Raw genomic sequence first — 56,423 nt, 5'->3', positions numbered from 1 at the left:
CGGTTACGTCGGTACCGACACGGACGCTCCCTGGGACGAGGTCACCCCGCCCAGTCACGCTGCCCGGGCCTTTCGGGTGACAGACGGAGACGCCATCGCGCAGGCACGGTTCGCGGCTGCGCTCGAGCAGAGTTTCGACGTTGGTGTCGACGTGATCCAAAAGGCCATGAACGAGAACATGTCGGAGATCATCGAGCTGGTCGACGAGTTCATCGTCGATATCGTGTCGCCGCGGGATGTCGACTCAAGGGCTGGCATCGTGGTACTCGAGCCGCCGGCCGAATTTTTGACCACCCTGGTGGCGAGCCTGCACAACCACGGCATCACCGCCACGACGCGTGGTGGCACGGTGCGACTGTGTGTACACGCGGCTCTCGACCCCGACACAGTCACCATGCTGCGGGGTGCGCTCACGGCCTACACACTGGCCGCCACGTACTAGCATTCGCCGCCGGCATACCCGGCGTCCGCCCCAACATGAGGTGAACGTCAGATTTCGGTGGGCGTGTCGGGTTTCTTTTTGCAGCCGCACGTCGTAGCGTCGCTTTCATCAGGTACGGCACCTGACCGAGACGGCCATATAAGTACGGCTCGAGAATTGCTTGATGGCCAGCTCGCCAAAGTGATCCGCGTCTTCGTGACGCAGGGTGGGAATGGCCATGACCGCTAATCGAACCGATCTCCAGGCGACTGACCGGGTGGAGACATCCGCTTCGCAAACCGAGCGCACGTACGTGTTGGACACCTCGGTGCTTCTGTCCGATCCGAAAGCAATTTTTCGCTTTGCCGAGCACGCAGTGGTGTTGCCCGTGGTGGTGATCAGCGAACTGGAGTCCAAGCGAAACGACCCGGAGATCGGCTATTTCGCCCGGCAAGCGTTGCGTAACCTCGACGAGTTGCGGCTCAAGCATGAGCGCCTCGACTTTCCGATTCCGGTCGGCGAGGGCGGCACCCTGCGGGTGGAGCTGAACCATTCCAGCATGTCGGTGCTGCCCTCAGGCATGCAGCTGGGCGACAATGACTCGCGTATTCTGGCAGTGGCATTGAACCTCTCGAATGACGGAATGACCGTGACCGTCGTCTCCAAGGACCTACCGCTGCGCGTGAAAGCCGCCTCCCTCGGCCTCGCCGCCGATGAGTACCGGCACGAACTCGCCGTTGACTCCGGGTGGACCGGCCTGGACGAGATCACCCTCAGTGCCGAGCAGATGAGCGTGCTGTATGACAAAGAGACGCTCGATTCGCGCACGGTGCAGGACATGCCAATCAACACCGGTCTGGTCATTCACTCCGATCGGGGGTCTGCCCTCGGCCGGGTGACCAGCCGAGGCACGCTCAAGCTCGTGCGCGGCGACCGAGACGTCTTCGGCCTGCACGGTCGGTCGGCGGAGCAGCGACTCGCCATCGACCTGCTGCTGGACCCGGAGATCGGCATTCTGTCGTTGGGAGGTCGAGCCGGGACGGGAAAGTCTGCGCTCGCCCTCTGTGCGGGCCTGGAAGCGGTGCTGGAGCGTCAGCAGTATCGCAAGATTATGGTGTTCCGGCCGCTGTATGCGGTCGGCGGCCAGGATCTCGGCTTTCTACCGGGAGACCAGGGAGAGAAAATGGGGCCGTGGGCCCAGGCGGTCTTCGACACGCTCGGCGCGATCGTGTCGGAGAACGTAGTCGAGGAGGTGATGGAGCGCGGCATTCTCGAGGTGCTCCCACTCACTCACATTCGCGGCCGCTCCCTGCACGACGCCTTCGTGATCGTCGACGAAGCGCAGTCGCTTGAACGCAACGTGCTGCTGACCGTGCTGAGCCGCATCGGTCAGAACTCGCGCGTTGTACTCACCCACGACGTCGCCCAGCGTGACAACCTGCGGGTCGGCCGCTTCGACGGCGTGGCCAGCGTGATTGAAACGCTGAAGGGGCATCCGCTGTTCGCGCACATGACTTTGACCCGGTCGGAGCGCAGCGCGATCGCAGCGCTCGTAACCGAGATGCTGGAGGGCAACGAAGTTATGTAGTTTCGGCGGGGGAGCGGATGCCTGTGGTCGGGTCGTCGCCGTTGGTGACCGCCGGGCTATCGCTTCCCAACTCCAGCCGTTGTGCATCAGGGCAGCTTGTAGTCACACTGCTCAGTTTCGCCCCCTTTGCCCGTGCATTTTCTCGGGCCTCGGGGCAGGGGGTGGCCCGGAGATCACACGGACCACCGTCGGTGCTCCGTGCGTGTTCAGGTGTCTCGGTGGCCGTCCCCCTTAAGGGGGTGTCTGTGGTAGGTTCAGGGGAACAGGGAGCGGTCACGCTGCAGCTGGATCTGAGCTCGATCGTTTTCCCAACTTGGCGGACCTCGCCCGGCCAGAGTGATTTCGGTGTGCTTACGCTTCGAAAGGTCACTTGATGAGGGCACCAAACGGTATCGGTCAGAGTTCTGGGTGGTGGCCGGTTTTGTAGCAGGTACGGTTGGCGGCGCTGGTCGGTGCTTTGGGACTGGTGGTCCCGTTGGCTGTGTTCGGTGGCGCGATGCCAGCCTTGGCCGCCACCCCGTACGCGGTGACCGCTACCGTTCCCGTCGGCATCTTGCCGGGCGCGGTGGCGGTGAATAAAAAAACGGACACCGTGTACGTGGCCAACGCTAACAGCGACACGGTGTCGGTGATTACTGGCAGCGACACGGTGTCGGTGATTAGAACGGGAACACTAACACGGTGACCGCCACCGTGACCGTCGGCGACAGGCCGTACGGTGTGGCGGTGAATGAGGAAACGAACACCGTGTACGTGGCCAACTACCGTGGGGGCACGGTGTCGGTGATTGCTGGGGCCAGTAACACGGTGACCGCCACCGTGCCCGTCGGCGGACACCCGATCGGGGTGGCGGTGAATGAGACAACGAACACCGTGTACGTGACCAACGACGTTGGGGGCAGGGTGTCGGTGATTGACGGGGCCAGCAACACGGTGACGGCCACCGTAACCGCCGGGAACACCCCCTATGGGGTGGCGGTGAATGAGACCAGGAACATCGCGTACGTTGCCAACTACAGTGGGGGCACGGTGTCGGTGATTGCCCCCCTCCAGGTGACGGTGCCGGGTGCCCCGACGGGTGTTTCGGCTACGGCGCGTAGTGGGCAGGTGTCCGTGGCTTTCACCCCTCCGGCCAGTGACGGCGGCTCGGTCATCACCGGGTACACGGTCACTGCCACGGATACGACGACACCGGGCAATGGTGGGCAGACAGTGTCCGGGACCGGCAGCCCGATCGTGGTGACGGGTTTGACGAGCGGGGACAGCTACACGTTCACGGTGACGGCGACGAACACGGTTGGCGCTGGCGCCGCCTCCATTACATCCAGCGCCGTAAGTCAGGTAAAGCTGGTGGTCACGCCACCGGATTCGTCGTTGGCTATCACCGGTTCGCCTTACGCATTACCCATGGGACTGGCGGGACTTCTGCTGATATCTGGACTGGCTGTGCTCGGCTCCGCACGGTTGCGCAGTCAGTCGAGGACGCTGCACGTCGGCTGAGCCAGGACATGCCGATCAACACGGGGCCCGTGATCCACTCAGATCAAGGGTCTGCCTTGACCGGGTGACCAACCGGGGTACGCTCAAACTCATGCGCGGCGACCGGGACGTTTTCGGCCTGCACGGTCGCTCGGCGGAGCAGCGCCTCGCCATTGACCTGCTGCTCGACCCGAAAGATCGGCACTTTGTCGCTGGGAGGTCGAGCCGGAACGGGGAAGTCGACGCTCGCGCGTTGTACTCACCCACGACGTCGCCCAGCGTGACAATTTGCGAGTCGGCCGCTTCGACGGCGTGGCCAGCGCTATTGAAACGCTGAAGGGGCATCCGCTGTTCGCGACATCGCCGTAAGCGTCATTGGAGACGCCGGGGTTGTGCCGTCGCTCGAATTTACCGAACCTAATCTTGCGTTCAGCGTTGGCAGCTTTCAGGACGGGTCGATGTCAGTCAGGGTGCACTTTGCGCTTGAAAGCATGCCTGTCGGTCAGAGTGGCGATAACCATGATCAGTTTTGGGTGGAGATCTCCGGCCGTTCGCACCACGATCTGTCAACGCACCAGGTTTACCCGTGGCCTGGGCCGTTCGCATCAGTGGATCCTTCACCGTAGGCTGACGATATGGGTGACTCTTTCAATCCTCTCCTCCCCGCCTGGTATGACATCGCGTGGACCACAATCTCGATTCTGCTGATTGTTTTGGTCATCGTGGCGCTCGTCTCGATAGTTCAAACCGCTAAGCGCCTCACCGCAACGCAAGCGCTGATCTGGACACTCCTGACGATTTTCGTGCCGGTCGTCGGGCCGATCGCATGGCTTTCGGTTGGGCGCCGGTCAGGTCGCGCCCCAGCGCAGCCCCGCGCAGACCTCAAGTCTTCCTCCACGGAGTGAGCTGTGTGTCGCGTAGGGTGATCCGCTTGAGGCGCTGCTCCGCTGATGGTTCGGCGAATTCGGGCGGCCAGCGCGGTGTTCACCTGGGGCTCCGTCACTGCTGGCATGGCTGAGCTCTTCTTCGGCGGCATCCTGCTGGAGCGCGGACCGCCATCTCGGTCAGCTTGACCGAACGCAGCAGCCACGTCGGAGTAGGCGACAGCGAACGTTGCACGTCGCTGCCGGGACCTCCAACGCCAGCCGTCGACCAGATTGGCGTGCTCCGCCCGGGTGATTGAGCCCACACGGCCACACTGAGCCGAATGCCCGACGTGCGATGACTCATGTCGGTCACACACGTCAGGTCAGTTGCAATCCGGCTTGTGCTGGGTTGCCCGAAAATCGAGCGCGAGGCCAGTGTTCGTCCCGCAGAGGGTTCACATGCGGGACGGCTGCAAGGGTCTCGCTCGGTCCTGAAAACATATCTTTGGGTATTCTGTGACCAATTTTGCCGATTTAGTGCTTTTAGGCATGATTATTCCTCGGGAATGTCGGTGGTCGGGTGTTGGGTTGAATTATGAACAACTTCGCAGTGGAACTCACCCGGGCGGCGGTCGCTGTCGCCGCGCTCGGTGGTTCCAGCGCTGAGTTCAGCAGCCTGTCCGACGCCGCGGTCCTGGCGGCGCGTGGCCCGATCGCCGACCTGCTTCGGTTGAGCAACACGGCCGCCGCGATGCTGGCGGGCACGATTGCAGACCGGTCTCGGCCAGAGTTTGGGCAGTCGGGGTTGGCGGCGCGGCACGGGTTTGGCAACGCGACGCTAATGGTGCGGCAGGCCACCGGCCTCAGCCGTATTGAGGCTGGCCGGTTGGTGGCGGTTGGAGTGCTGATGAGCGGCACCGAAACCGCCGAGCGTCTCACGGCCGAGGCGGAACATGAAGCAGCGCGGGCCACGCAGGCCGCCGCTGGTGCTGCTACGGAGGCGACGGCGAAAGCCGAGCGGGAAGCGGAGCGTGAAGCCGTCCGCTGGGCCGCCCGTGAGGCGGAGCGCGCGGCAGCGTGGGCCGTAACGCACCCCGATCTGCCCTTGCCGGCCGCCGCCTCGCCCGGTCGTGCCAGTCGTCCCGGTGCTTCCGGTAACCCCGGCATCCCTGGTGGTGCCGCCGGTCGTGGTGGTGCCGTGGCAGGCGCCGATCATGCACGCCGTCGCCGAAGGCACCTTCTCGCCCGGCGTTGGTGACGCGCTGCTGCGAGGCCTCGGCACCCTGGATCAGGCGATCACCGCCGAGAAACTCGCCGCCGCGCTGCTGGTGTTGCTGGTGGAGGCTCCGGGCATGAACACCGAGCAGGCCTACAAGCGAGCCCGGCGACTGCGGGACGACCTTGACGCTGCGGGCATTCTGGCGCGGGAGAAGCAGGCCCGCGACGACACGACCTGGTCGTTGTGGCGACGGGCAGACGGCATGGTGACCCTGCATGCGCTGATGGCACCCGAGCAGGGCGAACTGTGGATGGCGACCTACGACGCACTAACCAGCCCGCGGCGCGGCGGCGTACGATTCGTCGACCCCGAACGCGCAGCGTGGGCGCAGAGCGTCAAGGACGACCCGCGCACCGTGGCTCAGATCGCCGCAGACTCCTTCACCCAATTACTCAAGCTCGGCGCTGACGCCGACCCCAACACCCTGTTCGGCGGGCGCCGCCCGGTCGTGCAGGTCATCGTCACCGAACACGACCGCCCCACCAGTATCCCGGCGCCCTCGACCTTCCCGGCCCCGAGCGGGCGAACCGCCACAGCGGATGCCCCAGTCATGACCCCGGCCGCGACGACGTCCAACTCGCCCTTCGGATACATCGAGGGCAACCCTGCACCGGTGTCGGCGGAAACGATCGAACGGCACCTCTGCGACACCGGCTACCTCGGCATCCTCTTCTCCCAGACCGGGCAACCCCTCAACGTTGGACGCGATGAGCGTCTCTTCAACCGCGAGCAACGCCGCGCCCTCGCGGCGCGCGACGGCGGATGCCGCTGGCCCGGCTGCGACCAGTCACCGTCGTGGTCAGAATCACATCACGTCGAAAATTGGGCTGATCTGGGGCTTTCCAACATCGATCACGCCATATTACTCTGTGCTCACCACCATATGCTGCTCCATAACCAGCACTGGAAAATCCTTCTCCAGAGCGGACTGTATTGGCTGCAACCCCCGGTTGAGATCGACCCGAAGCAGGCGCTGATCGCCCTGCCCAGTAAGAACCCGCTCATGCAGCCGCCACTCGCGCTCAACCAGCCGACGTCAACTACCGCCGTGGCTGGCACGGCAGATCACGGCGCGTCACGGGATGGCGGTCTCGGCTGGCTCGACCAACGGCGTGGGGATGACCCGAGAGCGGGTCACCAACACGACGACTACCGGCATTGAAGTTGTCGTGCCGCCGTGGCCCTGCGCCTTCTGTCCCGTCCACTCTCAGAGGCACACCGATGGTCGTGCTACTTTCCCCGCCAGGGAGTGCCTTTCCCCTGTGCTCTCCGGCTCGCTGACACACGTTGCGGTGGAGACGCTCGCGTTGAAGGCCGCAGCGCGTCTCAGACGGCTTATTCGATGAATGTGAGAAACCGGGGGACCCGACCTGGGCGTGTTGGGACGACAGCAGCGATCGTTCTGTTGGCGGGGCTGAAATCAGCGAGTGGCACCGCCCGCAGCTTGGAGAGTTAACGACAGCGAGTGTTGCCGATAACGCTTGAGGCGCATCGGCAACACTCGCTGTCGGTGGTGCGGTTACTTCTTTTGCGGAGGACGCGTCATGCTCAGCACGTCGAGCGCGGTGTCGAGCTCGGCGAGCGTGAGGTCGCCGCGTTCGACGTGGCCGAGCGCGATGACGGACTCGCGCACGGTGAGTCCGTCGGCTACGGCCTTCTTGGCCACCTTGGCGGCGGCTTCGTAGCCGATGACGCGGTTGAGCGGGGTGACGATCGACGGCGACTTCTCGGCCAGGGCGCGAGCATGCTCGAGGTTGGCGACGAGGCCGTCGACGGTCTTGTCGGCGAGCACCCGGGTGGCGTTGGTGAGGAGGCGGATCGATTCCAGCAGGGCGGTTCCCATTACTGGGATGCCGACGTTGAGTTCGAACGAGCCGGAGGCACCGGACCAGGCGATCGTGGCATCGTTGCCGATGACACGCGAGCAGACCATGAGCACGGCCTCTGGGATAACCGGATTGACCTTACCGGGCATGATCGACGAGCCGGGCTGCAGGTCTGGGATGTTGATCTCGCCGAAGCCCGTGTTTGGGCCGGATCCCATCCAGCGCAGGTCGTTGCAGATCTTGGTGAGCGAAACGGCGATGGTGCGGAGTGCCCCGGAGGCGTCGACGAGGCCGTCGCGGTTGGCCTGGGCCTCGAAGTGGTCGCGCGCCTCAGTGATCGGTAGTTCGGTTTCCCGCACCAACAGCTCGATGACCAGCTGCGGAAAGCCATACGGTGTGTTGATGCCGGTACCGACCGCGGTGCCGCCGAGCGGAACCTCGGCGATGCGGGGGAGGGCGGTGCGGATGCGCTCGATGCCGAGACGCATCTGGCGGGCGTAGCCGCCGAACTCCTGGCCGAGGGTAACCGGCGTGGCATCCATAAGGTGGGTGCGGCCGGCCTTGACGGCTTCTTTCCACAGTTCGGCCTTGGTCTCGAAGGAGACGGCCAGGTGGTCGAGCGAAGGGATGAGATCGTCGATCAAGGCGCTCGTGACTGCGATGTGCACCGAGGTCGGGAACACGTCGTTGGAGGACTGGCTCGCATTGACGTGGTCGTTCGGGTGCACCGAGCGGCCGAGCGCGCGGGTCGCCAGCGTCGCGATGACCTCGTTCATGTTCATGTTCGATGAGGTGCCGCTGCCGGTCTGGTAGACGTCGATCGGAAACTCGGTGTCGAACTGGCCGGTGATGACCTCATCCGCGGCCGAGGCGATCGCGTTGGCGATGTCTTGGTCGAGCACGCCGAGCTGGGCGTTGGCGAGAGCCGCCGACTTCTTGATGCGGGCGAGAGCCGCGATCTGCGCAGACTCGAGTGTAGAGCCGGAAATCGGAAAGTTCTCGACGGCGCGCTGGGTTTGGGCACCGTAGAGAGCATCCGTTGGAACGCGGACCTCACCCATCGTGTCGTGTTCGATCCGGTAGCCGGTTTGTGCGGAGGTGTCCACCACTGTGTGCATTCCCTTTCGGTGCTGTATGAGAGTCGTGCTGTGCGCAACGGGTGCGCGGATGGTCTGGTCTAAATGACGCCCACCACGATGTTGGGGTCGGCGTATCCTTCGCGGAGGACGTAGTTCGCACCGACGATAGCCAATGTACCGGCTGCGATGGCCGCGCTGATCACCTCGGACTGCTCGAGCAGCTCGGTGACCGTGTCTTTGAGGTGTTCCCGGCCGACCTGACCGGTATCGATCAGCGTTGGATCCAGCTGAGCGGATGCCGCCTGCCCGCTGACTCGACGCACGGCCGGCACGATCTTCTCGATGATACGAGCGATGTGCACGGGCAGAGCCGGGGCATCCGCTGCTTGAGAATCGATCGCGGCACGCACGGCACCGCACTCGTCGTGGCCTAATACCAAGATGAGTGGAACGTGCAGCACGGCGACGGCATATTCCAGCGAACCGAGCACGGATGACGAGATGATCTGGCCGGCGTTGCGCACGACAAACAGGTCGCCGAGCCCCTGGTCGAAGATGATCTCGGCGGCGAGCCGGGAGTCGCTGCAGCCAAATAGCGCGGCGTGCGGTGTCTGCTGTTCGACGAGTTCGGCCCGCCGGTCAACATCCTCACGGTGCCGGGGAGTGCCGGCAACATAGCGCTCATTGCCCTCGCGCAGTTCGTTCCAGGCCTGTGCCGGAGACGGGAAGGCCGTCGATGACCGGTTCATTCGGCTCCATTCTGTGCGATGTTGGGGGCCAACGAAGTGGCGAGGGTCTCGAAGTCGTCGGTGGGCGCCGTTCCGATCAGCAGATAGGTGCTCGGGCCGGCTGTTGTCACGAGCGCGTAGTCGAAATTACCCCGGTCAGCGGCCGGAGCGCTGTTGCGATAGACGTCCCAGGTGACGCCAGAGATGCTGACCGTGTCGATGACAGGGGAGCCGGGCAGCTTCTGGGCCAGCCAGGTGGGGTTGGCGTCGAAGGCCTGGTCGAAGCCGATGAACTGATTTTCGGGCGTGATTAGGCCGATGTACCAGGACGGAACCTGGTCGTTCGCTCCGGCCCGCCACGCGGCGTCGTTGGCGCTCCAGCCGTCGGGTAGCTCCGGGCTGGCCAGAGTGTGGTCAACCACCGGCGCCAGCTGGGCGGCGATGCTCTGATAGTCGGCGTCGCGGGTGATCGGATTGTCGTTGCGCGGCACTAGCAGCACGAGCACGAGCACGGCTCCCACCGTCGCCAGCAGTGACAGCACGAGGTTGTTCACGGTCTTGTGCGACCGGTACTTGCGCGAGTTCTCGGCGAGCCGGTCGGCGGTCTCCTGTGGAGTCTCCGGTCGGCCGAGCTCGGCGACGACGCGCGGCGGTTTGGGGGCGCGGCTCATCTGGTGGGTGTGGCGTCTTCGGAGGGTGTGGTCGCGGCCAGGCGGGCCGCGTCGAGGCGGGCCTTGGCGCCGATCAGCCATTCCTCGCAACGACGGGCCAGAGCTTCGCCGCGTTCCCACAGCGCGAGCGACTGCTCCAGGGTGCTCGAACCCTGTTCGAGTTCGTTGACGACGCGAATGAGCTCGTCGCGGGCCTGTTCGTAGCTGAGTTCACTCATGGTGGGGGCAGGCGAGGTCATGGCATCCATTCTAATTATTTCGACACGGCGGCGGGAACGTCCGCGGTGGCAGCGACGGTTCCATCGGCCAGGGTGAGCAACAGCTTGGTGCCGGCCGGGGCGTCCTCGGCTCGGCGCAGCACGTGGCCGTCGGGCGTCTGGGCGATCGCATAGCCGCGATCCAGGGTGCCCTGTGGCGAGAGTGCGCGCAGCTGGGAGCGCAGTTCCACCACCGTGGCTCCGGCGCGCTCCAGAATGCGCATGGTCAGCTCGGCGCCGCGGGCGACGTACCGGGTCAGGTCTTCACTGCGGGAATCGATGATCCAGCCTGAGTCGACGAGCACCGGGCGGCTGCGCAGCTGCACGATCCGATCGATTTCCGACGAGAGGATGCCGGTGAGCCGGCTACTGAGACGGGCCCTGGCCTGCTGCACCCTGTCCAGTTCGTCGCTGACGTCGGGGACGACGCGTTTGGCGGCGTCCGTCGGAGTGGAGGCCCGCAGGTCGGCGACATCGTCGAGCAGCGGCCGGTCGGCCTCGTGCCCGATAGCGCTGACCAGCGGCGTCACGCAGGCTGCGGCAGCGCGCACGAGAATCTCGTCACTGAAAGTGAGCAGGTTTTGAAAGTCACCGCCGCCGCGGGCGACGATGATAACATCCACCTCCGGGTCGGCATCGAGGCGTTGGATGGCGCTCGTGACCTCGCCGACGGCACGGTCTCCCTGCACGGCGGCGTGCGCGACCCGAAAATTCACCGCCGGCCAGCGCAGTTGCGCGTTGCGAATGACGTCTTTCTCGGCGTCGGAGTCTTTACCGGTCACGAGGCCGATGCAGTGCGGCAGAAACGGCAGGCGCTTCTTGAGGGACGCATCGAAGAGTCCCTCGCTCGCGAGCTGCTTGCGCAGTCGTTCGAGTCGTTCGAGCAGGTCTCCGAGCCCGACGTGACGCATCTCGAAGGCCTGCATAGTGAGGGTGCCGCCCTTGACCCAGAAGTTGGGCTTGACCAGCGCGACAACGCGGTCGCCGGCCTTGAAATCGGCGGTCAGTTTGGCGCGTACCGACGACCAGATGGTAAAGCTCACGGTGGCGTCTTCGGTGAGATCCTTGAGCTTGCCGTAGACGTTGCCGCCGCTCGCCCCCCACTGGGTGATCTCGCCCTCGACCCAGACCATACCCAGGCGCTCGATATAACCGCGAATTTTGCCCGAGAGCAGGGCGACCGGCCACGGCGTTTCGACGGTGGCGGGGGTATCCGTCATGCGGCTGTCCTTGGCGTTGCGCTGGCGTGGGGCACAGGCTGGTCCTCCCAGAGTTCTTCGTTCGTGCGTGCGTAGACTGAGGCGGTGAATACAGCGCAAACCAAGAGCACTCCGCCCGTTATCGGCTTGGGCATGCCGCGCATTCCACGCATCCGCAACAGGCTCAAGGATACCCCGGTGGTCGGACACAAACGGGTGCTGCTCGCCGCCCCCCGCGGCTACTGCGCCGGAGTCGACCGTGCAGTCATCGCCGTCGAGAAGGCGCTCGAGCACTACGGCGCCCCGGTATATGTGCGCAAGCAGATCGTGCACAACATTCACGTGGTCTCCGAGCTCGAAAGTCTTGGTGCCATCTTTGTCGACGAGGTCGACGAGGTACCGCGCGGCGCGCACATTGTATTCAGCGCGCACGGCGTCTCTCCGGCCGTCGTCAATGCCGCCGCCGCCCGCGGCCTGCAGGCCATCGATGCCACCTGCCCGCTCGTGACCAAGGTGCACCGCGAAGCCGTGCGCTTCGCACGTGACGACTTTCAGATTCTGCTGATCGGCCACGAAGGCCATGAAGAAGTTGAGGGTACTGCCGGTGAAGCGCCCGAGCACACGACGCTCGTCGGCAGCCCGGATGCTGCCGACACGGTCATCGTGCGTGATCCAGACAAGGTGGTCTGGCTGTCGCAGACCACACTGAGCGTCGACGAGACCATGGAAACCGTGCGCCGGCTGCGGGCACGGTTTCCCAATCTGCAGGATCCGCCGAGCGACGACATTTGCTACGCCACTCAGAACCGTCAGGTCGCCATCAAGAAGGTCGCCCGCGACTCCGACCTGGTGATCGTGGTCGGCTCAGCCAATTCGTCCAACTCCGTGCGCCTCGTCGAGGTAGCGCTGGAATACGGCGCGAAGGCTGCCTATCGCGTGGACTTCGCGAGTGAGGTCAAACAGGAGTGGCTCGACAACGCGACGACCGTCGGTGTGACGAGCGGGGCATCCGTTCCTGAAGAACTCGTCGAAGAACTGCTTGCTGCCCTCGCCGACGCCGGCTACAACGACGTTGAGCAGGTCAAGACCGCCGAAGAAGACCTGGTCTTCTCACTGCCCAAGGAATTGCGCACCAACGTCTCCGGAGAAACGGATACCCGTGCCTTCGGTGGTCGCGCCGCCCCCGCCGAGTAGACGGCCGGGGCGTTTCAGCGGCTGAAAGCTACTGGCGGCTGAGAAACTCGATCAGGGTCGGGTCATTCAACATCGCGGCGAGCATGAAGGCGAACATCGTCACGGTCGACACGGCGCCAGCGATCAGCGGTATGTAGAACGCTCGGCGTCGCCGCAGCAGCAGACGCACCGACACCGCGGCAGTGGCGAGCCAGATGAACACCACCGCAATGGCCCCGACCGAGGTCAACGGGCCGATGCTGACCCCCGGAGTGTAGGTGCCCAGGCCCTGCTGCGTGTAGATCAGCTGCATGGCATCGGGGAGTGCGCCGAGCGAGAACGCGCCATACAGGGTGGACAGGAGCCCGACGGCCAGCAGCCCGATGGTCAGCGGTCGGTCCCAGCGGGGTACGGTGCGCTGGGCTGGCTGGTGCGGCTGCCCCGTCTGGAACGGCTGTCCCGGCTGGAGCGGCACTGCGGGAACGGCTGGTGGCTGTGCGGTCGGTGGCACGCCGGCTCCCACACCAGCGATGGGGGCTGGAGCATCAACCCGGTCCTGGTCCTGCGGAGGTTTCCAGGTCCAGCCCTCAGGGGCGAGTTCGCCGTACTGGGGGCGGGGACGAGGGTCTGGCGGGGGTGGAACGGAGTTCGGGTTCTCTGTCATTGCTGTGACTGCCGTCATTGCCCTAACTGTTTGAGCGCCCGGCGGAGCCGAGCTGGCGGGTGGCATCGACGACGCGAGCGGCCATGGCCGACTCGGCCACTTTGCCCCAGGCGCGCGGATCGTAAACCTTCTTGTTGCCGACTTCACCGTCAACCTTGATCACGCTGTCGTAGTTCTTGAGCATGTAGTCGGCGATGGAGCGGGTGAAGGCGTACTGGGTGTCGGTGTCGATGTTCATCTTCACGACACCGTTGGCGACAGCTTCGGCGATTTCGGCATCCGTTGAGCCCGAGCCGCCGTGAAAGACGAGGTCGAGCGGCAGAGCAGCGAGCCCGAACTTGGCCGACAGGCCGGTCTGGATCTCCTTGAGCAGTTCCGGGCGCAGCTTCACGTTGCCAGGCTTGTAGACGCCGTGTACGTTGCCGAAGGTGAGAGCGGCCATATAGCGGCCCTGCTCGCCGAGGCCGAGGGCCTCGACCATCTTGATCGCGTCGTCGAGGGTCGTGTACAGGTTCTCGTTCACGTCGGCCTGTACGCCGTCTTCCTCGCCGCCGACGGCGCCGATCTCCACCTCGAGAATGGCGTTGATGGCGCGGGTGCGCTTAAGAATATCGGTAGCGATACCGAGGTTCTTGTCGAGCGCGATGGCCGAACCGTCCCACATGTGTGACTGGAAAATGGGCTGGCCGCCATCGGCTACCGCTGACTCCGAGGCTTCGATGAGCGGAATGACGAAGTCACCGAGTGCGCCCTCGGGGCAGTGATCGGTGTGCAGCGCAACGGTGATCGGATAGTTGTCGGCGACCGCGTGTGCGAAGCGGGCAAAGGCAAGTGCGCCGGAGGCACGGTTCTTCACGGTGTGGCCGGCGAAGTAGTCGGCGCCACCGGTGGTGACCTGGATGATGCCATCAGATCCGGCCTCGGTGAGGCCCTGAAGCACGGCGTTGATGCTCTGCGACGAAGACACGTTGAATGCCGGGTAAGCGAACCCGCCGGTCTTCGCTTTGTCGAGCATTTCGGCGTACTGGTCCGGGGTTGCGATGGGCATTGCGTCTCCTCGAAAGTGTGCGGGGGTGTGAACCGAGTCTAGCCACGCCCGACCCCGGCGTTCGGTCGCGATAAGGTGACTCGAACGGACATTCCGCGCGACCCGCCGCGCATCCGCCGTAATCGAAGTCGAACTTACGTCCGGGAGGACCTTTTGAACAGCACTGAGACCCCCACTCTGTTTCAACACCCCGACCGTAATCTCGCTATGGAGCTCGTGCGCGCCACCGAAGCTGCAGCCATCCGCGCCGTACCGTTCATCGGCCGCGGCGACAAGAATGCCGCTGACAAGGCCGCCGTCGACGCCATGCGCGCGTTCCTCGGCACTGTCAACTTCGATGGGCTCATCGTCATTGGCGAGGGCGAAAAAGATAAGGCCCCCATGCTTTTCAACGGTGAGCACGTCGGAAACGGCCGTGGCCCCGCCTGCGACATTGCCGTGGACCCGATCGACGGAACCAGCCTCACCGCAGCCGGCCGCCAGAACGCCGTCTCCGTCATCGCCGTCTCCGACCGCGGCACTATGCTCGACGCCTCGTCGATTTTCTACATGGACAAAATCGTTACCGGTGGCGCCGGCCGTGGCGTGGTCAATCTCGACCAGACGATCGGCGAGAACCTTCGTGAACTTGCCAAAGCACTGAAGAAGCCAGTGGGAGAACTGACGGTGGCCGTGCTTGACCGTCCGCGCCACGCCGGCCTGATTGACGCCATCCGCACTGCCGGTGCCGGCACACGACTCATGCTCGATGGCGACGTTGCCGGTGGCATCAATGCGGCCCGCTACGAGACCCGCATCGATATGTGCGTCGGAATCGGCGGCAGCCCGGAGGGCATCACGACGGCGTGCGCACTCAAAGCCCTCGACGGCTATATGCAGGGCCGGCTCGCCCCGAAGGATGACGCCGAACGCGCCAAGGGTATAGCTGCCGGACTCGACATCGACAAGCTGCTTGAGATCGACGATATGGTCAGCGGCGATAACACTTTCTTCGTGGCGACCGGCGTAACCGATGGTGGACTCGTCGACGGAGTGCGCCGCAAGGGCCCGATGATTCGCACCGAAAGCATCGTGCTGCGGTCGCGTTCGGGTACGGCTCGTCGCGTCATCGCGGAGCACCTCGCGGCGAAGTGGCTGTAGTCACCTCGCACTTGGGCGTCACACGATTGCACGTCTCGGGTCTGTTCGATCAGGCTCGAGGCGTACTTCTTTCTGTGCCGTCCGTAGGTCACTACACGCGCAGGTCGGATTCGCAAAGTGACTTATTTTGACAAGCGAACTTTGATAACGCTGTGCTGCGCCTCGTTTAGTTCGGAACCGTCCAAGTCAACTGGAAGATCCAGCGTGTCGAGTTCTTCGGCCGGCGCCTCCAACTCGGGCGCGGTCAGTTTGCTCGGTGAATCATGAATGATGGCCGGTTCGGTGAGCAGCCCGATCTTGGTCTGGTCGATCCCCGGAAACTGTCGCGCGGTCACGAGCACCCGCGACTCGAGCGAGTTGGCGAACTTGTTATAGCTGTCCACCGTGCGTTCGAGTGCCTTGCGCAGCGACTCGGCATGGCCAGACAGCGCACCGAGGCGCTGATACAGGGCGTTGCCGAGGTCGAACAGTTTCTGGGCCTCGTCGGTGACCGCTTGCTGTTGCCAAGTGAAGGCCACAGTCTTGAGCACGGCCCACAGGTTCACCGGTGACGCTAGGGCGACCCGTTTGCTAAACGAGTAGTCGAGGATCGACGGGTCTGCCTCGAGCGCTGCCGACAGCAGGGATTCGCTCGGTATAAAGGCGATCACGAACTCGGGGCTGGCATCGAAGCCTTCCCAATAGGTCTTTTTAGCGAGGGCGTCGATGTGGGCGCGCACGGCCTTGACATGCTTGTCGATCAGCACCTTACGGCGGGCGCCCTCCTCGCCGGTGGCAGTGAAGGGTATGGTGCTCGCCTCTATGTAGTGCTCGAGCGGAACCTTGGCGTCGATGGCGATCGATTTGTTGCCGGGCAGGCGAACGACCATGTCCGGTCGGCCGAGCCCGGCATCCGTCGTGATATTGGTCTGCGTGTTGAAATCGACATACTGGGCGAGTCCGGCCGCTTCGACCACGCGTCGCAGCTGCGTCTCGCCCCAGACACCGCGGGTGCTGTTGGAACGTAGTGCACTCGCGAGCGATTCGGTGGTCACCCGCAGCTGCTGGTCAGAGATCTGGGCCTGCTTAAGCTGCTCCGATAGCGATCCATATTGTTCGCTGCGCTGCGTTTCAAGCTCGGTGACCTTCTCCTGCATGGTGCGCAGGGTCTCGCGCACCGGGCTGAGGGCCTCGAGTACGAGGTGTTCGCGTTTCTCCCGTTCGGACTGCAACTGCTGGTCAGACCGTTGCCGTTCCGTGGCCTCGCGCGTCGTCGCCCGGTCATGGTCGATCTGCGCGCTGAGCCCGTCTACGGTCGCGAGGGCGGCAGACAGCTCGCTCTGTAGCGCCGCGCGAACGGTCGCCTCGCGGGTTCGAGCCTCGGCGAGTGCTGCCTGGTGGCGGGCCTCGAGCACAGCGGAGTCGACCGAGCCGTCACCCTCCCCGGTGGTGCGGCGGCGTTGCAACAGCACCATGGTCAGCAGTACGCCCAACGCGACGCCGATGACGAGACCGATGATCAAACTCAGCAGTGGTTCCATGCTTGAAGTCTGACAGCGACCACCGACATTAACGGAATGAGACTCGGATCAGGCTAAATACACTCTAGTTGAGCGCCATCGGCCCATGGGTCGAGGCGTGTTCCCGGGTAGCCACCGGTCCGATCACGCCGACCTTGACCCGGGTGACGTGGGCGAGCTGCTCAAGCGTGTCGACCTCGTGACGCTTCGCGGCGTGGATCATGATGGCCGCGCAGGCTTCAGCGTCTGCGAGCGCATTGTGGTGCGAGAAGTTTTCGAAGCCGGCCGCCATGGCTGCGACCGGCAGCCGATAGGACTCGAGGTGGTAGGTGCGTCGGGCTACCTGCAGGCTGCAGACGTAGCGAAAATCTGGTACCGGCTGCCCGGTCACGGTCGACGCCGTTTTGATCACTCCGAGGTCGAAACCGGCGTTGTGGGCAACGAGATAGTCGTCACCGACGAAGGCGATCAGCTGTGAAAGCTGCTCGGCCCAACTGGCCGCGCCCACGACATCCGCTGCGGTAATGCCGTGAATACGGGTGTTCCACTCAGAGAAGGCATCGTGGCCGGGAGGCGGCTGAATGAGCCAGTAGGCCGAATCGACGACGATTCCGTCACGCACTTTCACCATCCCGACGGAGCACGCCGAGGCAGCCGAGGAGTTAGCGGTTTCAAAATCGATCGCAGTGAAATTCAGCACACCTTATGGTCTCATGGGCCACCGACACGAGCCGCCGACGAGGGCTGCAGCGACGTGGCCGGTAGAATAGTCTCTCGTGGCTCTTACTATTGCAATCGTCGGACTTCCCAATGTGGGCAAGTCAACCCTGTTCAACGCCCTGACCAAGAACAACGTGCTCGCCGCGAACTACCCGTTCGCGACCATTGAGCCCAACGTGGGAATCGTGAACCTTCCTGATTCGCGCCTGGCCGATCTGGCAACGATCTATGGAAGCAAGACCCTGCTTCCGGCTCCGGTGTCATTCGTCGACATCGCCGGCATTGTGCGTGGCGCGAGCGAGGGCGAGGGCCTCGGCAACAAATTCCTTGCCAACATTCGCGAAGCGGATGCCATCGCCCAGGTTATCCGCGGATTCGCCGACCCCGACGTGGTGCACGTCGACGGCAAGGTCAACCCGGCTGGCGACATGGAAACGATCAACACGGAGCTGATCCTCGCCGACCTGCAGACCCTCGAGAAGGCCGTGCTTCGCTTCGAGAAAGAGGTCAAGGGCCGCAAGATGGCGCCGCTCGTTCTGGAGACCGCGCTCAAGGCGCAGGCGATTCTTGACTCCGGTCAGCCGCTGTCCTCGGCCACGCTCGACATCGAGCCGATCCGTGAACTCGGCCTGCTCACCGCGAAGCCGTTCATCTACGTTTTCAACGTCGATGAGGCCGTGCTGCAGGACCAGTCCAAGCTCGACACCCTCGCCGCGCTGGTCGCCCCTGCGAACGCCGTGTTCCTCGACGCCAAGCTCGAGAGCGAACTGAGCGAGCTCGACGCTGAAGACGCCGCAGAGATGCTCGCCTCGACCGGCCAGGCCGAGAGCGGACTCGACCAGCTCGCCCGCATCGGCTTTGACACGCTTGGCCTGCAGACCTACCTCACGGCGGGTCCGAAAGAGTGCCGCGCCTGGACCATCCACAAGGGCTGGACCGCGCCGCAGGCCGCCGGAGTCATCCACACCGACTTCCAGAAGGGCTTCATCAAGGCGGAGATCTTCTCCTTCGAAGACCTCATGGCCGCCGGCTCGATCGCCGAGGCCCGTTCAAAGGGCAAGGCACGCATCGAGGGCAAGGAATACGTCATGCAAGACGGAGACGTGGTCGAATTTAGGTTTAACGTCTAATCAGGCCGGCCAAGGCCGCTTCTTGCAGGTCGAGGAGGTCCGCCAGAGCCTTTTCTGATGGTCGAGGAGGCCCGCGAGGGCCGTCTCGAGCGCGGTGTCCGTCGGTGTGCCGCCTCGCCGCATCAACGAGGTCGTGCACGGCCAGCGTCGAATCACCGCGAACACGGCTCTCCGCCTGGCCAGGTACTTCGGCACCTCGGCGCAATTCTGGTTGACGTTGCAGGACCGGCATGACCGCGATGTTGCCGAGGATCGCATGGCTGAGCAGATTGCGGCAATCACTCCGCGCCGCCCGCGGGACAAAGACCCTTCTTTCGAGGCACGGCGAACCTGGTGGGCGGAGAGCGGACTAGCATTCGGTTATGCTCACGGTCGACTCGCTCAGGAACCTCCTCGCAACGGGCCGTTCGGGTGACCTTGCGGCCCGACTCGCTTCCGTTGAGCCGTACGAGCGCCGCGCGGCGTGCAAGCCCCTGGTTGGTCAGGCCAAGGCCATCCTGTGCGCGAGTTCAGCATCGACGGTGACTTCGTGGCTTCGCGATCTGCGAGCAGACTATCCCGGGGGGTACGCGCAATTCGTTGACGCCTGGACAGGGCCATTGGAACTAGGGCACTGGGATGCGGCGACCACCGTCCTGCTGGCCTCCAAAGTGCCCGCTCAGGCCGCGAAAGTCTGGCCGATACCAGAGGACCGTTCGTTTGCGCAGTGGGTGTACCCGGCCTTGTTCCCCAACGACCTCATCGCGTTCGTCGATCAATGGTCTTCGGATTTCGCAGCGAATCCCAAGAACTGGGACCGTAACCGGGGTCGGGCCGTGATGTATGAGTGGATTGAAGAAGGTCTCGTCGAGGCACCACATCATGATGGAGCTGTCTTGATGCTGATCAGCGGTTGGGCTGACAGGCCGGGGAAGCCGCTTTTGTACTGGCTGCTTGCGAGACCGAAAGTCACCAGGGTGCTCTTCGCTCGTCTCTTCACGACGCGTGGCATCAAAGGTGCTTCTTTGAGGCAGAGCGACCGGAGTGATGTCAACGATCCACTTCGAACAGTGGTCGTGCCCGGGCTCGTGGAGGCTGGAGTGTGGAGTCGGAGCTTCGTCGTTCAAGGCGTCGAGTCAGCCTTGAGAAGTGATCTGCCCGCCTACCAGCGCCGCTGGTTCGTTCAGCTCGGTGCAGACCTGGGTCTGCCGGCGGCGGGGACGACCGCACTCGCTCGCTCACCCGGTTCAGGGGTTGTTCTGTAACGTAACGTGGTGGAGTTCCGCTTCAACGTTTAGGCGCAAGCTCCTCGCGATCGTCATCACAGCAGCATCAATTGAAGGAGACTATCGTGCCTGTCATTGCCATCATCGGAGCTGGACCGGGACTCGGCGCAGCAGTTGCGCGACGGTTCGGGCGCGAGGGCTTCTCAATTGGCCTGATCGCCAGGAACCAGTCGAAACTGGACGCCATGGCTGCCGAGCTCACCGCTGCCGGGTTCACCGCAAGTGCTTACGTTGCGGATGTCCGCACGCCGGCGTCGCTCGAAGCTGCCCTTGCGCGTGCCGCGGCAGAGCTCGGGCCTATCACCGCGCTGCAATATAGCCCGCTGCCGTCGCGTGACTACCTGAAGCCGGTGCTTGAGATGACGCCCGAGCTGGCGTTAGAGGCCCTGCAGTTCTCGGCCCTCGGGCTCATCCACGCGGTGCGTGCAGTGCTCCCGGCGATGCAGCAGGCAGGTAGCGGCAGCATCATCATGATCAATGGCGGAACCTCGGTGAAGGCTCGCGCCGACTTCGCTGGCACATCGGTCGCCTTCCCGGCCGAGAGCGCCTACGGCGAGATGCTCCACGATGCCCTCGCGGGTGAGGGCATCCGTGTCAACCAGCTGGTGATTCCCGGCGGCATTCCACAGCTTCAGCTTGCCAACGGCATCGACGGGGTCGCCGATCGCATCTGGAACCTGCACGCCGTTGCCGGTCCGTTCCGAACCATGCTCATCCCGCTTGAAGACGGTCGGGAGTAAGGCAGTCGCTGCTGTCTTACTCCCGATTGGATTGTTCGGCGAGAGCAAAGTAACTTCTCTGATGGTGATCGGTGATGATATTGGTGGCGTTTCGCTTCAACGTCTAGTTCTGTAAAGCGTGCTTCTAACGTGTAGTGACTGCGTCAGAAGGCTGCACAACAGTAAGAAATCGGGTCGGAGCGCACTGCGAGCAGGTGTGCGAGAAAGGTCTTCGCGTTCTGCAGGTGGGCACCGGACGTACGTTCCGAATCGTTCGCCGTAGTGAGCCGCCAAAGTGGCCGCGGAGGTACAGTCTCGCGTGGTGCATCCCCATCTCAACGCGCAGACATTCGATTTTTTTCGACGGACCTGAGAACCGCAACGAACGCGAATGGTCCAAAGAGCACAAGCCGATCGACGAACAGGGGCTGAAAGAGCGGATGCTCATGGCCATCTAATCCCTCAAACTCACGACGGTCGACTTCGATGGTGACAGCGCTACGCGCCTGCTCCAGCGGTCGCGTCGACTAGACCAGCGCCGTGATTCGGCTCAGCACCCGCTCCGGAACCGCTCCCTGGGGCACCTCGCCGAGCAGAAAATCGCCGTCGGGAAGCGTGCCGGTGTCGTTCGCCCAAAATTCCGGATCGATTACAGCGCCGCGTAGCTCAGTGCCGTGTAGTTCGACCCGATCCACGTGTCGCTGTCCGAGCGCCCAACGGTAGTGGTCGGTCACATTGGCAACCGGTGAATAGGTCGATAGCGGTACCGATTTAGCCCCGGAAGCGGGGCTACGGTCATCAAGCAGTACCGCGATCAGCGGTAGTGCGGCGAAACCGCGCAGCCAGTCCGCGACATACATTGACGCGTTTTCGGCATTATCGGCGTCGAGACCTGACGCGTCGGTCGCCCCCGAGAACGAATGTGTGCGCGCCAGCCACTGCATCGGCGACGGAATCTGCAGCACGACCGGCACCCGTTGGGTCTTGCTGAAGATGCTGACGAGCTCGATAACGAACGCAGTTGTCCCTGGATCCCCCAGCAGAGTGCGGAGGGCATATCCGGTGCGGGATTTGGCGCTCATAGCCGTTTGAAGAGTGGGATCAGATGCGACCCGGTGTGCATAGAACCGGTCGAGACTGAGCAGCGCCAAATCGGATTTGAGAACGCCCTGAGCCTGGCCGAAGAAATTCGCGTACGCCATGGGTTCCTGCCACGGCACGGGTTTACCCTGCAGAAAAACGGATTGGGCATAATCGTGACTGTCCAACACTACGGCCCGACTGCGGCCCGAGGGTGGCTCGGCCAGAAGCTCAGATAGCGAAAGTGTCATGGTGTCTCCCATTGATCGATCAAGAAGGGTGACCCGTGGCTGCGGGGCCGTCAGGAGACGACCCCGCAGCCACGGATCGAAAGGACAGGTCAGGATTTGTGTACGGCCACTTCGCCGTACTTCTGCTCGAGTTCGCGTACCCGCGCCTCAAGCTTGCTAATTTTCAGCACTCGACGGTCGGGAACCATGATGAGTGGCAGATCTTCGATCTTGCCCTTGACTCGCTCGGGCTCGATTTTGCCCCAGTGCGTCGCCAGCAGTTCCTCATTGTTGTCCTGGCCCCACGAGCCGTAGTAGAGCAGGTCCTTGGGCGGCTCTTCTTGAACGAACTCTGCAATGAACTCCTTATACGGCTTGCCGCGGCTGATGCGATCCTGGCGCATCTGGGCCCGCAGTTCAATCGTTGCCTGCTCGTGCACCACGAAGGTGTCCGCTTCCCAGACGACGCCGTAGACGTTCGTGGCGACCTGGGCCGAGATTCGGTCCAGCTCAAGGTCGGTCACGACGAGTTCGGGGTCGCGCTCCAGCACGTCACCGTAGCCACCGCCCGCGCCTTGGGCGATCATGTACAGTTCGCCCTCTTTCGCCACGTCGAATTGCAGCCCCATGTGTCCGGTCTGGTAATCGCCGCCCTCGAAAGGCTGCTCGTTCATGACACGTTCCATCGACAGGTTGAACTGCGACGGGTCCTTCTTGATGATGTCGTAGATGTTGATGTCTTTGACCATGGCCAGGGGGTAGACCGGGCAGCCGTATCCTCCGAACATTCCAGGAACCGAGGAGAACTTCGATCCGGAGGTGACGGTCATGAAACCCCAGCTGGGTGTACCGCGAGACGCCACCATCATCTCGTAACCCATACCGCCGCGATACTTGCCGAATCCCTGATTGTCGCGCACCAGCCGTTTACTGACCAGCTGCAAGAACGGTACCTCTTCTTCCATGACTTCCTGCTCGCCGAGGTCGGCCATTGCGCAGAACAACGGCGCCACGGCGTCTTCACCGTCGCGGAACGCCTTCGCCCCGCCGCCCATGCCGTTGAGATCGGCACACAGGTTACCCACCTGCTCACCGTTCTGTGTGGTGCCGCCCCAGAGAAAATCGTTGATCTGGTTGAACCAGGGAGCCACGACGTTCGAGTACTTCTGCGGCGATGAGAATTGCATCTTGGCGAAGGCCGACTGTAGGGCGGAGAAGCCGCGGAAGGATGCCTGCAACGACTGGCCGACGGGCGCGTCGTAACCGGCATCCGCCCAGGTATGTTCCTCCGTGATAATTTCGATGGGCGACAATGCTCCGGTGCTGCGAGGCAGGTCAGGCCACCAGTACGAGAGAACTGCCTGGGACATGAAAGATTTTGTTGACGCGAGCGGCGAGTTGAGGGCCCGATTGAGAATCTCGGGGCCGGTACCGGTGAGGTCGATAATCATTCGTTCGCCCTTCACGGTGATCTTGCAGGCGAACTTGATCAGAATGTTCTCCTTAAGCGTGGAGTCCACGAACTGATTGAAGGTGACAGTGCCGTCGGGCAGTTCGCCAATACGGCGGCGTACCTCAGTCTCGACATCCTCGACGGTGACGCGAAGCGACGCGACGAAGGTCTCCTGCCCAACCTCGTCGATGAGCCGGTCGACGGTGTCCATGATGCGCCGGGTGGCGCCCATCTTCACCTTGATGTCGGCGAGCATAAGCTTCGGGTCGCGCGTGGAGTGTTGTAAGAACGTCAGCAGGTCGCGACGCAGATGGCCCTTCTCGACGATCTTGATCGGCGAGGCCCGCAGACCGTCATCGAATGGTGACTCCGAACCCGACGGCATACCACCTGGTTCGCACGCTCCGTTCTCGCCTTCGTGGATGGTCGCACCCACCCAGGCGATGATGATTCCGTCGCGCATGACCGGCACGAGCATCGACTGATCGGTGTTGTGCACCATGCCGAAGCGGGAATCGTTGTGGAAGAAACCGTCACCCGGGTTGATACCGACGGTGGGCTCATCCTTCCAATTCTTCATGATGTAGCGGATGGGATGGTGCAGCACCGCGGAGAAGGCAATCACGCCGCGGTTGGAGAGATACGTGACATCGCCCTCGGCGGTGTAGACCGCGCAGGAGAGGTCGGCCCACTTCGCTCCGGGCGCCGCGCCCATGCTCTCGCACATCTCGAAGGCCTCATCAAGTGCACCGGCCAGGCGTTTGCGAATCCGGTCGACCTCGAGCGGGTCGATACCCTTCGCGATGCACTCCTCCTCATAGGCTGTGCGCGGCATGATCTCGTGAGTACGCATGATGGCCGGGTCTGGTCCGAGGAAGAGGGTAGTCTCGTCCATGAATTTGTCGACCCACTGCTGTTCCTGGTCGGTCAGTAGCTGGGATGCGTCGTCGTCTCCGCTGGTGGGCACGAACTGGTCAGTTGTCAGTGTCATGGTGTTCAAGCTCCTTTGCTTGCGTTCGCTGAAGAAAAAGTGGGAAGGTCGGTCAGTCGCTCAGTAGCCATACCGCCCCCTGCACTGTCGGTTCCAGGCGCCAGCCCGGTTCCACCAGATAGGTGGTGTTTTCGGTCGTGACGATCGCCGGTCCGTGGATCACGTATTCGTGTTTGAGTGCGTCGGCGTCATAGACAGGGGTGTCGACTGCGCCGGCGATGCTCGTGAAGTGCACCGAACGCCGGGAGACCGGTGCCGGCTTAATCTTTTCGCCGCCGGTTTTGATCGACTCGAATTGAATGACTTCGCCCTCGATATAGGACGCTACGCGAATGGTCTGCGCACGGACGCCCGCCTCCGGCGCCTGGGTGCCCTCGCCGTAGCGTTCGCCAAAGAGCTCGGAGAACGTCTTGATCAGGTGCAGCACGTCGGCAACTCCGTTGACCCGGTTGATGTTGAAGGCGACGGCAGTGGTGACGAGCTGGTTGCCGTAGCGCATGTCCATTTCGAGGCGGTAGCGCACGTCGGCGCGGTCGTAGCCCTGGCGCACGAGGTCTTCGGCGCCCTTCGCTTCGAGCTCCTCGATGTACCCGTTGAGCGCTTCGTACTGGGCGTAGAGGCTGCGCTTGATCGGTTCGTAGAGCACGACGTAGGCGCTGCGTTCGTGAATGTGCAGCGGACGCATGTTGCCGGCCCCGAGCGCGGAGAACACCGAGGCGAACGGCGGAAACAAGATACGGCTGATGCCGGCGCTCGCCGCGATGCCGCAGGCATGCAGCGGACCGTTACCGCCGTAGGCGAGCATCGTGTAGTCCTCGATCAGCCCGCCACGGGAGCGCAGCTCCTTCTCGATGCCGATCGCCATCTGTTCGTCGACAGTCTTCTTAATAACCTTGGCAACCTCAACCGCGTCCAGGTCGAGCTCGTCGCTGAGCGTCTCATCGATGACATAGATCGAACGCTTCTTGTTGAGATTGATGTGCCCGTTGGCGTAATTGTCCGGGTCGAGGTAGCCGAGTACCAAGTCGGCGTCGGTAACCGTTGGGCGCAGGCCACCGCGGTCATAGCAGGCCGGGCCCGGGTCGCTTCCAGCTGACTCCGGACCGATTTGGAGGGCATGGTGAATGCGGTTGTAGGCGGCGATAGATCCGCCGCCGGCGCCGAGCGTGTTGAGGTGGATCATCGGCGCGGAGACCATCCAACGACCAATGGTGGGCTGGAAATCGTAGTGCCGTACTCCGCCCTCTGGCACCAGACCGATATCGAACGAGGTGCCACCCATGTCCATTGACACTACGTCGCCAAGACCGGTTGACTCCGCGAGGTGTTGGGCCGCCCCGACGCCGGCGATCGGCCCGGAGTGAATCGTCTGCAGGGCATCCGTGGAGTTCGGCTGCGCCATACCGCCCGAATTATGAATGACCAGCATCGGCTTCTCGTACCCCGAGTCGCGCAGGTTGTTGGAGAGCTGATTGAGCGCGTGAAACATTGTCTGGTGCAAAAAAGCGTCGACGACAGTGGCCATGGCCCGCACGTACTCGCCCTTGCGCCCCGATACCTGACTGCTGAGCAGCACCGGAATGGAGCCAAGCTCGTGCGTGGGGTACTCGTCGAGGATGATCTCGAGGATGCGGTCCTCGTGTACCGAGTTCTCGGTGGCGTTGGTCAGGGCAATCACGATGGCCTCGGCGCCGTTGTCGACGAGCTCGCGAACCTGGGTGCGCACGTCGTCGTACATGAGTGGCACGAGCACTTCCCCGACCGAATCAATGCGTTCCTTCACCGAGCGGATGAGCTGGCGTGGCACGAGTGGTTCGGGACGTTGGGCGTCAGGCATGTCGCCCTGCTTGGCCGCGTCGAGCCCCTCACCGTAACCACGTCCGCGGGAGAGCGGGATGGTGTCTTCAAAGCCGTGGGTGACGATAGCCGCGACCCGTGGGCCCTTGCCCTCGATCAGGGCGTTGGTGCCCAGCGTCGTGGCATAGCGTACCGAGTCCACCTCTTTGAGTGCCGTCTCGCGGCTGATTCCAGCCCTTTCGCAGGCCCGGTCGAGGGCTTCGTTGAAACCGAGTGCCAGGTTGTGGTGCGTGGTGAGCGCCTTCGATTCGATGTATACGTCATCCCAGACAAAGAAACAATCGCTGAACGTGCCGCCGATGTCTACCGAGATTCGTTTCACGGTCAGTGTCCTTCGTTTTGGCGCGAGTGGGCGTGGGGTGTCACGGAGTCGAAGCGGGCGCTGAGGTCGGCCTCGGCGTTTTCGCCAGGGCCATAGTTGACGACCTCTTCGGGGTTGCCGCCATGGGCATCCCACTTTTCGCGTAGCGAGTCGATGTCCCACAGCATGTCGACGGTCGGCGGATGCCCCGGCGGCAGATATTCGGCTTCGATTTGGGTTCCGCAGGTGGGGCAGTAGAACTCCAGAATGCGGCAGAAGGCGGGGTCGGGAGAGAACGTGAATTCGTACTTCTCCGGGTCGATCACGGGAGGATGAATCTCTTGGGGGTCTCGGTCGTAGACCAGAGTGCCCTCCTTATAATTGCCGCGAGCATCGCCGAAGTCGTGGGCGCAAACGCGGCAGATCCATCGTTCCGTGTCGAGGTCGATGAGCAGGTATTCGGTCATGGGAACGCGCATTTTGTTTGTACCTTCCTTGGGAAACAAAGTGGATTAGAGGGTGTCGGCTAGTTGCAGGTCGCCGGCGGCGGATACCGTGAGCGTCCAGCCGAGCGGTACGCGCGCGGTAAAGAACGGGCCCTCGACGATGGCGGGTCCGGCTGCCGTGGCGCCGGGCACCTGACCGTCGAGCTCATAAACGGATACGCTGTCGACGCGCGTCGCCGAGGAGCGCACCTGCCGCGTTCCGGTAGCGACTGCGGGGCTCGCCGCTGAGGGAAGGCCGGTGTCGATGGTCGGGTGTGGCAGCCTGAAAATGGCCTTGAGGGCGAGGATCTCTTCGCCGTCTTCGATGATGGTCGACCATTCGAGTTCGCACTCGCTCAGGTCGTGCCCTTCCTGGAACATGTCCCGGCCGGCATCCGCTTGCATCGACTGACGTGTCGCAGTCAGTTCTTCGGCCGAGAAACCGGTGACGTTGGTTTCATAGGACTGCGCGATGTCCGAGAAGCTGATGCCGTAGGCCGAGAACACCGCCGCGAGACGAGGCACGAGCACGTGGTGCACGCCGGCCAGGCGAGCAGCGCTGCAGGCACTCATCGGTCCGCCGCCGCCGAACGCAGCCACGGTCGTTTCGCCGGTCGGGCTGACCAGGTCGGCGAAGGCCTGTGCCAGATGACCGGAGTAGCTGTGTTCCATGCGGATCAGCGCCTCGTCGAGGCTGATGCCGAGCGGATCAGCAACGGTCTTGGTGATGACCGCGCGTGACCGTTCGGCATCGAGCGCCATCTCGCCGTTCAGGTAGGTAGCTGGGTCGAGAATGCCGAGCAGCAGGTTGACGTCTGTAATGGTGGCCTGGGTGCCGCCGAAACCAAAGCAGGCCGGTCCGGGAGCGGCGCCGACGCTCTCCGGCCCCACGGTGATCTCACCGTCGTGCACGGCGATGATTGAGCTGCCGCCCACGCCGGTCGAGCGCACGTCACTCATCTCGTAGGAGATATCGACGCCCTGAATCGATCCGCGCCGGTCGACGGCGATCGCCTTGTTCGCGACGCCGCCAACATCCGTTGTGGTGCCGCCCACATCGATCATCAGCACATTGTCGAGACCGTAGGCCTCGGCGAGCGCACGCGTGCCTTCGAGCCCGCCGCGCGGCCCCGAAGAATAGGTCTTGAGCGCGACCGATTTGGCGACGCGAGAGGATGCGCCGTCGTTGCGGTAGATCAGCAGGGGGTTCTTTACCTTGTAGGCGCGCAGCCGGTGCTCGGCGCTGTAGAGAAACCGCTCGACGGTGGGGTGTAGAAAGGAGTTGAGAATTCCCGACCAGACCTGTCGGTCGCGTGAGGTGTCAGAGGCAAACTCCCGGGAGAACAGAATCGGCACCGAACCGAGCAGATGCCTGGGAAAATTCTTGAGCATGGTGCGCTTGAACAGCTGCTCGCGTTGGGCACTCGACGCTGCCACGACGAGCCGCTCGGCTCCAGCCGTCGTCAGCCGGTTGATGTCGGCGACGAACTGCCGAGAGAGCTCCTCCGGGGTGCCGTCGGCCGCGATGATGCCGATGCGGGCGCCGATCAGATCGTTGAAGAGCCCAGCCGTCTCTTTCGAGGTAGCGAGCGAGTCTGGCAGAGTGGGATCATCGGTGATCAGGCCAATCAGTGGACCCTTGCGCTGTACGAGCGCGTTGGTGCCCTGCGTTGACGAATAGCGGATGTGCCGGGTTGAGTGCAGCAGATCGGCCAGGTTCGTCTGTCCATACAGCTGGGTAGACACCTTCGTCATGGCGTCGAAGAGACACTGAGACAGGTCTACCGGGGTGGTGAGAGTCTTGGTGAACGTGAAATCTGTGCCGCTGGCGACGACAATGTCGGTGAGGGTTCCACCGTTGTCGATATTGATCAATCGTTCCATGAGCGCTCCATTGCGGGTTGTTGTGAGTGACCGATGCCCCGGGGGGAGGCACTCTAGCAAGACTGGCCCCGTGTTCAGACCGCGGCGTGTCCCACATTGGGACACTCCGCGGCTAGCGCTTGCGGTCGAGTACAGGGCATGCTTAAAGAGTCCACAAGGGAGTCGATATGCACAGAGTCGCCGATCGGCGAATCAAGATTGCCGCTGAACGCGCCGATTTTCTGCGGTTCGGTCACGCCGAAACCCAATCGGTTCCTAAAGTCGTGGCGGCTTCCTGGCAGCGGTCCCTCACCGCTGGCGTAAACGCGTTTTCGTCCCAGGCAGTTTTTCACAGCGATCTTGACCTCACCGGTCGCCTAATGCGATGTTCCGCACCAGTCATCGCCCGGCTGAGCGAAGAAATGGCCGAGATGCCGCTATCGATCGTGCTCACCGACTCCAAGGCGAGAATTCTCAGCCGCTTAGAAACCGACAAGACGATCGGAACCCTGCTCGATGAAGTATCGCTGGCGCCGGGGTTCAATTATGCCGAGACCAGCGTTGGAACCAACGGAATCGGTACCGTGCTCGAGTCGGGCCAGCCCCTGTACATTGTTGGTCCCGAGCATTTTATCGAGCATCTCCAGCCGTTCGCGTGTGCGGGAAGTCCGATTCGTGACCCGCTGACCGGGCGTATCGAGGGCGTCCTAGACCTTAGTTGTCTAAGCGAGGATGCCAGCCCCTTGATGCCTTCCCTGGTGCGGTCGGCCGCCCGAGAGATTGAGCGCAACCTTCTCGTCGATCGGAGTCAGTGTCAGCAGGCCCTGTTCGAGGCGTACGTTCGGGTAGATTCTCGAACGCGCGGCGCCGTCATGGCGATCGGCGGCACGATCGTGATGGGCAACGCGGTTGCGCAGAGTTTGTTTGCGCCCGATGAACAGCTGACAATCCGCGAACATGCCCGCTATTTGACGATCGCTCCGGGCCAACCGGTTGACCAGATTGAATTGTCGTCGGGCAAGGTCGTTCATATTCGAGGCAAGCGCGTCGTGGTCGGTCCCGATGTAGCGGGGATAGTTGTGGTCGTCGAAATCGTCTCCGAAGTCGCCCCGATTCTGGTCGGCGGGCCTGGTCTGAAACTATTGCCAGTGCGGGGGCGTCGAGTGCGGGAGCCGGTGTTGAGCGACATTCAAGCACCATCGACAATTCTCAATGATGTGTCATCGTTACTCGGTAAACGTGCGTCCGGCAGCGTTATCTCCGCTCTCACCGTGGGCGCAGCCCTCCTCGTGCTGGGCGAGGCGGGTGGAGGCAAGGTATCCCTTCTGGCTGAACTCTATCGACACGTCGTGCCGCTGGGTCGTAGCGTGGTGTACAGCGCTGACGAGCTCAACGAGCAGGGTGTGCAACCGGCCATTGACAAAGACCTGATGAACGCCGCTGCCTTGCCCACGTTGTACATCTTCCGCAATATCGATCGCTTGAGCGCGGCCGCTGTCGCTGAATTTGATGCGTTTCTCATCAAGCGGGAGGTGAACGCGGGCGAAGGTGCTGGCGCTATCGCCGTCACTGTGTCGCAACCCGATCTGCAGGCAGACCGTGCGGCAGGTCGGCTGTTTACGACGTTGCTGCACCATTTCGAGGTCTCCGTCACGGTCGCGCCGCTGCGGCATCGCCTCGACGACCTGCCCGACATCGTCGCGCGGGTACTCGCCCGACAAGCCGGATTGCGACCAGCCACCGTCAGCGCCGGTGCCATGCGGGTGATCTCACGCTACCCGTGGCCCGGTAACATTCGACAGCTCGAAGAAGCGCTCGATATCGCCCTGCTCACACGCCCGGTCGGTGCCATCCAGGCTGAGGACCTGCCCGCCTACTGCCACGGCGTTGCGCCCCGGCTCTTGACGGCGCTGGAAGCTGGCGAGCGTGACCTCATCGTCGGCGCGCTGCACAAGGCCGAAGGCAACCGCATGCGCGCGGCGGAGGCCCTGGGAATCGCCCGGTCATCTCTCTATCGCAAGCTCAAGACTTTCGGCATCACGGTCACCGACTCGTAGCAGCTACGTGTACACGCCTCTCAGGCGCACTCGCCACGCCTGCGGTTTTCGTTAAGATGATCGGGACCACGATCGGCACGGCCGACATGATCGTGCTATACAGCAGAGCACAGCTGAAGCCTGTGTCTACCAGACCCCCTGAGCTGCGCCAACGATTACGCCACCGGCCAGTGTGATTTCAATGATTATCCCAAGCATGGGGCTGATCCTACTGGCGACAAGCGCTACCGCGTCAGGTAAATGAGAAAGTGTCATGATGACCGACACTCCGACGTTTTCTCGGCCGCGACTGTTCGAATGAAGAATCGCTTCGGCACCGCTTCACCGTTCAGCGCAGCACGAGAGGAAGAGTTGCGAAGCCGCTTCCGGGGTAGTGGGCGTGCGTTGGTGAGATGTCAGCCGGCACCAGCTCGGTGATGCGCGCAAGCAACTCTTCGACCAGGACCCGCAGCTCAAGGCGAGCCAGCGGGGCCTCGGGGCACACGTGGATGCCGCGGCCATACAACAGGTTGTCCGCCGGGTCGCGGTCGAGCCGAAACTCATCCGGGTCGTTGAAGACCGCCTCGTCGCGGTTGGCCGACGCCCAGAGCACGGTGACTCGCTCTCCCGCGCCGATGAGCTGACCGCCGACCTCGACCGACTCGGTCGTCATGCGGCGGTTGGCTATCAGGGGAGCGTGCAGGCGCAGGATCCCGTCGTTCGCTGCACCGATCAGGGAGGGGTCCTCGCGGAGCAGCTGCTGGGTCGGTGGGTGCGCCGCCAGGTAGTGAGCCAGAATCCCGGCGCCGGCCGAGATCGTGCTCAGCTCGCCGACGGTCCAGTTGCGCAGCAGGCTGACGAGCTCGTTGTCGGTCATCGGGCGGTCCCAGACGCGCTCACTGAGCAGGTGGATGGTCAGATCGTCCGGTGCGGCGTCGCCCGCCTGGCGGCGCGCGACGAGAAGAGCACGGATGAAGCCGTCGAACTCGACCGCGATCGCCGCCATCGCCGGCTGGTCTTGCGCGAGCGTCGCCGCGCGACCGGGCATCGCCCGCGCAGCTCGTCATAGGCGGCGATCTGGTTCTCGAGCACCGCGGGGGAGCGCGGGTTCCAGTTACACGGCTGGTTCTCGGTCATCGTTCTCCTGGATGGTCTGGTGCAAAGTGCGCCGGAACGCGCAGGCCGAGCCCGACTCCAGTCGAGGCCGCGAGGGAGCGGATCGACTCCGCCGTGCGTTCGGCGTCGGCGATGCAGCTGGACAGCCCCACGCCTCGATAGGCCGAACCGGTCAGGAACAGCCCGGGCAGCGCAGTCAGTTCCTCGGCCAGGGCATCGAGGCGGGCCTGGTGGCCCACCAGATACTGTGGCGTGCCTTGTCGCCAGCGCTGAACGAACTGCTCGAGCGGCTTGCCGCGCAGTCCCATCGCCTCATCGAGTTCGTCCCGCACTCGTCGCACGAGGGTGGTGTCTCTCATAGAGAGCCAGCGGTTATCACCGCGCCGGCCGACCATGCAGCGCACCAGTACCACGTCGTCGTCGGCCAGGTGTGGCCACTTCAGGCTGGACCAGGTGCAACCGACAATGAGCCGGTGTTCCTCGGGCGGCACCAGAAAACCGGTGCCGACGAGGGGGGCCGGGAACGCGGACCGAGGGTACGCCAGGCCGATCGTGGCCACGTTGGCATATTCGATTTCGCCCAGCAATGCGCCAAGCTGCGGGGCGGCCGAAGCCACGAGTCGGGCCGACGCGAAAGCCGGTGTTGCCAGCACGACCATGTCAGCGTCGATGACATCGCCGTCTTCGAGGTCGATGCGGTAGCCGCTTGCCCGGGGCCCTGCCGCGGGTGTCACCGCGGTGGCAGCACTGCCGCGCCGCACCGTGGCATCTGTCAGCTGGTCGGCGAGGGCATCGACCAGTCCGCCGAGGCCGGTGGTCAGGGTCACCAGCACGGGACCGCCGTCGGGCGAGCGTGCTGGCCGACGGCGCATTCCGAGGTAGAGGCTGCGGTGGGTGTGGGCGAGGGCAGCGATGTCGGGGGCCGTGCTCTGGGCGCTGAGTGTGTCGGCGCGTCCGGCGTGCACGCCGCCGAGCAGCGGCTCGACCAGGCGATTGAAAACCTGGGAGCCCATCCGGGTGCGCACCAGCTCACCGATCGAGGGGTCGGCCGCGGCGGATCGGCTGCGCGGCAATACCAGGTCGAAGGCGGCGCGAAGCAACCCCAGCGGCGAGAGTAGCCGGGAGCGAATCAGCGGCACCAGGCCGCCGGGAACGCCGAACATGGTGCCTTCCGGTAGCGAACGCAGGCGGTTGCGGCTCCGGATGCGCGCCCCGCCAACGTTCGGCACCACGACCCGGTCGGCCAGGCCGAGGTCCGCGATCAGCGCCGCGGCGACGGATGCGCGCACCATGAGGGCGTCGGGGCCGGTATCGAGCGGATGCCCCGCGAAACTTCGCGTGGCAATCTTTCCACCCAGCCGATCGGTACTCTCGACGAGCGTGATCTGTACCCGGCCGCCGAGCCGGCGCCGCAGGTAGTAGGCGGTGGCGAGGCCGCCGATTCCGGCGCCAACGATGGTGACGCGGGTCTGATCTGACACTGCTATTCCTTTCGTGGACAACGCAGAAATCACCGACGACCAGCCCGTTCGCCGGTCGCACCGGTACGGGCTATGCTCGTGCGGGTTCGTAGGCACAGCTCGGGTCCGCGGCGAGCGGATCGCCGGTGACCGCATAGGCGTGCGAGCGCGACCCGCCGCAGACCGCACGAAACTCGCAGCGGCCGCAGCGGCCTCCAAAATTATCCGGGGAGCGCAGGTCCTGCAGTAGGTCGGCGTCGCGGTAGATGTCGGGGAAGGGCTGGTCTCGCACGCAGCCGACCGCGACCGGCAGGAACCCGCTCGGGTAGACCATGCCGACGTGGTCGACGAAGGCAAACCCTCGACCGGAATTGACGTCGATCGGTGCCCGGGCCGCGCGTCGTTTAGGTTCGTCGCCGGTGAGCAGCTCGGCGGTGTCCCGACGCAGCACAGTGCGCAGCGGACCGACCGGGAACGCCGCGTCGAGGTCCGCCACGCCGGCGCGCTGAATGGCGATGCGGCGGTAGTGCGGCGCTTCGGTCGCCTTGATGGCGACGAGCTCAGAAACGTCGTGCATCCAGTGCAGCACCTCTTCTTCCTGCGTGGCGGTCAACGCCTGCAGCAGCTTGCCACGGCCGGTCGGCACCAGAAAGAAGATGCTCCATAGCGTCGTGCCGAGTTCGAGCACGGTCTTGAGAATTGCCGGCAGTTCGTGCACGTTGTCGGCGGTGACGGTCGTGTTGATCTGCAGTCGATAGCCGACCTCGCGCACCAGACGGGCCGCGACCATGGTGTCGTCGAAGACACCGTCTACGCCGCGAAAGGCGTCGTGGGTGGCAGCGGATGCGCCATCCAGCGATAGCGAGATGGCCTTCGCCCCGGCGTCGTGCAGTTCGACGAGCACCTCACGGGTCAGCTTCGGGGTCACCGAAGGGGACAGCGCCATGCTCAGCCCGAGTGCGGTGCCGTGCGCGACGAGTTCGGGCAGGTCGGGGCGTTCGAAGGGGTCGCCACCGGTCAGTACGACGAGCGGACGCGGCGTACCGAACGCAGCGAGGTCGTCGAGCAGGGTCTTGCCCTGCTCGGTGCTGAGCTCTAACGGATTGCGGGTGCGAATGGCGTCGGCGCGACAGTGCGTGCAGACCAGCTGACACGCTCGCGTGACCTCCCAGATCACGATGAACGGGCGTTCGGCGGCGTCGTGGTGCAGCAGGCGTACCGGGCGTTTGCGTGGGGTTTCGCTCATGGGGTTCCTCGTCCAGGCGCCGAGATTCGGAGGGTCTCCGGGCGATCGTGCCTGCGGTTTCGAGCGGCCTCCGGGTTTCTGCGAAGCCTGTGCTCGGGGTCTTTCGATCCTCTTAATTTTTAGCAGGATCATCCGTTCGGATACGTCAGAGAGTTCCGGTTTTATTCAGCCCATCAAGTTGCCCCGAACGCACCGAGAACAGCGCAGTGGCACAATGGGCGCATGATGACACTGCACCTGACCGGCGATGCCGCCGCCGACAGCCTCCTCAGCGAGAATCCGTTTGCACTGCTCGTTGGCATGCTGCTTGATCAGCAAATCGCCATGGAGACGGCCTTTGTCGGCCCGGCCAAAATTCGCGATCGCATCGGCGCGCTCGACCCGGCCACGATTGCCGACTACGACGCCGACGCCTTCGTCGACGTGTTTCGTCAATCGCCCGCCGTGCACCGCTTTCCGGGCTCGATGGCCAAACGCGTGCAGGAGGTCGCCGAGGTTATCGTGAGTAGCTGGAACGGCGATACGGCCTCGATCTGGACTGCTGATCACCCCACCGGTCCCGAAATTTTGCTCCGGCTGAAGGCACTGCCCGGATTCGGCGAACAGAAGGCGAAGATCTTCCTTGCGGTTCTCGGCAAGCGACTCGGGGTCGACGCGGATGGCTGGCGCGGGGCATCCGCTCCCTACGGGGAAGAAGGATCATTTCGATCGGTGGCCGATATCGTCGACCCCAAATCGCTCACCCGGGTGCGCGAGACCAAACGGGCCGCCAAGGCGGCTGCGAAGGCGTAGTCTCGCGGGGTGGGTGCTCATTTCAGCGAACAGACATTCGACTTCCTCGACGAACTCGAGCACCGCAACGAACGTGAATGGTTCCAGGAGCACAAACCGATCTACGAGATCGAACTGAAAGAGCGGATGCTCGCGGTCATCGCATCGCTCAATCTCGCCTTAGGCGATTTCGCGGCCGATTGCGTGCGTCCGCCGCACAAAGCCATGATGCGCATCTATCGCGATGTTCGTTTCTCCAACGACAAGTCGCCGTACAAGACCCACCTGGCCGCACACTGGCCGCCCCGTGGGCTGGAGAAGGCTGGGGGAGCCGGATACTTTCTGCAGGTCGGCGTGCACGGCGTCATGATGGCCGGCGGTGCCTACAGCCCGCAGCCGCCGCAGTTGCGGGCCATCCGCGACTACGTGCTCGAACATCACGCCGAGCTGCGCTCCCTGCTTGCCACGCCCGCACTCGCCAGACTGGCGCAGCCATTCGGCGGCAACAAGCTCATTCGCGCGCCACGCGGCTTTCCGATCGACCATCCGGCAGCCGATTTGCTGCTCAACCGCAGCTGGGCGCTGGTTTCGACCCTGCCCGGTGACGTCGCGCTCGATGAGAAATTCACGGATCTCGTAATCGAGCGGTTTCGTGCGTTCCAGCCGGTCGTGGATTTTCTCAACGTTCCCCTCGCCGCGACTACCCCGCTCGCGCAAGAAGCAGCCACGGGTCGGCGCTGGTCCGCCTGACCATCGCCGTCGGCATCCGTTTAGCGCGCTGCCATTCTTGTTCGTACCTCGGCCACGTCGTGACCCTGCACGGTAGCGATCACTTCATCCAGCCCGCCCAAAAGTCGACAAACACGATCGCGTTGTTCGTGATGGTGGTGTCGAAGGTTTTCTCGGTGATATCAATGGTGGCCACGCTGCGGGTTTATACCCTGTGGGGTATAATGGTAATGATCAGGAGAGCTGACGCGGCGCGGGGCCGCTTAGTCGCAGGGTCGACCAGATGACCACGACGGCGACGAGCGCCATGGCGCAAAGGCCGAGCCCGGAATACCCGGCCAGCGCCAGAATCGGCCCGGCGATCGCCCCGCCGAGGGCGCCAGCCGCGTTCATCGAAAGATCGGAGAACCCCTGCAGCGAGGAGCGATCCTCGATCTCGACGGCCTCCGAGACGAGTGCAGATCCGGCCACAACGGATGCCGACCAGCCCAGTCCCAGAAAGATCAGGCTGAGCGTCATCGTGCCCTGTGATCCGTCGCTGAGCCAGGCCACAGTGAGTGCGACCAGCAGCATGGCCTGCCCGCCGAGAATGATCGGAAGCCGCCCAAGGCGGTCGGAAAGCGCGCCGAACACGGGGGAGAGGGCGTACATTCCAGCCACGTGCAGGCTGATCGTCAGGCCCACGATGGAGAGGGTCGCGCCGTGGTCGCGCAAGTGGACCGGTGCCATTGACATCAGGGCGACCATCGTCGCGTGGCTGAGTGCGATGACCGCCACGGCATACCGGGCCGCCGCGTTGCCGCGCAGAATAGCCAAACCGCCACTGGCCCGACGGATATCCGCGCTCTTCGAGCGCTCCGCCAGCGCTGTGAGCAGGGGGTCGGGTAAGAGACCGAGCGCGTAAACGAACGCGGCGGCCACGGTGGCTGCCAGGGAAAAAGCGAATGCGCCGGTCATGGCCGGCAGCCCGAGGGCGGCACCGAGCGCCTCTCCCGGTCCGAACAGGTTAGGGCCGAGCACGGCGCCAATGGTCGTCGACCAGACCACGATCGACAGGTCGCGGGCTCGAAAGCGCGCGGTCGCGAGGTCGGTCGCTGCAAAGCGGGCTTGCAAGTTCGTCGCCGAGCCAGCGCCGAGCAGCATCAGGGCCAGGAGCAGCAGGGCGAAAATGTCAACGGACACCGAGATGATCGCGAGCACCGCGCCCGCGCCGGCCATAAGCGAACCGGTCGCGAGCGACACGCGACGCCCGCGCGCCTGCGCCAGCCGGGCGAGAGGCACGGCCACGATCGCCGCCCCGAGGGTACTCATGGTCGCGGCCATGCCCGACCAGGCGTTCGACCCCGACAGTTCGGCGGCGAGCAGAGCACCCAATGACAGGGTTGCTCCCATTCCGATGCCGCCGAGAATCTGGCCGGCAATGAGCACTCGCACGACGCGTTGCTGTAAGGCGGTGTGCGCCTCCGGAGCCTGTGTTACGACCGTTGGCTCGACGGGTGTTCGATTGTTTTTCATCGTGTGTTTTTCCCCTGGTTGTGACCTCGACCGGCCGCCTGAGGTTCACTCTATCGAGCCCCAGTCGCGGCGGGCTCGCTCTCCACTAAAATACCCCACACGGTATAAATAGACGAAATATGTTGCTTGTTTCCCCGTTCCGAAAGCAGCTCATGAAGAAAGCGCTCACCGCTCTGGTTTTAGCCGTCACCGTCGTGTTCGGTCTGGCGGCCTGCTCACCATCAGCCGAACCGATTGAGCTGACAGCGGGCACTGTCGTGATCGATGTGGGCACGCCCGATGAATACGGCGCAGGTCACCTCGACGGGGCGATCAACGCCGAGGTGCAGTCGCCAACCTTTGACGGGGATGTTTCTGCACTCAGCCAGCAGCGCAGCTGCCGGTAGCGGCCAGATTTGCGCCGAAACGCGACACCGGGCATCGTAGAAATATGACGAATTCAAGCGGGCACGGGCACGACGGCGAGTCGGCACCAGATGCCGCAACCTTTTGGGAGAACCGCTATCGGGAGAGCGACCGCGCCTGGAGCGGAAGCGCGAATGCCGCGCTCGAACGCGAGGCCGACGATCTTACTCCGGGCACGGCGCTCGACCTCGGCAGCGGCGAGGGCGGCGATGCGCTGTGGCTGGCCCAAAACGGATGGTCCGTCACCGCCGTCGATATTTCACCGACTGCCCTCGCCCGCGGCGAGGCCGCTGCCGCGAAGGCGGGCCTCACCGGCCGCATCCGCTGGATCACAGCGGACCTGGCCACCTGGCAGCCGGACGGCCCGTTCGACCTGGTTACCGCCCACTTTCTACAGTCACCGGTCCCGCTGCCGCGCGAGGTCATTCTGCATCGCGCTGCCGCGACGGTCGTACCGGGCGGCGTGCTGCTCGTCGTCGGTCACGCCCAGTTTCCGCCGTGGTCGAAGCACAAACCGGATGGCGTTCCGCTGCCGACGGCCGACGAGGTGCTGACCTCGCTTGAGCTGGACTCCGAGCACTGGACGATCGTCACCAAAGCTGCCGTCGGCCGCGAAGCCACCGGCCCCGACGGCCAGGTAGCCACCCTCGTCGACAGCGTGCTGACCCTTCGTCGCACGCCCGTCGCGTAAGCTGGGCACCCTGCGCCAAGACGACGCAGTCAATGAGAATATTGTCTAATGACCGGAACACTCGTGGCCAAGGGCCTGGCCGGCGGCTACGCGCAGCGCACCCTGTTTGAATCCCTCGACCTCACGGTCGCCCCCGGCGATGTCGTCGGCGTGGTCGGCGCCAACGGCGCCGGCAAATCCACCCTGTTGAATCTGCTGGCCGGGCTCACCGAGCCGCAGGCCGGCACCATTACGCGCAGTCCAGCGGATGCCTTCGTCGGCGCGCTGCCGCAGGAGCACGAACGGGTGCCCGGGGAAACCATCGCCGGATACATCGCTCGGCGCACCGGATGTGCCGAGGCGACCCGCGAAATGGATGCCGCGGCATCCGCTCTCGCAGACACGCAGCCGCGCGCTGACGGGATCGACCCGGCCGGCACCTATTCGACCGCGCTCGAGCGCTGGCTGGCCAGCGGCGCGGCCGACCTCGACGAACGACTGCCGATCGTGCTCGCCGACCTCGGCCTCACTCTGGGTGGTAGCCTGACCGCCTTGAGCCTGATGACCGAGCTCTCCGGCGGCCAGGCCGCTCGGGTCGGGCTGGCCGCCTTGCTGCTCTCCCGCTTCGATATCGTGCTGCTCGATGAGCCGACGAATGATCTCGACCTCGACGGTCTCGAACGCCTTGAAACCTTCATCACCGGGCTGCGCGGCGGCGTCGTGCTGGTCAGTCATGACCGTGAATTTCTTACCCGCTGTGTCACCCGGGTGCTCGAACTCGACCTCGCGCAGGGCGCGAACCGGGTGTTCGGCGGCGGCTACGACTCTTACCTCGAGGAACGCGAAACCGCGCGTCGGCACAACCGTGAGAACTATGACGCGTTCGCCGCCAAGAAAGCCGACCTCGTCGATCGCGCCAGAACTCAGCGGGAATGGTCGAGCCAAGGCGTGCGCAATGCGATGAAGAAAGCACCGGACAACGACAAGATTCGCCGCAAGGCATCGGTCGAGTCAAGCGAAAAGCAGGCCCAGAAGGTGCGGCAAATGGAGAGCCGCATTGCGCGCATGGAAGAGGCCCCGGAGCCCCGCAAGGAATGGCAGCTCGAGTTCACCATCGGCGCGGCCCCGCGCTCGAGCGCCGTCGTAGCGACCCTCAACAACGCCGAGTTTCGGCAGGGCGACTTCGTGCTCGGTCCCCTGTCGCTGCAGATCAACGGGGGTGAACGCATCGGTATCACCGGCCCGAACGGCGCCGGCAAGTCCACCCTGCTGCGGGCACTCCTGGGCCGTCAGAAAGCGGATGCCGGCAGCGCTCACCTTGGTTCGAGTGTCTCAGTCGGTGAGATCGACCAGGCCCGGGCGCTGCTGGCCGGTGCCCGTGCCCTGGCCGCGAGTTTCGAGCTGCTCGTGCCCGAACTGTCCCCGGCCGAAGTGCGCACACTGCTGGCCAAGTTCGGACTCAAAGCCGACCATGTGAACCGGCCGGTCGACGAGTTGTCGCCGGGGGAGCGCACCCGGGCCGGGCTAGCCTTGTTGCAGGCGCGCGGCGTCAACCTGCTCGTGCTCGACGAACCGACCAACCACCTCGACCTCGCCGCGATCGAACAGCTCGAACAGGCGCTCGACTCCTATGAGGGCACCCTGCTGCTGGTCACGCACGACCGCCGGATGCTCGCCAACGTGCATACCGACCGGCACTGGCAGGTGAACGCTGGTCAAGTGACCGAGCTGTAACTGTTCCGACCGATTCCTACGACCGACTCGAGCCAGCGAGGTACGCAAAAATACCGAACCACCTGTTGCGCGTCGTTCGTCCGCAGTACCGTGGCCCTATCCGTTCACCGTCGAACAACCAGGGAGCACACAATGACTGACAATACCTATCGTGTTATCGAAGTGGTCGGAACGTCAAAGGTGGGTTCTGATGAGGCCATCGCCAACGCGGTTCAGCGCGCTACCGAGACGGTGCAGAACCTTGACTGGTTTGAGGTCGTGCAGATCAGAGGCCATATTGTAGATGGGGCCGTTGACTACTTTCAGGTGCAGATGAAACTCGGCTTCAAGCTCATCGCGCTGAGCTAGTGTCTTCCGCTTGGTAGCTGGCGCGAAGGGTCGCGTGCGCAAGCTACCGAGACTGGCGCTTTTTGCCGAGCTTCGGTTGGCCCTTCACCGCGGGGGCGCGGCCCTTGCCCTTGTTCGCCTTCGCCTTGCCTCCGCCGGAACCGCCGCCGGGCTGCGAGCTGCGGGCAGCCTTCTGCGCGAGTTCCAGGCGGGCATCGGCGAGAAAGGCCACGCCGATCTCGGTCAGTGTCGTGCTGTCGGCAGCACGGTCGAACAGGGCGTAGCCGAGTTCTGCCTCGACCTGCTTGACCGACGCGCTGAGCGTGTCGCGCGAGATGGCCAGTGCCTGCGCGGCGCGGGCGAAATCGGGAGCCTCGGCGGCGGCCACGAAGTGTCCTAGCAGGGTGATGTCCACAAACAGCCTCTCGTTCTTCCGCAGATGGAGCGGGAGGCCTTCTAGGCTACGCGTCGAATGCGGCCTATTCCAATCCGTCGCGCACGGGGCTTGGCGCAACGCCGCCGACGTGGTTCGCTGGGTGCATGACGACCCTGCCGATGTTTCCCCTGGGATCAGTGCTGTTTCCCTACATGCCGCTGCAACTGCGTGTGTTCGAGGAACGCTACCTCGTCATGCTGGCCAGGGTGCTCGATTCGGAGCCGGCCGAGTTCGGCGTCGTGCTCATTGAGCGCGGGCAGGAAGTCGGCGGCGGCGAACGTCGGTTCAGCGTCGGCACCGTCGCCCGGGTCACCCAGCTTGAAGCTCCGGAGGGCTACCTCGGGCTGGTCGTGCAGGGCGAGCGCAGAATCGAGGTGACAGAGTGGATGCCGGAGGACCCGCATCCCCTCGCCACGGTTCGTGTGCTGTCCGACCTGGAATGGGACGATGCGCTGCTGCCGCGCCGTGAACAGGCCGAGCAACTTGTGCGCCGCACCCTGTCACTGGCGAGCGAGTTCAGTGACCAGGAGTGGTCGCCCGATGTGGTGCTCTCGCACGACCCGACCGCCGCCGCCTGGCAGCTCGCCGCGATCACCCCGGTCGGGCCGCTCGACCAGATCGCGCTGCTACGCTCGCCCACCATGGAAGCCCTGCTCGACAACATCATCGAGCTGACCCAGGCCGCGGCCGAGGCCTTGGCCTGGTGACACTCGCCGCGCCGTGGGTTTCGACCCGAAAATCAAAAATCGCCTTAAAGTCACACCTCGGCAAACGAAGCCTGCGGGGAGCGGTGTCTAATGGGGTAGATGACTTCAGCAGCGGATGCGCCTCCACCACCCTCCGGCGCGATCGTCGGTCCCGACGGGCTTGCCCGCCCCGCGTGGGCCTCGGTCGACCCGATGCTGCGCAACTACTATGACACCGAGTGGGGCGTGCCGGTGCGCACCGAGCACGCCCTGTTCGAGCGGATCAGCCTCGAGGCGTTCCAATCCGGGCTGTCCTGGGCTATCATCCTGCGGAAGCGCCTCGGGTTCCGCACGGCCTTCGCCGACTTCGACCCTGACCGAATCGCCGCTTTCGACGAGAACGACGTGGCGCGTTTGCTCCAGGACGAGCAGATCGTGCGCAACCGCCTCAAGGTTCGCGCGACGATCACCAACGCCAAGGCGACGGTTGCGCTGCGGGAGCAGGGCGGACTGGTCGACTTCGTCTGGGGGTTCCAGCCCGCCACAACGCCCCAGCCGCGAACGCAGGCCGACGTGCCGACCAGCTCCGAGGCATCCGTTTCGCTGGCGAAGGCCCTCAAGAAGGTCGGCTTCGTCTTTGTCGGCCCGACCACGATGTTCGCGCTGATGGAGGCGATCGGCATGATCGACACCCACCTGCTAGACAGTCACCGTCGCGGAAGCAGCGGAGTGTGGGGCTAGGCTGAGCGCTAGCACAACTGAATATCGGGCCATATGGACGGTGCGGGAGAGTTCGGCGCGTAAGCGTACGAACACCGAAGGAGCAATCCTCCCCGACAATCTCTCAGGTACTCGTACCGCATCGAACTGGCCACTCTGAAAAGTAGATTGTGCGTGCCCGACAGTCTCGCCCACGGTGAAAGTCAGTGCCCGCGCGCTGGTGAAGCTCTCAGGCACGAGCGACAGAGGGGGAGTTCCCACGCGGTTCAGTCGAGCCGTGCACACCATCCTGTGACCCGGAGAACTCATGACCACGGCCGATTCCAGCACCCCCGACTCCACCGATTCACGAAATAGCGAACGTTTCTCCCCGCTGCACCAGGCGCACGTTGATGCCGGTGCCAGCTTCACCGACTTCGCCGGCTGGCAGATGCCGGTGCGGTACTCGAGCGATCTCGCCGAGCACCACGCCGTGCGCAACGCGGCGGGCCTGTTCGACCTGTCCCACATGGCCGAAATCCTGGTCGAAGGCACGGATGCCGCTGCCTACCTTGACTATGCGCTGGCCGGCCAGCTCTCAGGTGTCGAACTCTGGCAGGCCAAGTACAGCCTGCTGTTGGCCGAGAACGGCGGCATCATCGACGACCTCGTCGTTTACCGTCTCGACGGAAGCAAGTTTCTAATCGTGGCCAACGCCGGCAACCGGTTCGCCGCGTTCGACGCGTTGCTCGCCCGCGCCGAAGACTTCGACGTGAGCGTCGTTGATCAGAGCGACGATTACGCCCTGATCGCCGTGCAGGGCCCGAACGCCCTTGCCATTCTGCGCGCCACCAGCGGCATCACCGACGTCGGCACCGACCTGCTGTTCATGAAGTATTACCGCATCACGGATGCCTTCTTCCGCGGCCAGCCGCTGCTGGTCGCCCGCACGGGGTACACCGGTGAAGACGGTTTCGAGCTCTACCTCGCGGCAGACCATGCCCGCGAACTCTGGGATGCACTCACGAGCGCCGGCGCCGAAATGGGGCTGGTCCCCGCCGGGCTGGCCAGTCGCGATACGCTCCGGCTAGAGGCAGGCATGCCGCTCTACGGACACGAACTCACCCTGAATACTTTCCCGGCCCAGGCGGGCCTCGGCCGAGTGGTCAATTTGAAGAAGGAGAACAACTTCGTCGGCCGAGCGGCAAGCGCTGCGGGGCCGGAGGCTGGGGCATCCGTTTTGGTCGGCCTGATTGCCGCTGGCAAGCGTGCCGGACGCGCGGACTACAAGATTTTCCGCAGCGTCGACGCGGAAAACGCCGACGGCATCATCACCAGTGGTGCCCTGTCGCCGACCCTCGGTTACCCGATCGCCATGGCCTACGTCACGCCCGACCTCTCCCGTCTCGGCACCGAGGTCTACGTCGACGTGCGGGGTACACGCATTCCGGCGACCGTCACCTCGCTCCCCTTCTATAAGCGCGTCAAGTAGACCCTCAACCTGCGAAAGGCAACCCCATGACAGACACATCCTCGCTTCAGTACACCGCCGAGCACGAGTGGGTTTTAGTCGACGGTAGCGTCGCGACCGTCGGCATCACCGCGTATGCCGCCGAAAAGCTCGGTGACGTCGTTTTCGTCGAACTGCCGGGCGTCGGCAGCACCGTGGCCAGCGGCACGGTCGTCGGCGAAATCGAATCGACCAAGTCGGTCGGTGAACTGTTCGCTCCGGTGAACGGCACCGTCACAGAAACCAACGACGCCGTTGTGGACAGCCCCGAACTAGTCAACAGCGACCCCTTCGGCGCGGGCTGGCTGATCAAGGTCGAATTCGAGACCCTCCCAACGCTGCTCAGCTTTGCCGAGTACTCCGCTCTGATCGGGGAGTAGTCGCATTATGAGCCAGGCTTTCACGCAGCGTCACATCGGAACGGATGTTGACGCCCAGTCCCACATGCTCGCTACGCTCGGCTACGACTCGGTGGAACACCTCGTCTCCGCCGCCATGCCGGCATCGATCCACGCCGATCTGTTTCGGCAGGACGGCGACAGTGCCCTGCCACTTGCCGCGACCGAGAACGAGGCCGTCGCCGAACTGCGCGCCCTCGCCAGCCACAACACGGTCAAACGCTCGATGATCGGCCTCGGCTACTACGACACCTTCACGCCCGCTGTGATCAAGCGCAACGTGTTCGAAAACCCCAGCTGGTATACCGCTTACACGCCCTACCAGCCGGAAATCTCGCAGGGCCGGCTCGAAGCCCTGATCAATTTTCAGACCATGATCACTGACCTCACCGGGCTGACCACGGCCAACGCGTCGATGCTCGACGAGTCGACGGCCGTCGTCGAAGGCATGCTGCTCGCCCTGCGCGCGTCAAAGTCGGGCTCACGTCGATTCATCGTTGACGCGGATGCCTTCCCCCAGACCCACGCGCTGCTCGCCAATCGCGCCGCCGCACTTGGCATCGAGCTCGCCCAGGTTGCTCTGAACGAGCAGACCACGGCTGAGGATCTCGGTGACTATTTCGGTGTCTTCGTGCAGTACCCGTCCGGTTCCGGTCGCATCTGGAGCCCGCAGACCGTCATCGACCTGGCGCACGAACACAAGGCGCTCGCCGTTGTGGCCGCCGACCTGCTCGCGCTCGCCCTGCTGAAGTCGCCCGGCGACCTCGGCGCTGATGTGGCCGTCGGCACCAGCCAGCGTTTTGGCGTGCCGATGGGCTTCGGCGGACCGCACGCCGGCTACATGGCCGTGCGCAAGGGCCTCGAACGCCAGCTACCCGGTCGCCTGGTCGGAGTGAGTGTGGACGCCGCCGGCCACCCGGCCTACCGCCTCGCCCTGCAGGTACGCGAACAGCATATTCGCCGCGACAAGGCGACCTCGAACATCTGCACCGCCCAGGTGCTGCTCGCCGTCATGGCTGGCATGTACGCCGTTTACCACGGGCCGCAGGGCCTGAAAACGATCGCCACCCGGGTGCACGAGCGGGCCGGGGCACTCGTCGCCGCCCTGCGCGCCATTGACGTTGACGTGCTCACCGACGCCTTCTTTGACACGTTCCAGATCAACGTGCCGGCGGGCGCTGCCGAGGTCGTCGCGAAGGCAGCCGCGAGCGGCTACAACCTGCACCAAGTCGATGCGAACACCATCAGCGTGTCGGTAGATGAGACCACCACGCTCGCTGACCTCTCCTATGTCGTCGGAGCGTTCGGCGGCCGCTCTGCATTTGGCCACGTCGACTTCGACGCCGTGCAGCACGGACTGCCGACCGATCTCGACCGTACGAGCGAGTTCCTCACCCACCCGGTGTTCAACACACACCGCTCCGAGACCAGCATGATGCGCTACCTCAAGCGACTTGCCGACTACGACTATGCCCTCGACCGCGGCATGATCCCGCTCGGCTCCTGCACCATGAAGCTCAACGCGGCGAGCGAAATGGAGGCCGTCAGCTGGCCCGAGTTTGCGGGCATCCACCCCTTCGCGCCGCGCGCCGACGTCGAGGGCTACCTGCACCTCGTGCGCCAGCTCGAAACCTGGCTAACGGACGTCACCGGTTACGACACAGTGTCGCTCCAGCCGAACGCTGGCAGCCAGGGTGAACTGGCCGGTCTGCTCGCCATTCGCGGCTACCACCAGTCCAATGGGGAGAGTGCCCGCACGGTCTGCCTGATCCCGTCGAGCGCTCACGGCACCAACGCGGCATCCGCTGCCCTGGCCGGCATGCGTGTCGTGGTCGTGGCCTGCGACGAGCTCGGCAACGTCGACCTCGCCGATCTGCACGCCAAGATCGCCGAGCACGCCGCCGATCTGGCCGCGCTGATGATCACCTACCCGTCCACCCATGGCGTCTATGAGCACGAGGTCGGCACTATCTGCGCGGCCGTGCACGCGGCCGGTGGCCAGGTCTACGTCGACGGTGCCAACCTCAACGCACTGCTCGGGTTCGCCCGGTACGGCGATTTCGGTGGCGATGTGTCGCACCTGAACCTGCACAAGACCTTCTGCATCCCGCACGGCGGCGGCGGGCCGGGCGTCGGTCCGGTCGCGGCCAAGGCGCATCTCGCGGCGTTCCTGCCTGGGCATCCGCTCGCCCAGAGTGACGAGCATTACCTGCTCAGCAGTGGGGGAGTCTCGGCCACCGTCGTTCACGCTGGCGGACCGGTCTCGGCCGCGCCCTACGGCAGCCCGAGCATCCTGCCCATCTCCTGGGCCTACGTGCGCATGATGGGTGTCGACGGACTCAAGCACGCCACCGGTGCCGCAGTGCTCGCCGCCAACTACGTCGCCAAACGCCTTGAGAACAGCTTCCCGCTCCTCTACTCCGGCGAAAACGGCCTGGTCGCCCACGAATGCATCCTCGACCTGCGTCCGCTCACCGCGGCTACGGGGATCAGCGTCGACGACGTGGCCAAACGCCTCATTGACTACGGCTTCCACTCGCCGACCATGAGCTTTCCGGTGGCCGGCACGCTCATGGTCGAACCCACCGAAAGCGAAGACCTCGGCGAAATCGACCGTTTCATCGACGCCATGATCGCGATCAAGGGTGAAGCGGATGCCGTCGCCGCGGGCCGCTGGCCCGCCGACGACAACCCGTTGCACAACGCGCCGCACACCGCGCAGTCCGTAATCGAGGGGGAGTGGGAGCATCCGTACGACCGGGCCACGGCGGTGTATCCGCTGGCGTCACTGGTGCGGAACAAATACTGGCCGCCGGTGCGTCGCATCGACAACGCCTACGGCGACCGCAACCTGGTCTGTGCCTGCCCGCCGCCGGAGGCGTTCGAGTAGAACCGCCCAGGCCTATCCGCGCACCAAGGTTCGCCGCCGCCCCATACGGGTGGCCGCTACGGTAACCGCCGTAACGGCCACCCGTATGGGGCGCGCCCAAGCAAGCCGGTCCTCATGCCCTGCCAGCTGGTCGATCGCTCGTGCTGCGGGCCTCGCGCCTCGACCAGCAGGTCAGCCGGTCGGAGCGAGCAGCCCCGGCCACCAGGCCAGCGCGAGCGGATACCCGACGAACGAGAGAATGTCGAGCAGCCAGTGCGTCACCACGAGCGGCATGGTGCGCCCCCAGCGGGTGTAGCACCAGCCGAACACGACCCCCATGGCCACGTTGCCGAAGAACGGTCCGACGCCCTGGTACAGGTGATAGCTCCCACGCAGCACAGCCGAGCTCAGAACGATCGTCCAGGTCGACCAGCCGAGCTCCCGCAGCCGGGTGAACAGGTAGCCGACCACGATGATCTCTTCAACCAGCGCGGCCTTCAAGGCGGCGAACACCAAAATAGGTATGGTCCACCAGAACGTGTCGAGCGGTGACGGCACCACGGCCACGGTGAAGCTGAACGCCCGTCCCGCCAGGTAGAGCGCGAGCCCCGGAACACCGATCACGAGCAGCAGCCCGAACCCGCCGAGCAGGTCCTTGCCCGGCCGGGTCAGATCGAAGCCGAGCCGGGTGAACGGGTTCTGCCCAGGCCGCCACAGCAGAAATATCACCAGGGCCACCGCCGCGAGCCCGAACGCGATGCCGAGAAACTGGTAGGTGAAGTCGAGCCACTCGCGGGTCGACTGCGAGCCGTTGATCGTCGCCGATTGGTCGGCGAGCGGTGTCATGTCCGTCAGCCGGGCCACGATCGACACGATCGAGTACACGGCCGACGCCCCGAGCGATAAGGCGAATACAATCCCGATCTCCCAGTACAACGGTGAGTTACCGAGCCGGGAACGGTGCGGGGCGGATGCTGGCGGCATGGCCCTATCCTGCCACCCCGGCATCCGCAGGCGCTTGCGCCCTGACCGCGGGAAGCCATCTGCTCAAAAAGGTGCCCTGCAACATAAGTGCAAGATTGCGTCGCGTTACGCTCAATAGTTGCCGGATATATTGCGCGTCGGTAACATTCTCCGCCTGATTGCTCATTCTGGGCGGGTTACAAACTAGGGTCGTAATAACCCCCCAAGGTTGAGCCGGGTCTTCCGCGGTCAAAATTGGGTTGACTCTACTGGCGCGTGACACGGTCAAGAGCTGTGTCCGTCGCCCTTTCGTGCATAGGAGCAAGAATTGAAAATCAGGAGAATGGGCATTGTTGCCATCGCTCTCGCATCTACCGGAGCCCTCGTGCTCTCGGGATGCGCTGGAGAATCAACGACATCCGCTGACGGCACCGCGATCATCACCACGAACGGCACCGAGCCGCAGATGTCGCTGATCCCGACCAACACCACCGAGGTGGGTGGCGGAAAGATCGTCACGTCCATCTTCGCCGGACTGGTCTCGTACTCGGCCGCGGGCGAAATCGAGAACGAGGTCGCTAAGTCGATCGAGTCCGACGACGCCACGACCTGGACCGTCACCCTGAACGACGACTGGACCTTCACCAACGACGAGCCCGTCACAGCATCGTCATTCGTTGATGCCTGGAACTACGGCGCGCTGTCTACCAACGCGCAGGGTTCCTCCTATTTCTTCGACAACATCGTCGGCTACTCCGACGTCTCCAACATGATCGACGACCCGACCGGTGCGACCGACGAGGACGGCAACGTCCTTCGCGTCGCCTCACCGCTCGCCGAGACCATGTCCGGCCTGACCGTCGTCGACGACACGACGTTCACCGTGGAGCTCGCAGGAACCGAAGCCGACTGGCCGCTCCGCCTGGGCTACTCGGCGTACTCGCCGCTGCCCGAGGTTGCTTTTGAGGACATGGACGCCTTCGGTCAGAACCCGATCGGCAACGGCCCGTACATGCTCGCCGGTGACGATGCCTGGCAGCACGAGGTGCAAATCGAACTCCTTACCAACCCGAACTACGCGGGTGTGCGCACCCCGGCCAACGACGGATTGACCATCATCTTCTACGCTTCCTACGACGCCGCCTACGCGGCCGTGCAGGGCGGCGACCTCGACGTGCTCGATGCCATCCCCGAATCCGCCCTCGCGAGCTACGAGTCGGACTTCCCGGAGACCTTCATCAACGAGCCCGCCGCGGTGTTCCAGGCCTTCAACATGCCGTACTACCTCGAGCACTGGTCGGGCGATGAGGGTAAGCTGCGTCGCGCCGCCGTCTCCATGGCCATTGACCGCGCCGAGATCACCGACGTTGTCTTCCAGAACACCCGCACCCCGGCCACCGACTTCACCTCCCCGGTCATCGATGGCTACTCTGATTCCCTCGCGGGTTCCGAAGTGCTCGACTTCAACCCCGAAGAGGCCGTCGCACTCTGGGCCGAAGCCGATGCGATCTCGCCGTATATCGGCACCTTTGACATTGCCTACAACGCGGATGGACCCCACCAGGTCTGGGTCGACGCCGTCGTCAACAGCGTCAAGAACACGCTCGGCATCGACGCAGTTGGCAAGCCGTACCCGACCTTCGGCGCTGCGCTCGAAGACCGTGACGCTCAGGCACTGACCGGTGCCACTCGCGCCGGCTGGCAGGCCGACTACCCGTCGCTGTACAACTTCCTTGCGCCGCTGTACCAGACCGGTGCCGGCTCGAACTACGAGGGCTACAGCAGCGAAGCGTTCGACACACTCCTCAAGGAAGGCGCCGCGGCGTCCAGCGTTGAAGAAGCCACCGCCAAGTACGTCGAAGCTCAGGAAGTCCTGCTGCAGGACCTCCCGACCATCCCTCTGTGGTACCAGAACACCTCGGGTGTCTGGTCCGACACGGTGAGCAACGTTGAGTTCGGCTGGGATTCCGTGCCGCTCTACCACGAGATCACCAAGAACTAATCGTTCGTTCCTAGTACGTCGTTACGAGAGGCCCGGGGGTCATTCCCCGGGCCTCTCGAGTTCCGCTTAATGATTGCGAATCTTTCATGCACTCGACCTCACCCGCGCCGATCAGCACCGTGTCAACTGCGCCGACGGGTAGCTGATGCTCTGGTACACCGGCAAACGTCTGCTCCAGATGATCCCCGTGTTCTTCGGCGCCACGTTCCTCATCTACTTCATGGTGTTCTCCCTCCCCGGAGATCCGATCGCTGCCCTCTACGGCGAACGTCCGCCGTCGGACGCCGTCATCGCCCAGATTCGCGCCGAGTACAACCTCGACAAGCCGTTCCTCGTGCAATACCTGCTCTATATCGGCAACTTCTTCCAGGGCGACCTCGGCACCACCTACTCCGGTCGCTCCGTCTCCGACGTGATGGCCTCCGCCTTCCCGATCACGGCTCGTCTAGCCATGCTCGCCCTCGCCTTCGAAGCGTTCTTCGGCATCCTCGTCGGCCTCATTGCCGGCCTGCGCAAGGGCAAGTTGTTCGATGCGAGCGCCCTCGTCGTAAGCCTGCTGCTGATCAGCGTGCCGACCTTCGTGATCGGCTTCGTACTGCAATTCGTCTTCGGCGTGCAACTGGGCTGGGCGCGCACGACCGTCAGTGGTGCTGCACCGATCGACGAACTGATTTTGCCAGCGCTGGTGCTGGCATCCGTTTCATTTGCCTATATTGTGCGCCTCACGCGGGCCAGCGTGTCGGACAACCTCAACGCCGACTTTGTTCGCACCGCCACGGCCAAGGGACTCTCCCGCCCGCGCGTCGTGACCGTGCACGTGCTGCGCAACTCGCTCGTACCCGTGATCACCTTTCTCGGCGTCGACATCGGCTCGCTCATGGTCGGTGCCATCGTCACAGAGGGAATCTTCAACATCAACGGGGTGGGGGGAACCGTGTTCAAGGCCATTCGCCTCGGCGAAGGACCGACCGTGGTGTCGTTCATCGCCGTCATGGTCGTGATCTTCGTGCTCGCCAACCTGCTCGTCGATCTGCTGTACGCAGCTCTGGACCCAAGGATCCGTTATGCCAAGTAAGAACCAGGGCGCGCAGCCGCACTTCGTTGCAGCGCTCGAAGACACCCCTCTCGTGGCGATCGACCACCTCGACGAGACCGCGAAAGCGCGCAGCACCTGGGCGGATGCCTGGGATGCGATGCGTCGTCGGCCTGCCTTCTGGATTTCCTCCGGACTCATACTGCTCATCGTCGCGGTGGCGCTGATACCCGGATGGTTTTCCTCGGTGTCACCGACCCAGTGCCAGCTGTCGGACAGCAACGGGGTTCCGCAGTCCGGGCATCCGCTCGGATTCACCTTTCAGGGCTGCGACGTTTATGCCCGAATCATCTTCGGTACCAGCGCCTCGGTAACCGTCGGCATGTTGGCCGCATCGATTGTGACCCTGTTCGGTCTCATCGTCGGTGCCCTCGCCGGCTACTACGGCGGATTCCTCGACGCCGTCGTTTCGCGCATCGGCGACATCTTCTTCGCCGTTCCGACCGTGCTCGGCGCCATCGTGTTGCTCTCGGTGCTGCCCGACCGCACCCCGGTGGTCATCGCGTTGGTTATCTCGATCTTCGCCTGGCCGCAGGTCGCGCGCATCATGCGCGGCGCGGTACTGACCGCGCGAAACTCGGACTACGTGGTGGCCTCGGTCGCACTCGGCGTGTCCAAGTTCAAGATTCTGGTGCGCCACGTCGTTCCTAACGCGATCGCCCCCGTTATCGTCATCGCGACGGTCTCACTCGGCACCTTTATCGTTGCCGAAGCCACGCTCTCCTTCCTCGGTATCGGCCTCGGCCCCGGCACGATGTCGTGGGGACGCGATATCGGCGAGGCGCAGACATCCATTCGTACGAGCCCGCAGGTGCTGTTGTACCCCTCGATTGCGCTCTCTTTGACCGTGCTGGCGTTCCTCATGCTCGGTGACGTGCTGCGCGACGCGCTCGATCCCCAGGCGAGGGCACGCCGATGACCCAGTTAGTGACCGAAACCGTGAATAAGACTCCCCCCGCCGGCTCCGAACCACTCTTGGAGGTCCGCGACCTCGAGGTCGGCTTCCGCACCCAGCGCGGCATCGTGCCCGCCGTGCGCGGCGTCAGCCTCACGCTTTACCCCGGTCAGACCCTCGCGATCGTCGGGGAGTCCGGTTCGGGCAAGACCACGACGGCCCAAGCGATCATTAAACTGTTGGCCGGCACCGGCCAGGTGACCGGCGGGCAGATCCTGTTCGAGGGTCGCGACCTGACCATTCTGAACGCCACCGACATGCAGGCCGTGCGCGGCCGCGAGATCGGCTACGTTCCGCAGGACCCGATGAGCAACCTCAACCCGGTGTGGAACATCGGTTTTCAGGTGTCCGAAGCCATCAAGGCCAACAGCGGACTTCGCGGCAAGCCCCTGAGGGCGCGCACCATTGAAGTGCTGCAAGAGGCGGGTCTGGCGGATGCCGCTGACCGGCTCAAGCAATACCCGCACCAATTCTCCGGCGGCATGCGTCAGCGTGTGCTCATCGGTATCGGACTGTCGGCCCGGCCGAAACTGCTCATCGCCGACGAGCCGACCAGTGCGCTCGACGTCACCGTGCAGCGCCAGATTCTCGACCACCTGGCCACCCTCACCCGGGATTACGGCACCAGCGTCCTGTTTATTACTCACGACCTCGGTCTCGCCGCGGAGCGGGCCGAGCAGCTCGTCGTGATGTACAAGGGCAAGATCGTCGAATCGGGCCCGTCGCAGGAGATCCTCGCCAACCCGCAGCACCCGTACACCCAGCGTCTGGTGGCGGCCGCGCCGAGCCTCGCCTCGCGTCGCATTCAGGCCAAGAAGAACGAGGATGGCCCGGCGACCGAAATCTTCTCGGCCGGAGGCACGGACACCGCGCTGATTCAGCGTGCGACAGACCGTGAACTTGCAGCCTCGGGCAAGGACCTCATCTCGGTCGAGGGCATCACCAAGATGTATCGCATTCGTAAGTCCGGATTGCGTTTCGACGAGCTTCTCGCTGTGAACGACGTATCGTTCGGGGTGAAGAAGGGCACCACCACGGCGATCGTGGGGGAGTCCGGTTCCGGCAAGTCCACCGTGGCCAAGCTCATTCTGCAGCTCGAGGGCCTCACCAGCGGGCGGATTGAATTCGAGGGGCGCGACGTCGCTGGCTTGAAGGGGCGCGAGCTGCTGAACTTCCGCCGCCGCGTGCAGCCCGTGTTCCAAGATCCGTACGGTTCGCTCGACCCGCAGTACAACGTGGGAAACACCATCGCCGAGCCGCTGCTCGCGCACAAGGTTGGCACCAAGCGGGAGCGGCAGAAGCGTGTGCTGCAGCTGCTCGATCAGGTGTCCCTGCCCGCGTCGACCCAGTTTAGATACCCGAGCGAACTCTCCGGTGGCCAGCGTCAGCGCATCGCGATCGCGCGAGCTTTGGCATTGAAGCCCGACGTGCTCGTGCTCGACGAAGCCGTCTCCGCACTCGATGTGCTTGTGCAGGGTCAGATCCTGAACCTGCTTACCGAGTTGCAGACAGACCTGGGTCTGACGTATCTGTTCATCACGCACGACCTCGCTGTCGTGCGCCTGGTCGCCGACAATGTCTGCGTCATGCAGAAGGGACGCATCGTCGAAGCCTCGTCGACCGACGACGTGTTCGACAACCCGCGGGAGGTCTACACGCAGGAACTGCTGGCGGCAATCCCCGGAGCGAACTTTGAGTTCGGGCGGTAGTCGAACGCTTTCTGCAATCCAGGCCCGACCGGTAATTATTCCGGTCGGGCCTTTCGTCTACCGACTGCCGGGCATGGCATCTTGTGGTTGTTTGTCCCCAAACGAACGAAACGCTTCGTCCTTACGGAGCAGACGCGGGATTTGTGCAGAATGCGCGACTGGAACGATGAAGAATGGTGCAATTTCATAACGGTTCGGGTATTTCTTTGGCGAAAATGATAGATCTTCTTTATTGCCCTAGCCGGCCGCACTCGACCCGCGGCCGCAGCACGACGAACCGGTCACAGCGGATGACATGATTCTTGCCTGGGCGATCGGATCCGGATACTACGACAGGGCGACGATAGGCCCGGACACTGCGCATGTAACCACAGGCACCCAATACTTTGAGATGGGCGGCAGCACCGCAGGCCTCGACACGACCCCGTTCCGCGAAGCTAGGCAAGAAATATCGCCAGAAGGGATGCCGCAGCGCCCGCCACCAGCGCGCCGCAGCGTCCCCATGCCCAGACGACCTCAACGGGGGTCTGGGCTGCGAGGCCGCTGTCTACCTGGCCGCTGCGCTGCAACGCGTCCCAGCGCGAGCGCACCAGTTGCGCCGCCTGGCCGGACTCACTTCCAGGCAGGTCGCCGAGCCGCGGCGGGCCGCTGACATAGGGTACCGGGTCGGTGATCTTACGACGTCCGGCGCTGGTCTGGCTCCGGCCGGGCGCCGGGGCGCAGTAGACCGCGAACTTGTGCCCCGGCGTGTACAGGGTGAGTGCGAACTTGGTGTCGACGTGCACGAGCGCCTCCCACGGCACAACGATGGTGCGCAGCGGATTACGAATGGTCACGACATCGTCGCTCACTTGCAAGTCGGGCCGCCAGAGCACCTCCCAGACGAACAGCATGACGAACAGGGCCGGAACGGCGAGCCAGCGGTTCGATGTAGTGGGCAGCAGGAACAGGCTGAGCGCGCTGAGCGCGGCAACCGTGGCAAAGATGGTGGCGATGATGCGGTTGAACCGCGAGTAGAAAACATTCGGGTCGGAAGCGACGGGCATGCAGCCATGCTGCCAGATTTTGTTTGCACCCACCGCACGAGCAGCTTCGATGAAGGCAGGTTTTCATGACCGACGAGGCGACGACCACATTGTCTCCCCGCGTGCTGCAGGTCACCGACCTCACCGTGCACTCCGGCGTCGATAACGTCTGGGTGCCGGCCGCGCTCAGCCTGAACTATTCGATCGAGCTGGGCAAGGTGTTCGCCATCGTTGGCAAGTCAGGCTCGGGCAAGAGTGCCAGCTAGACGACTATTCTCGACCTGCTCCCCGAAAACAGCCGCATCTTTGGCAGCGTCAAGCTCAGTAGCCGCGAGCTTATGGAACTGAAGCCCGCTCAGATGCACACGGTGCGCGGCGGCCAGATAGCGATGATCTTTCAGGAACCGATGACGACGCTCACCCCGGTCGACACGATCGGGTTTCAGATCATCGAGACCCTGCGCGCCCACTTCGGCATATCCCCCTCGCAGGCCAAGACGCGCGCTGGAGCTGCTCGACATGGTCGAACTGCTTAATCTGCTGATGGCGTTCAACTCCTACCCCCACCGATTGAGCGGTGGGCAACGTCAGCGTGCCATGATCGCTTAATCCGTCTCCTATGGACCCGCAGTTGCTCATCGCCGACGAACCCACGACCGCCCTCGACGTGACGGTGCAGGCTGAAATTCGCGACCTGCTGCGGAGCCTCCGCGATCGACTGGACAGCGCCATCCGCTTGATCACTCACGACATGCGCGCCGTGGTCGACCTTGCCGATGCGGTGCTCCCTGCTCGTATCGAGGTCAACGAGCGACTCGCGAGTGAGGCGGCATCGACGGCTAAAAATGACCGTCGAGAAGTGGTTGTCAAGTTTGAGGATGTCGTCAGCGAGTATCCCGAGTACGGTCGCGTCGCGGCCTTGTGCGCCGTCGACGAAGTCAACCTGTATGTGCGTCAGGGGGAAGCGCTCGGGCGCGTGGGGGGTGCCCCTATGTTTTTGTCAAGCAGCGAGTTGGTGTTCAGTTTCGTAGAGGGTGCCGTCTCGCAGCATGGCGAAT

Annotated in this window: 50 protein-coding genes, 3 pseudogenes and 1 riboswitch (1 of these 54 running past the window's edge); of the genes and pseudogenes, 31 read left to right on the top strand and 22 right to left on the bottom strand. The window is 64.0% G+C overall.

From position 1 onward, the window contains the following. Positions 1-442: the 3' portion of an aminotransferase class V-fold PLP-dependent enzyme gene (locus CXY71_RS17735; RefSeq protein ID WP_104138546.1), read on the top strand. It extends 680 nt beyond the left edge of the window; only the last 442 of its 1,122 coding nucleotides appear in the window; its start codon lies off the left edge, out of view; the stop codon is at positions 440-442. Between the two features lie 217 nt (positions 443-659). After that, entirely contained in the window at positions 660-2,009 is a 1,350-nt protein-coding gene (locus CXY71_RS17730) for a PhoH family protein (RefSeq protein WP_233198458.1), read from the top strand. Positions 2,010-2,405: 396 nt separating this feature from the next. On the opposite strand, the gene CXY71_RS22205 is transcribed toward CXY71_RS17730, so the two are convergent. Beyond that, positions 2,406-2,657 (bottom strand): hypothetical protein, encoded by a 252-nt coding sequence (locus tag CXY71_RS22205; protein WP_104138541.1) that lies wholly within the window; start codon positions 2,655-2,657, stop codon positions 2,406-2,408. A 33-nt stretch (positions 2,658-2,690) separates the two neighbouring features. Here CXY71_RS22205 and CXY71_RS17720 point away from each other — a divergent pair, with 33 nt between their 5' ends. The 5 genes and pseudogenes from CXY71_RS17720 (at position 2,691) to CXY71_RS17695 (ending at position 6,795) form a co-directional block, all read left to right on the top strand. After that, a complete protein-coding gene (locus tag CXY71_RS17720; RefSeq protein WP_104138538.1) occupies positions 2,691-3,509 on the top strand; it encodes a fibronectin type III domain-containing protein in 819 nt (272 codons plus the stop codon). Between the two features lie 5 nt (positions 3,510-3,514). After that, positions 3,515-3,842 (top strand): annotated as a pseudogene (locus tag CXY71_RS17715) (hypothetical protein); the annotation flags it as partial. Between the two features lie 281 nt (positions 3,843-4,123). Next, positions 4,124-4,393: a PLD nuclease N-terminal domain-containing protein gene (locus CXY71_RS17710; RefSeq protein WP_104138535.1), complete on the top strand. Its 270-nt coding sequence runs from the start codon at positions 4,124-4,126 to the stop codon at positions 4,391-4,393. 556 nt (positions 4,394-4,949) lie between these two features. Beyond that, entirely contained in the window at positions 4,950-5,612 is a 663-nt protein-coding gene (locus CXY71_RS21270; RefSeq protein ID WP_158253150.1) for a hypothetical protein, read from the top strand. Beyond that, positions 5,500-6,795 (top strand): HNH endonuclease signature motif containing protein, encoded by a 1,296-nt coding sequence (locus CXY71_RS17695; protein WP_158253149.1) that lies wholly within the window; start codon positions 5,500-5,502, stop codon positions 6,793-6,795. Before CXY71_RS21270 ends, CXY71_RS17695 begins: the two co-directional genes overlap by 113 nt. A 357-nt stretch (positions 6,796-7,152) precedes the next feature. Here the strand turns inward: CXY71_RS17695 and CXY71_RS17690 are convergent, their stop codons facing one another. From CXY71_RS17690 to xseA, 5 genes are read right to left on the bottom strand one after another with little or no spacing between them, the layout of a single operon-like run. Continuing rightward, a complete protein-coding gene (locus tag CXY71_RS17690; RefSeq protein WP_104138521.1) occupies positions 7,153-8,577 on the bottom strand; it encodes an aspartate ammonia-lyase in 1,425 nt (474 codons plus the stop codon). Positions 8,578-8,636: 59 nt separating this feature from the next. Then, positions 8,637-9,287: a carbonic anhydrase gene (locus CXY71_RS17685; protein ID WP_104138518.1), complete on the bottom strand. Its 651-nt coding sequence runs from the start codon at positions 9,285-9,287 to the stop codon at positions 8,637-8,639. After that, a complete protein-coding gene (locus tag CXY71_RS17680; RefSeq protein ID WP_104138515.1) occupies positions 9,284-9,937 on the bottom strand; it encodes a DUF4245 domain-containing protein in 654 nt (217 codons plus the stop codon). The genes CXY71_RS17685 and CXY71_RS17680 overlap by 4 nt, the downstream gene beginning before the upstream one ends. Then, a complete protein-coding gene (locus tag CXY71_RS17675) occupies positions 9,934-10,185 on the bottom strand; it encodes an exodeoxyribonuclease VII small subunit (RefSeq protein WP_104138513.1) in 252 nt (83 codons plus the stop codon). The genes CXY71_RS17680 and CXY71_RS17675 overlap by 4 nt, the downstream gene beginning before the upstream one ends. Positions 10,186-10,190: 5 nt before the next feature. Then, positions 10,191-11,414, bottom strand: a complete 1,224-nt coding sequence (gene xseA, locus CXY71_RS17670; protein WP_104138510.1) for an exodeoxyribonuclease VII large subunit — start codon at positions 11,412-11,414, stop codon at positions 10,191-10,193. Positions 11,415-11,546: 132 nt separating this feature from the next. On the opposite strand from xseA, the gene CXY71_RS17665 reads away from it, so the two are divergent. Then, on the top strand, positions 11,547-12,587 hold the full coding sequence (locus tag CXY71_RS17665; protein WP_104138849.1) for a 4-hydroxy-3-methylbut-2-enyl diphosphate reductase: 1,041 nt from the start codon (positions 11,547-11,549) through the stop codon (positions 12,585-12,587). Positions 12,588-12,615: 28 nt separating this feature from the next. Here CXY71_RS17665 and CXY71_RS17660 read toward each other — a convergent pair whose 3' ends face one another. Both CXY71_RS17660 and fbaA read right to left on the bottom strand, forming a co-directional pair. Further along, complete coding sequence (locus CXY71_RS17660; protein WP_146072869.1) at positions 12,616-13,248, bottom strand: DUF6264 family protein; 633 nt, start codon at positions 13,246-13,248, stop codon at positions 12,616-12,618. Between the two features lie 4 nt (positions 13,249-13,252). Beyond that, a complete protein-coding gene (fbaA, locus tag CXY71_RS17655; protein ID WP_104138505.1) occupies positions 13,253-14,278 on the bottom strand; it encodes a class II fructose-bisphosphate aldolase in 1,026 nt (341 codons plus the stop codon). 207 nt (positions 14,279-14,485) lie between these two features. Here fbaA and glpX point away from each other — a divergent pair, with 207 nt between their 5' ends. Further along, on the top strand, positions 14,486-15,418 hold the full coding sequence (gene glpX / locus CXY71_RS17650; protein ID WP_104138502.1) for a class II fructose-bisphosphatase: 933 nt from the start codon (positions 14,486-14,488) through the stop codon (positions 15,416-15,418). Between the two features lie 122 nt (positions 15,419-15,540). Here glpX and rmuC read toward each other — a convergent pair whose 3' ends face one another. Both rmuC and CXY71_RS17640 read right to left on the bottom strand, forming a co-directional pair. Next, positions 15,541-16,938 (bottom strand): DNA recombination protein RmuC, encoded by a 1,398-nt coding sequence (gene rmuC / locus CXY71_RS17645; RefSeq protein ID WP_104138499.1) that lies wholly within the window; start codon positions 16,936-16,938, stop codon positions 15,541-15,543. Positions 16,939-17,002: 64 nt separating this feature from the next. Beyond that, positions 17,003-17,617: an exonuclease domain-containing protein gene (locus CXY71_RS17640; protein ID WP_104138496.1), complete on the bottom strand. Its 615-nt coding sequence runs from the start codon at positions 17,615-17,617 to the stop codon at positions 17,003-17,005. Between the two features lie 76 nt (positions 17,618-17,693). Here CXY71_RS17640 and ychF point away from each other — a divergent pair, with 76 nt between their 5' ends. The 3 genes and pseudogenes from ychF to CXY71_RS17620 all read left to right on the top strand — a co-directional run bounded on the left by ychF (position 17,694) and on the right by CXY71_RS17620 (position 20,772). Beyond that, on the top strand, positions 17,694-18,767 hold the full coding sequence (ychF, locus tag CXY71_RS17635; protein ID WP_104138493.1) for a redox-regulated ATPase YchF: 1,074 nt from the start codon (positions 17,694-17,696) through the stop codon (positions 18,765-18,767). Between the two features lie 94 nt (positions 18,768-18,861). Beyond that, a pseudogene (locus CXY71_RS22200) lies at positions 18,862-19,053 on the top strand (HigA family addiction module antitoxin); the annotation flags it as partial. Between the two features lie 1,044 nt (positions 19,054-20,097). Beyond that, positions 20,098-20,772 (top strand): SDR family NAD(P)-dependent oxidoreductase, encoded by a 675-nt coding sequence (locus CXY71_RS17620; RefSeq protein WP_104138490.1) that lies wholly within the window; start codon positions 20,098-20,100, stop codon positions 20,770-20,772. A 506-nt stretch (positions 20,773-21,278) separates the two neighbouring features. Here CXY71_RS17620 and CXY71_RS17610 read toward each other — a convergent pair. The 5 genes from CXY71_RS17610 to CXY71_RS17590 all read right to left on the bottom strand — a co-directional run bounded on the left by CXY71_RS17610 (position 21,279) and on the right by CXY71_RS17590 (position 29,032). Continuing rightward, positions 21,279-22,082, bottom strand: coding sequence for a hypothetical protein (locus tag CXY71_RS17610; protein ID WP_104138847.1), 804 nt, complete (start codon positions 22,080-22,082; stop codon positions 21,279-21,281). 89 nt (positions 22,083-22,171) lie between these two features. Beyond that, on the bottom strand, positions 22,172-24,505 hold the full coding sequence (locus tag CXY71_RS17605) for a hydantoinase B/oxoprolinase family protein (RefSeq protein WP_104138484.1): 2,334 nt from the start codon (positions 24,503-24,505) through the stop codon (positions 22,172-22,174). 52 nt (positions 24,506-24,557) lie between these two features. Next, on the bottom strand, positions 24,558-26,684 hold the full coding sequence (locus CXY71_RS17600) for a hydantoinase/oxoprolinase family protein (protein ID WP_104138481.1): 2,127 nt from the start codon (positions 26,682-26,684) through the stop codon (positions 24,558-24,560). 2 nt (positions 26,685-26,686) lie between these two features. Next, positions 26,687-27,142: an acetone carboxylase subunit gamma gene (locus CXY71_RS17595; protein WP_104138479.1), complete on the bottom strand. Its 456-nt coding sequence runs from the start codon at positions 27,140-27,142 to the stop codon at positions 26,687-26,689. Between the two features lie 33 nt (positions 27,143-27,175). Next, positions 27,176-29,032, bottom strand: a complete 1,857-nt coding sequence (locus CXY71_RS17590; protein WP_104138476.1) for a hydantoinase/oxoprolinase family protein — start codon at positions 29,030-29,032, stop codon at positions 27,176-27,178. Positions 29,033-29,199: 167 nt separating this feature from the next. Here CXY71_RS17590 and CXY71_RS17585 point away from each other — a divergent pair, with 167 nt between their 5' ends. Next, a complete protein-coding gene (locus CXY71_RS17585) occupies positions 29,200-31,068 on the top strand; it encodes a sigma-54-dependent Fis family transcriptional regulator (RefSeq protein WP_104138473.1) in 1,869 nt (622 codons plus the stop codon). Positions 31,069-31,396: 328 nt separating this feature from the next. Here CXY71_RS17585 and CXY71_RS17580 read toward each other — a convergent pair whose 3' ends face one another. The 3 genes from CXY71_RS17580 to CXY71_RS17570 all read right to left on the bottom strand — a co-directional run bounded on the left by CXY71_RS17580 (position 31,397) and on the right by CXY71_RS17570 (position 34,869). After that, on the bottom strand, positions 31,397-32,095 hold the full coding sequence (locus CXY71_RS17580) for a cytochrome P450 (RefSeq protein WP_104138471.1): 699 nt from the start codon (positions 32,093-32,095) through the stop codon (positions 31,397-31,399). A gap of 85 nt (positions 32,096-32,180) precedes the next feature. Continuing rightward, complete coding sequence (hemG, locus tag CXY71_RS17575) at positions 32,181-33,644, bottom strand: protoporphyrinogen oxidase (protein ID WP_158253148.1); 1,464 nt, start codon at positions 33,642-33,644, stop codon at positions 32,181-32,183. Between the two features lie 70 nt (positions 33,645-33,714). After that, positions 33,715-34,869 (bottom strand): TIGR04053 family radical SAM/SPASM domain-containing protein, encoded by a 1,155-nt coding sequence (locus CXY71_RS17570; RefSeq protein WP_104138465.1) that lies wholly within the window; start codon positions 34,867-34,869, stop codon positions 33,715-33,717. 225 nt (positions 34,870-35,094) lie between these two features. Here CXY71_RS17570 and CXY71_RS17565 point away from each other — a divergent pair, with 225 nt between their 5' ends. Both CXY71_RS17565 and CXY71_RS17560 read left to right on the top strand, forming a co-directional pair. Beyond that, positions 35,095-35,661 (top strand): HhH-GPD-type base excision DNA repair protein, encoded by a 567-nt coding sequence (locus CXY71_RS17565; RefSeq protein WP_199184363.1) that lies wholly within the window; start codon positions 35,095-35,097, stop codon positions 35,659-35,661. Between the two features lie 9 nt (positions 35,662-35,670). Then, positions 35,671-36,390 carry a DUF2461 domain-containing protein gene (locus tag CXY71_RS17560; protein WP_104138459.1) on the top strand — a complete coding sequence of 240 codons (720 nt, stop codon included), beginning with the start codon at positions 35,671-35,673 and terminating at the stop codon, positions 36,388-36,390. Positions 36,391-36,603: 213 nt separating this feature from the next. Here CXY71_RS17560 and CXY71_RS17550 read toward each other — a convergent pair whose 3' ends face one another. Next, entirely contained in the window at positions 36,604-37,884 is a 1,281-nt protein-coding gene (locus tag CXY71_RS17550; RefSeq protein ID WP_104138456.1) for an MFS transporter, read from the bottom strand. Positions 37,885-38,003: 119 nt separating this feature from the next. Here CXY71_RS17550 and CXY71_RS17545 point away from each other — a divergent pair, with 119 nt between their 5' ends. The 4 genes from CXY71_RS17545 (at position 38,004) to CXY71_RS17530 (ending at position 41,041) form a co-directional block, all read left to right on the top strand. Beyond that, a complete protein-coding gene (locus tag CXY71_RS17545) occupies positions 38,004-38,270 on the top strand; it encodes a rhodanese-like domain-containing protein (protein ID WP_104138453.1) in 267 nt (88 codons plus the stop codon). A gap of 44 nt (positions 38,271-38,314) precedes the next feature. Further along, complete coding sequence (locus CXY71_RS17540) at positions 38,315-38,980, top strand: cyclopropane-fatty-acyl-phospholipid synthase family protein (RefSeq protein WP_104138450.1); 666 nt, start codon at positions 38,315-38,317, stop codon at positions 38,978-38,980. 48 nt (positions 38,981-39,028) lie between these two features. Beyond that, positions 39,029-40,693: an ABC-F family ATP-binding cassette domain-containing protein gene (locus CXY71_RS17535; RefSeq protein ID WP_104138447.1), complete on the top strand. Its 1,665-nt coding sequence runs from the start codon at positions 39,029-39,031 to the stop codon at positions 40,691-40,693. A gap of 132 nt (positions 40,694-40,825) precedes the next feature. Beyond that, positions 40,826-41,041 carry a dodecin gene (locus CXY71_RS17530; protein WP_104138444.1) on the top strand — a complete coding sequence of 72 codons (216 nt, stop codon included), beginning with the start codon at positions 40,826-40,828 and terminating at the stop codon, positions 41,039-41,041. Between the two features lie 43 nt (positions 41,042-41,084). Here CXY71_RS17530 and CXY71_RS17525 read toward each other — a convergent pair whose 3' ends face one another. After that, entirely contained in the window at positions 41,085-41,435 is a 351-nt protein-coding gene (locus tag CXY71_RS17525; protein WP_104138441.1) for a LysR family transcriptional regulator, read from the bottom strand. 125 nt (positions 41,436-41,560) lie between these two features. Between CXY71_RS17525 and CXY71_RS17520 the strand changes: the two genes are divergently transcribed. The 5 genes from CXY71_RS17520 to gcvP all read left to right on the top strand — a co-directional run bounded on the left by CXY71_RS17520 (position 41,561) and on the right by gcvP (position 47,639). Continuing rightward, entirely contained in the window at positions 41,561-42,163 is a 603-nt protein-coding gene (locus tag CXY71_RS17520; RefSeq protein WP_104138438.1) for an LON peptidase substrate-binding domain-containing protein, read from the top strand. Positions 42,164-42,262: 99 nt separating this feature from the next. Further along, positions 42,263-42,883 carry a DNA-3-methyladenine glycosylase I gene (locus tag CXY71_RS17515; RefSeq protein ID WP_104138435.1) on the top strand — a complete coding sequence of 207 codons (621 nt, stop codon included), beginning with the start codon at positions 42,263-42,265 and terminating at the stop codon, positions 42,881-42,883. A gap of 33 nt (positions 42,884-42,916) precedes the next feature. After that, a riboswitch (glycine riboswitch) is annotated at positions 42,917-43,012 on the top strand. Between the two features lie 157 nt (positions 43,013-43,169). Beyond that, on the top strand, positions 43,170-44,333 hold the full coding sequence (gene gcvT, locus CXY71_RS17510; RefSeq protein ID WP_104138431.1) for a glycine cleavage system aminomethyltransferase GcvT: 1,164 nt from the start codon (positions 43,170-43,172) through the stop codon (positions 44,331-44,333). 26 nt (positions 44,334-44,359) lie between these two features. Beyond that, positions 44,360-44,731 (top strand): glycine cleavage system protein GcvH, encoded by a 372-nt coding sequence (gene gcvH, locus CXY71_RS17505; protein ID WP_104138428.1) that lies wholly within the window; start codon positions 44,360-44,362, stop codon positions 44,729-44,731. 7 nt (positions 44,732-44,738) lie between these two features. Continuing rightward, positions 44,739-47,639 (top strand): aminomethyl-transferring glycine dehydrogenase, encoded by a 2,901-nt coding sequence (gene gcvP / locus CXY71_RS17500; protein WP_104138426.1) that lies wholly within the window; start codon positions 44,739-44,741, stop codon positions 47,637-47,639. Positions 47,640-47,810: 171 nt separating this feature from the next. Here the strand turns inward: gcvP and CXY71_RS17495 are convergent, their stop codons facing one another. Next, positions 47,811-48,602: a CPBP family intramembrane glutamic endopeptidase gene (locus tag CXY71_RS17495; RefSeq protein ID WP_104138423.1), complete on the bottom strand. Its 792-nt coding sequence runs from the start codon at positions 48,600-48,602 to the stop codon at positions 47,811-47,813. Between the two features lie 322 nt (positions 48,603-48,924). Between CXY71_RS17495 and CXY71_RS17490 the strand changes: the two genes are divergently transcribed. The 4 genes from CXY71_RS17490 to CXY71_RS17475 all read left to right on the top strand — a co-directional run bounded on the left by CXY71_RS17490 (position 48,925) and on the right by CXY71_RS17475 (position 54,340). Further along, on the top strand, positions 48,925-50,583 hold the full coding sequence (locus tag CXY71_RS17490) for an ABC transporter substrate-binding protein (protein WP_233204709.1): 1,659 nt from the start codon (positions 48,925-48,927) through the stop codon (positions 50,581-50,583). 145 nt (positions 50,584-50,728) lie between these two features. Continuing rightward, positions 50,729-51,658, top strand: coding sequence for an ABC transporter permease (locus tag CXY71_RS17485; RefSeq protein ID WP_104138417.1), 930 nt, complete (start codon positions 50,729-50,731; stop codon positions 51,656-51,658). Next, positions 51,648-52,595 (top strand): ABC transporter permease, encoded by a 948-nt coding sequence (locus CXY71_RS17480; protein WP_104138414.1) that lies wholly within the window; start codon positions 51,648-51,650, stop codon positions 52,593-52,595. Before CXY71_RS17485 ends, CXY71_RS17480 begins: the two co-directional genes overlap by 11 nt. After that, entirely contained in the window at positions 52,592-54,340 is a 1,749-nt protein-coding gene (locus CXY71_RS17475; protein WP_104138411.1) for an ABC transporter ATP-binding protein, read from the top strand. Before CXY71_RS17480 ends, CXY71_RS17475 begins: the two co-directional genes overlap by 4 nt. 437 nt (positions 54,341-54,777) lie before the next feature. Here CXY71_RS17475 and CXY71_RS17470 read toward each other — a convergent pair whose 3' ends face one another. Then, the gene (locus CXY71_RS17470) at positions 54,778-55,386 is read right to left on the bottom strand and encodes a PH domain-containing protein (protein WP_146071818.1); all 609 of its coding nucleotides are present in this window, start codon (positions 55,384-55,386) and stop codon (positions 54,778-54,780) included. Positions 55,387-55,451: 65 nt separating this feature from the next. Here CXY71_RS17470 and CXY71_RS17465 point away from each other — a divergent pair, with 65 nt between their 5' ends. The 3 genes and pseudogenes from CXY71_RS17465 to CXY71_RS17455 all read left to right on the top strand — a co-directional run. Beyond that, a complete protein-coding gene (locus tag CXY71_RS17465) occupies positions 55,452-55,631 on the top strand; it encodes a hypothetical protein (RefSeq protein WP_104138405.1) in 180 nt (59 codons plus the stop codon). A gap of 72 nt (positions 55,632-55,703) precedes the next feature. After that, complete coding sequence (locus CXY71_RS21265; protein ID WP_158253147.1) at positions 55,704-55,901, top strand: hypothetical protein; 198 nt, start codon at positions 55,704-55,706, stop codon at positions 55,899-55,901. A gap of 83 nt (positions 55,902-55,984) precedes the next feature. Then, a pseudogene (locus CXY71_RS17455) lies at positions 55,985-56,423 on the top strand (hypothetical protein); the annotation flags it as partial.

Source organism: Cryobacterium sp. Y62 (assembly GCF_002929785.1).
Lineage (GTDB): Bacteria > Actinomycetota > Actinomycetes > Actinomycetales > Microbacteriaceae > Cryobacterium.
Note: the sequence above shows the minus strand (reverse complement) of the source record. Positions and strands in the feature narration are given on the sequence as shown.

What these genes read in the sequence shown, in the direction of transcription:
- CXY71_RS17730 (WP_233198458.1), top strand. Translation starts at nt 660, where the DNA reads ATGACCGCTAATCGAACCGATCTCCAGGCGACTGACCGGGTGGAGACA.
- CXY71_RS17710 (WP_104138535.1), top strand. Translation starts at nt 4,124, where the DNA reads ATGGGTGACTCTTTCAATCCTCTCCTCCCCGCCTGGTATGACATCGCG.
- CXY71_RS21270 (WP_158253150.1), top strand. Translation starts at nt 4,950, where the DNA reads ATGAACAACTTCGCAGTGGAACTCACCCGGGCGGCGGTCGCTGTCGCC.
- CXY71_RS17690 (WP_104138521.1), bottom strand. Translation starts at nt 8,577, where the DNA reads ATGCACACAGTGGTGGACACCTCCGCACAAACCGGCTACCGGATCGAA.
- CXY71_RS17685 (WP_104138518.1), bottom strand. Translation starts at nt 9,287, where the DNA reads ATGAACCGGTCATCGACGGCCTTCCCGTCTCCGGCACAGGCCTGGAAC.
- CXY71_RS17680 (WP_104138515.1), bottom strand. Translation starts at nt 9,937, where the DNA reads ATGAGCCGCGCCCCCAAACCGCCGCGCGTCGTCGCCGAGCTCGGCCGA.
- CXY71_RS17675 (WP_104138513.1), bottom strand. Translation starts at nt 10,185, where the DNA reads ATGGATGCCATGACCTCGCCTGCCCCCACCATGAGTGAACTCAGCTAC.
- xseA (WP_104138510.1), bottom strand. Translation starts at nt 11,414, where the DNA reads ATGACGGATACCCCCGCCACCGTCGAAACGCCGTGGCCGGTCGCCCTG.
- CXY71_RS17665 (WP_104138849.1), top strand. Translation starts at nt 11,547, where the DNA reads ATGCCGCGCATTCCACGCATCCGCAACAGGCTCAAGGATACCCCGGTG.
- CXY71_RS17660 (WP_146072869.1), bottom strand. Translation starts at nt 13,248, where the DNA reads ATGACGGCAGTCACAGCAATGACAGAGAACCCGAACTCCGTTCCACCC.
- fbaA (WP_104138505.1), bottom strand. Translation starts at nt 14,278, where the DNA reads ATGCCCATCGCAACCCCGGACCAGTACGCCGAAATGCTCGACAAAGCG.
- glpX (WP_104138502.1), top strand. Translation starts at nt 14,486, where the DNA reads ATGGAGCTCGTGCGCGCCACCGAAGCTGCAGCCATCCGCGCCGTACCG.
- rmuC (WP_104138499.1), bottom strand. Translation starts at nt 16,938, where the DNA reads ATGGAACCACTGCTGAGTTTGATCATCGGTCTCGTCATCGGCGTCGCG.
- CXY71_RS17610 (WP_104138847.1), bottom strand. Translation starts at nt 22,082, where the DNA reads ATGACACTTTCGCTATCTGAGCTTCTGGCCGAGCCACCCTCGGGCCGC.
- CXY71_RS17605 (WP_104138484.1), bottom strand. Translation starts at nt 24,505, where the DNA reads ATGACACTGACAACTGACCAGTTCGTGCCCACCAGCGGAGACGACGAC.
- CXY71_RS17595 (WP_104138479.1), bottom strand. Translation starts at nt 27,142, where the DNA reads ATGCGCGTTCCCATGACCGAATACCTGCTCATCGACCTCGACACGGAA.
- CXY71_RS17590 (WP_104138476.1), bottom strand. Translation starts at nt 29,032, where the DNA reads ATGGAACGATTGATCAATATCGACAACGGTGGAACCCTCACCGACATT.
- CXY71_RS17585 (WP_104138473.1), top strand. Translation starts at nt 29,200, where the DNA reads ATGCACAGAGTCGCCGATCGGCGAATCAAGATTGCCGCTGAACGCGCC.
- CXY71_RS17580 (WP_104138471.1), bottom strand. Translation starts at nt 32,095, where the DNA reads ATGCCCGGTCGCGCGGCGACGCTCGCGCAAGACCAGCCGGCGATGGCG.
- CXY71_RS17570 (WP_104138465.1), bottom strand. Translation starts at nt 34,869, where the DNA reads ATGAGCGAAACCCCACGCAAACGCCCGGTACGCCTGCTGCACCACGAC.
- CXY71_RS17565 (WP_199184363.1), top strand. Translation starts at nt 35,095, where the DNA reads ATGACACTGCACCTGACCGGCGATGCCGCCGCCGACAGCCTCCTCAGC.
- CXY71_RS17550 (WP_104138456.1), bottom strand. Translation starts at nt 37,884, where the DNA reads ATGAAAAACAATCGAACACCCGTCGAGCCAACGGTCGTAACACAGGCT.
- CXY71_RS17545 (WP_104138453.1), top strand. Translation starts at nt 38,004, where the DNA reads ATGTTGCTTGTTTCCCCGTTCCGAAAGCAGCTCATGAAGAAAGCGCTC.
- CXY71_RS17540 (WP_104138450.1), top strand. Translation starts at nt 38,315, where the DNA reads ATGACGAATTCAAGCGGGCACGGGCACGACGGCGAGTCGGCACCAGAT.
- CXY71_RS17535 (WP_104138447.1), top strand. Translation starts at nt 39,029, where the DNA reads ATGACCGGAACACTCGTGGCCAAGGGCCTGGCCGGCGGCTACGCGCAG.
- CXY71_RS17530 (WP_104138444.1), top strand. Translation starts at nt 40,826, where the DNA reads ATGACTGACAATACCTATCGTGTTATCGAAGTGGTCGGAACGTCAAAG.
- CXY71_RS17520 (WP_104138438.1), top strand. Translation starts at nt 41,561, where the DNA reads ATGACGACCCTGCCGATGTTTCCCCTGGGATCAGTGCTGTTTCCCTAC.
- CXY71_RS17515 (WP_104138435.1), top strand. Translation starts at nt 42,263, where the DNA reads ATGACTTCAGCAGCGGATGCGCCTCCACCACCCTCCGGCGCGATCGTC.
- gcvT (WP_104138431.1), top strand. Translation starts at nt 43,170, where the DNA reads ATGACCACGGCCGATTCCAGCACCCCCGACTCCACCGATTCACGAAAT.
- gcvH (WP_104138428.1), top strand. Translation starts at nt 44,360, where the DNA reads ATGACAGACACATCCTCGCTTCAGTACACCGCCGAGCACGAGTGGGTT.
- gcvP (WP_104138426.1), top strand. Translation starts at nt 44,739, where the DNA reads ATGAGCCAGGCTTTCACGCAGCGTCACATCGGAACGGATGTTGACGCC.
- CXY71_RS17495 (WP_104138423.1), bottom strand. Translation starts at nt 48,602, where the DNA reads ATGCCGCCAGCATCCGCCCCGCACCGTTCCCGGCTCGGTAACTCACCG.
- CXY71_RS17490 (WP_233204709.1), top strand. Translation starts at nt 48,925, where the DNA reads ATGGGCATTGTTGCCATCGCTCTCGCATCTACCGGAGCCCTCGTGCTC.
- CXY71_RS17485 (WP_104138417.1), top strand. Translation starts at nt 50,729, where the DNA reads ATGCTCTGGTACACCGGCAAACGTCTGCTCCAGATGATCCCCGTGTTC.
- CXY71_RS17480 (WP_104138414.1), top strand. Translation starts at nt 51,648, where the DNA reads ATGCCAAGTAAGAACCAGGGCGCGCAGCCGCACTTCGTTGCAGCGCTC.
- CXY71_RS17475 (WP_104138411.1), top strand. Translation starts at nt 52,592, where the DNA reads ATGACCCAGTTAGTGACCGAAACCGTGAATAAGACTCCCCCCGCCGGC.
- CXY71_RS17470 (WP_146071818.1), bottom strand. Translation starts at nt 55,386, where the DNA reads ATGCCCGTCGCTTCCGACCCGAATGTTTTCTACTCGCGGTTCAACCGC.
- CXY71_RS17465 (WP_104138405.1), top strand. Translation starts at nt 55,452, where the DNA reads ATGACCGACGAGGCGACGACCACATTGTCTCCCCGCGTGCTGCAGGTC.
- CXY71_RS21265 (WP_158253147.1), top strand. Translation starts at nt 55,704, where the DNA reads ATGGAACTGAAGCCCGCTCAGATGCACACGGTGCGCGGCGGCCAGATA.